General features: G+C 71.1%; 49 protein-coding genes and 1 riboswitch (1 of these 50 cut by a window edge). Of the genes, 27 read left to right on the top strand and 22 right to left on the bottom strand.

Annotated elements, in window-relative coordinates; all coding sequences use genetic code 11:
• Positions 1–207: 207 nt before the first annotated feature.
• Complete coding sequence (locus BLU79_RS12460) at positions 208–1,344, bottom strand: CdaR family transcriptional regulator (RefSeq protein ID WP_093905757.1); 1,137 nt, start codon at positions 1,342–1,344, stop codon at positions 208–210.
• A gap of 164 nt (positions 1,345–1,508) precedes the next feature.
• Here BLU79_RS12460 and BLU79_RS12465 point away from each other — a divergent pair, with 164 nt between their 5' ends.
• Entirely contained in the window at positions 1,509–2,876 is a 1,368-nt protein-coding gene (locus BLU79_RS12465) for an MFS transporter (RefSeq protein WP_093905758.1), read from the top strand.
• Entirely contained in the window at positions 2,873–4,132 is a 1,260-nt protein-coding gene (locus BLU79_RS12470) for an NAD(P)/FAD-dependent oxidoreductase (protein ID WP_093905759.1), read from the top strand. The genes BLU79_RS12465 and BLU79_RS12470 overlap by 4 nt, the downstream gene beginning before the upstream one ends.
• A gap of 128 nt (positions 4,133–4,260) precedes the next feature.
• On the opposite strand, the gene BLU79_RS12475 is transcribed toward BLU79_RS12470, so the two are convergent.
• The 3 genes from BLU79_RS12475 to BLU79_RS12485 form a co-directional block, all read right to left on the bottom strand.
• Positions 4,261–4,479, bottom strand: coding sequence for a hypothetical protein (locus BLU79_RS12475; RefSeq protein WP_093905760.1), 219 nt, complete (start codon positions 4,477–4,479; stop codon positions 4,261–4,263).
• Positions 4,480–4,602: 123 nt separating this feature from the next.
• Positions 4,603–5,415: a TetR family transcriptional regulator gene (locus tag BLU79_RS12480; RefSeq protein ID WP_218137767.1), complete on the bottom strand. Its 813-nt coding sequence runs from the start codon at positions 5,413–5,415 to the stop codon at positions 4,603–4,605.
• 136 nt (positions 5,416–5,551) lie between these two features.
• Positions 5,552–7,357 carry a 3-hydroxyacyl-CoA dehydrogenase family protein gene (locus tag BLU79_RS12485; RefSeq protein ID WP_093905762.1) on the bottom strand — a complete coding sequence of 602 codons (1,806 nt, stop codon included), beginning with the start codon at positions 7,355–7,357 and terminating at the stop codon, positions 5,552–5,554.
• A 399-nt stretch (positions 7,358–7,756) separates the two neighbouring features.
• Between BLU79_RS12485 and BLU79_RS12490 the strand changes: the two genes are divergently transcribed.
• Positions 7,757–8,332, top strand: coding sequence for an adenylosuccinate lyase (locus BLU79_RS12490; protein WP_093905763.1), 576 nt, complete (start codon positions 7,757–7,759; stop codon positions 8,330–8,332).
• 4 nt (positions 8,333–8,336) lie between these two features.
• Here the strand turns inward: BLU79_RS12490 and BLU79_RS12495 are convergent, their stop codons facing one another.
• The 4 genes from BLU79_RS12495 to BLU79_RS12510 form a co-directional block, all read right to left on the bottom strand.
• The gene (locus tag BLU79_RS12495; RefSeq protein ID WP_093905764.1) at positions 8,337–8,870 is read right to left on the bottom strand and encodes a GNAT family N-acetyltransferase; all 534 of its coding nucleotides are present in this window, start codon (positions 8,868–8,870) and stop codon (positions 8,337–8,339) included.
• Between the two features lie 40 nt (positions 8,871–8,910).
• The gene (locus BLU79_RS12500) at positions 8,911–9,363 is read right to left on the bottom strand and encodes a RidA family protein (RefSeq protein WP_093905765.1); all 453 of its coding nucleotides are present in this window, start codon (positions 9,361–9,363) and stop codon (positions 8,911–8,913) included.
• 68 nt (positions 9,364–9,431) lie between these two features.
• On the bottom strand, positions 9,432–11,009 hold the full coding sequence (locus BLU79_RS12505; protein ID WP_093905766.1) for an alpha/beta hydrolase: 1,578 nt from the start codon (positions 11,007–11,009) through the stop codon (positions 9,432–9,434).
• A gap of 135 nt (positions 11,010–11,144) precedes the next feature.
• Positions 11,145–12,182 (bottom strand): Rv2578c family radical SAM protein, encoded by a 1,038-nt coding sequence (locus BLU79_RS12510; RefSeq protein WP_093905767.1) that lies wholly within the window; start codon positions 12,180–12,182, stop codon positions 11,145–11,147.
• 124 nt (positions 12,183–12,306) lie between these two features.
• Between BLU79_RS12510 and BLU79_RS12515 the strand changes: the two genes are divergently transcribed.
• The 5 genes from BLU79_RS12515 (at position 12,307) to BLU79_RS12535 (ending at position 19,304) form a co-directional block, all read left to right on the top strand.
• A complete protein-coding gene (locus BLU79_RS12515) occupies positions 12,307–12,702 on the top strand; it encodes a VOC family protein (protein ID WP_093905768.1) in 396 nt (131 codons plus the stop codon).
• Positions 12,703–12,828: 126 nt separating this feature from the next.
• Positions 12,829–13,272, top strand: coding sequence for an SRPBCC family protein (locus BLU79_RS12520; protein WP_093905769.1), 444 nt, complete (start codon positions 12,829–12,831; stop codon positions 13,270–13,272).
• Between the two features lie 157 nt (positions 13,273–13,429).
• Entirely contained in the window at positions 13,430–15,814 is a 2,385-nt protein-coding gene (locus tag BLU79_RS12525; protein WP_093905770.1) for an MFS transporter, read from the top strand.
• 176 nt (positions 15,815–15,990) lie between these two features.
• On the top strand, positions 15,991–18,426 hold the full coding sequence (locus BLU79_RS12530) for a SpoIIE family protein phosphatase (RefSeq protein WP_093905771.1): 2,436 nt from the start codon (positions 15,991–15,993) through the stop codon (positions 18,424–18,426).
• 152 nt (positions 18,427–18,578) lie between these two features.
• Entirely contained in the window at positions 18,579–19,304 is a 726-nt protein-coding gene (locus BLU79_RS12535; protein WP_093905772.1) for a class I SAM-dependent methyltransferase, read from the top strand.
• Between the two features lie 60 nt (positions 19,305–19,364).
• Here BLU79_RS12535 and BLU79_RS12540 read toward each other — a convergent pair whose 3' ends face one another.
• From BLU79_RS12540 to BLU79_RS12555, 4 genes are all read right to left on the bottom strand, one after another.
• Positions 19,365–21,947: an immunoglobulin I-set domain protein gene (locus tag BLU79_RS12540; protein ID WP_093905773.1), complete on the bottom strand. Its 2,583-nt coding sequence runs from the start codon at positions 21,945–21,947 to the stop codon at positions 19,365–19,367.
• A gap of 85 nt (positions 21,948–22,032) precedes the next feature.
• Entirely contained in the window at positions 22,033–22,572 is a 540-nt protein-coding gene (locus BLU79_RS12545) for a hypothetical protein (protein WP_093905774.1), read from the bottom strand.
• A 196-nt stretch (positions 22,573–22,768) separates the two neighbouring features.
• On the bottom strand, positions 22,769–23,704 hold the full coding sequence (locus BLU79_RS12550) for an HtaA domain-containing protein (RefSeq protein WP_093905775.1): 936 nt from the start codon (positions 23,702–23,704) through the stop codon (positions 22,769–22,771).
• Positions 23,705–23,734: 30 nt separating this feature from the next.
• Positions 23,735–24,469 (bottom strand): hypothetical protein, encoded by a 735-nt coding sequence (locus BLU79_RS12555; protein ID WP_256333277.1) that lies wholly within the window; start codon positions 24,467–24,469, stop codon positions 23,735–23,737.
• Positions 24,470–24,604: 135 nt separating this feature from the next.
• Between BLU79_RS12555 and BLU79_RS12560 the strand changes: the two genes are divergently transcribed.
• Together BLU79_RS12560 and BLU79_RS12565 are read left to right on the top strand one after the other, a co-directional pair.
• Positions 24,605–25,633 carry a heme/hemin ABC transporter substrate-binding protein gene (locus BLU79_RS12560; protein ID WP_093905777.1) on the top strand — a complete coding sequence of 343 codons (1,029 nt, stop codon included), beginning with the start codon at positions 24,605–24,607 and terminating at the stop codon, positions 25,631–25,633.
• 126 nt (positions 25,634–25,759) lie between these two features.
• Positions 25,760–27,553 carry an FAD-binding dehydrogenase gene (locus BLU79_RS12565; RefSeq protein WP_093905778.1) on the top strand — a complete coding sequence of 598 codons (1,794 nt, stop codon included), beginning with the start codon at positions 25,760–25,762 and terminating at the stop codon, positions 27,551–27,553.
• A gap of 45 nt (positions 27,554–27,598) precedes the next feature.
• Here the strand turns inward: BLU79_RS12565 and BLU79_RS12570 are convergent, their stop codons facing one another.
• The 7 genes from BLU79_RS12570 to BLU79_RS12600 all read right to left on the bottom strand — a co-directional run bounded on the left by BLU79_RS12570 (position 27,599) and on the right by BLU79_RS12600 (position 33,865).
• Entirely contained in the window at positions 27,599–28,015 is a 417-nt protein-coding gene (locus BLU79_RS12570; protein ID WP_093905779.1) for a universal stress protein, read from the bottom strand.
• Positions 28,016–28,017: 2 nt separating this feature from the next.
• Positions 28,018–29,514: an APC family permease gene (locus BLU79_RS12575; RefSeq protein WP_093905780.1), complete on the bottom strand. Its 1,497-nt coding sequence runs from the start codon at positions 29,512–29,514 to the stop codon at positions 28,018–28,020.
• Positions 29,515–29,668: 154 nt separating this feature from the next.
• Positions 29,669–31,096 carry a rifampin monooxygenase gene (gene rox, locus BLU79_RS12580; protein ID WP_093905781.1) on the bottom strand — a complete coding sequence of 476 codons (1,428 nt, stop codon included), beginning with the start codon at positions 31,094–31,096 and terminating at the stop codon, positions 29,669–29,671.
• Positions 31,097–31,203: 107 nt separating this feature from the next.
• Positions 31,204–32,043, bottom strand: coding sequence for an ATP-binding cassette domain-containing protein (locus BLU79_RS12585; RefSeq protein ID WP_093905782.1), 840 nt, complete (start codon positions 32,041–32,043; stop codon positions 31,204–31,206).
• Positions 32,040–32,789 carry a cobalt ECF transporter T component CbiQ gene (gene cbiQ / locus BLU79_RS12590; protein ID WP_093905783.1) on the bottom strand — a complete coding sequence of 250 codons (750 nt, stop codon included), beginning with the start codon at positions 32,787–32,789 and terminating at the stop codon, positions 32,040–32,042. The genes BLU79_RS12585 and cbiQ overlap by 4 nt, the downstream gene beginning before the upstream one ends.
• Before the next feature lie 6 nt (positions 32,790–32,795).
• Positions 32,796–33,167: an energy-coupling factor ABC transporter substrate-binding protein gene (locus BLU79_RS12595; protein WP_093905784.1), complete on the bottom strand. Its 372-nt coding sequence runs from the start codon at positions 33,165–33,167 to the stop codon at positions 32,796–32,798.
• Entirely contained in the window at positions 33,164–33,865 is a 702-nt protein-coding gene (locus tag BLU79_RS12600) for an energy-coupling factor ABC transporter permease (protein WP_093905785.1), read from the bottom strand. Before BLU79_RS12600 ends, BLU79_RS12595 begins: the two co-directional genes overlap by 4 nt.
• 29 nt (positions 33,866–33,894) lie before the next feature.
• Positions 33,895–34,081: riboswitch (cobalamin riboswitch) on the bottom strand.
• A 187-nt stretch (positions 34,082–34,268) separates the two neighbouring features.
• Between BLU79_RS12600 and BLU79_RS12605 the strand changes: the two genes are divergently transcribed.
• Genes BLU79_RS12605 through BLU79_RS12640 form a run of 8 tightly spaced genes read left to right on the top strand, consistent with a single transcriptional unit; the run spans position 34,269 to position 44,395 of the window.
• The gene (locus BLU79_RS12605) at positions 34,269–36,896 is read left to right on the top strand and encodes a Pls/PosA family non-ribosomal peptide synthetase (RefSeq protein WP_093905786.1); all 2,628 of its coding nucleotides are present in this window, start codon (positions 34,269–34,271) and stop codon (positions 36,894–36,896) included.
• Positions 36,883–39,444, top strand: coding sequence for a non-ribosomal peptide synthetase (locus BLU79_RS12610; protein WP_093905787.1), 2,562 nt, complete (start codon positions 36,883–36,885; stop codon positions 39,442–39,444). The genes BLU79_RS12605 and BLU79_RS12610 overlap by 14 nt, the downstream gene beginning before the upstream one ends.
• Before the next feature lie 26 nt (positions 39,445–39,470).
• Entirely contained in the window at positions 39,471–40,490 is a 1,020-nt protein-coding gene (locus BLU79_RS12615; RefSeq protein ID WP_177000993.1) for a TauD/TfdA family dioxygenase, read from the top strand.
• Positions 40,487–41,557 (top strand): 2,3-diaminopropionate biosynthesis protein SbnB, encoded by a 1,071-nt coding sequence (sbnB, locus tag BLU79_RS12620; RefSeq protein WP_093905789.1) that lies wholly within the window; start codon positions 40,487–40,489, stop codon positions 41,555–41,557. The genes BLU79_RS12615 and sbnB overlap by 4 nt, the downstream gene beginning before the upstream one ends.
• Before the next feature lie 43 nt (positions 41,558–41,600).
• Positions 41,601–42,662 carry a 2,3-diaminopropionate biosynthesis protein SbnA gene (sbnA, locus tag BLU79_RS12625; protein WP_093905790.1) on the top strand — a complete coding sequence of 354 codons (1,062 nt, stop codon included), beginning with the start codon at positions 41,601–41,603 and terminating at the stop codon, positions 42,660–42,662.
• 30 nt (positions 42,663–42,692) lie between these two features.
• Entirely contained in the window at positions 42,693–43,277 is a 585-nt protein-coding gene (locus BLU79_RS12630; RefSeq protein ID WP_093905791.1) for a sigma-70 family RNA polymerase sigma factor, read from the top strand.
• Complete coding sequence (locus tag BLU79_RS12635; RefSeq protein WP_177000994.1) at positions 43,274–44,017, top strand: anti-sigma factor; 744 nt, start codon at positions 43,274–43,276, stop codon at positions 44,015–44,017. Before BLU79_RS12630 ends, BLU79_RS12635 begins: the two co-directional genes overlap by 4 nt.
• A gap of 18 nt (positions 44,018–44,035) precedes the next feature.
• Positions 44,036–44,395 (top strand): ArsR/SmtB family transcription factor, encoded by a 360-nt coding sequence (locus BLU79_RS12640; RefSeq protein WP_093905793.1) that lies wholly within the window; start codon positions 44,036–44,038, stop codon positions 44,393–44,395.
• Between the two features lie 23 nt (positions 44,396–44,418).
• Here BLU79_RS12640 and BLU79_RS12645 read toward each other — a convergent pair whose 3' ends face one another.
• Both BLU79_RS12645 and BLU79_RS12650 read right to left on the bottom strand, forming a co-directional pair.
• Positions 44,419–45,534: a sensor histidine kinase gene (locus BLU79_RS12645; RefSeq protein WP_093905794.1), complete on the bottom strand. Its 1,116-nt coding sequence runs from the start codon at positions 45,532–45,534 to the stop codon at positions 44,419–44,421.
• Entirely contained in the window at positions 45,531–46,196 is a 666-nt protein-coding gene (locus BLU79_RS12650; protein WP_093905795.1) for a response regulator, read from the bottom strand. The genes BLU79_RS12645 and BLU79_RS12650 overlap by 4 nt, the downstream gene beginning before the upstream one ends.
• 175 nt (positions 46,197–46,371) lie before the next feature.
• On the opposite strand from BLU79_RS12650, the gene BLU79_RS12655 reads away from it, so the two are divergent.
• A complete protein-coding gene (locus BLU79_RS12655) occupies positions 46,372–47,613 on the top strand; it encodes a DUF418 domain-containing protein (RefSeq protein WP_093905796.1) in 1,242 nt (413 codons plus the stop codon).
• Between the two features lie 12 nt (positions 47,614–47,625).
• On the opposite strand, the gene BLU79_RS12660 is transcribed toward BLU79_RS12655, so the two are convergent.
• Positions 47,626–49,053: a glutamate decarboxylase gene (locus tag BLU79_RS12660; protein ID WP_371131848.1), complete on the bottom strand. Its 1,428-nt coding sequence runs from the start codon at positions 49,051–49,053 to the stop codon at positions 47,626–47,628.
• A 194-nt stretch (positions 49,054–49,247) separates the two neighbouring features.
• Between BLU79_RS12660 and BLU79_RS12665 the strand changes: the two genes are divergently transcribed.
• The 8 genes from BLU79_RS12665 to BLU79_RS12700 form a co-directional block, all read left to right on the top strand.
• A complete protein-coding gene (locus BLU79_RS12665) occupies positions 49,248–50,081 on the top strand; it encodes a M55 family metallopeptidase (RefSeq protein ID WP_093905797.1) in 834 nt (277 codons plus the stop codon).
• Positions 50,074–51,378, top strand: a complete 1,305-nt coding sequence (locus BLU79_RS12670; protein WP_093905798.1) for a M20/M25/M40 family metallo-hydrolase — start codon at positions 50,074–50,076, stop codon at positions 51,376–51,378. The genes BLU79_RS12665 and BLU79_RS12670 overlap by 8 nt, the downstream gene beginning before the upstream one ends.
• Before the next feature lie 17 nt (positions 51,379–51,395).
• Positions 51,396–53,426, top strand: coding sequence for a dipeptidyl-peptidase 5 (locus BLU79_RS12675; protein WP_256333278.1), 2,031 nt, complete (start codon positions 51,396–51,398; stop codon positions 53,424–53,426).
• Positions 53,423–54,358: a S66 peptidase family protein gene (locus BLU79_RS12680; protein WP_093905800.1), complete on the top strand. Its 936-nt coding sequence runs from the start codon at positions 53,423–53,425 to the stop codon at positions 54,356–54,358. Before BLU79_RS12675 ends, BLU79_RS12680 begins: the two co-directional genes overlap by 4 nt.
• 154 nt (positions 54,359–54,512) lie before the next feature.
• On the top strand, positions 54,513–56,288 hold the full coding sequence (locus tag BLU79_RS12685) for a CocE/NonD family hydrolase (protein ID WP_177000995.1): 1,776 nt from the start codon (positions 54,513–54,515) through the stop codon (positions 56,286–56,288).
• Between the two features lie 56 nt (positions 56,289–56,344).
• Positions 56,345–56,599 carry a LapA family protein gene (locus BLU79_RS12690; RefSeq protein WP_093905802.1) on the top strand — a complete coding sequence of 85 codons (255 nt, stop codon included), beginning with the start codon at positions 56,345–56,347 and terminating at the stop codon, positions 56,597–56,599.
• Between the two features lie 19 nt (positions 56,600–56,618).
• On the top strand, positions 56,619–57,185 hold the full coding sequence (locus tag BLU79_RS12695; protein WP_093905803.1) for a GNAT family N-acetyltransferase: 567 nt from the start codon (positions 56,619–56,621) through the stop codon (positions 57,183–57,185).
• 151 nt (positions 57,186–57,336) lie between these two features.
• Positions 57,337–57,671 carry the 5' portion of an arginase family protein gene (locus tag BLU79_RS12700; protein ID WP_093905804.1) on the top strand. Its footprint extends 577 nt past the window's final position, so only the first 335 of its 912 coding nucleotides appear in the window; its start codon is at positions 57,337–57,339; its stop codon lies off the right edge, out of view.

The raw sequence follows: 57,671 nt of genomic DNA on the forward strand, positions 1-57,671 counted from the left end.
GCCGGCCGCCCGGACTCTTTCAACGTATGACACCGCGTGTCACCTGGCAAGGCACTGAGTGCCAGAACCTGCTCTCAGATGAAATCTTTACGTAACAAATGAGCGATGATCGATCAAAGTTACCTGTGAGTAGGTGCTAATCGGGCTCTATCGGTCACCAGCCGGCCATCGAGAAGTCATGCGGTCGCCATGGAGCCATTCGATCGCCTAGAGGGCATCGGCCAGACATGCCAGGTACATGGCCATCGCGGTACGCGGCTCCCGCACCTCGCGCCCGCTCAGCTCCTCGATCTTCGTCAGCCGATAGAGCAGGGTGTTGCGATGGACGGCGAGGCGCTCCGCGGTCCGGACGAGCTGGAATCCGCCCTCCGCCCAGGCGATCAGCGTCTCCCGCAGCACGGGCCAGTCCTCCCGCTCACGCAGTCCCGACAGGACGGCGGCCGCGTACCGGGCGCGTTCCTGCCGCACGGCCGAGGCCACCAGCTGGGGCACGCGCAGGTCGGCCACGGCGAAGACGCGACCGTCCGGCTCCAGCCGGGGCCCGGCACGCAGTGCCAGCGCCGCGTCCCGGTACGAGTCGTGCAGCCCCGCGACACCCCGGCCCGGTTCGCCGATCCCCGCCCGCGCCTCGGCTCCGTGCCGCTCCCCGAGGCGCTCGACCAGCGCGGAGCACCGCTCGACGAGCCGCGCCGGGCCGCCGGTCGAGGCGTGCAGGACGGCGTACCGCCCGGCGGCGAGCTCCCCGGTCACGTCCTGAGCGGAGCCGAACACCTCCCGTACCGTCCGCAGCAGCGACATCCGCGACACCCCGCCCGCCCGCACGTCCAGCACCACCGCGGTGCGCGGCAACCTCGGATCGGCCCCCAGCTCGGCCATCCGTGCCTCGACCGTCTCGGCGTCGACGACCTCGGGGTCGTACAGCGCGATGTCCCGTACGCAGTCGTCGACCGCCCGCTCGTGCAGCAGCCGGGAGCGCAGCAGGGCCGCCTCCTCCAGGAGGATCTCGGTCTGCCGCTGGACGACCAGCCCGAAGCGCCGTACCTCGTCCGGGTCGCCGGTGAGGCAGACGGTGCCCACGGCTTCCGCGCCGACCGTGATCGGCAGGCTCATCCCCGACAGCACCCCGCGCATCCGCCGCGCCTGCTCGGCGGTGTGCGTGGCGGGGCGCCGGTCGCGCAGCACCTCGTACGACGCCTCGTGGACCGTGCCCAGGCGGTCGGTGTCCCCGCAGCCGATGACGACCGCCTCGCGATCCGTGATCAGCACGTTGAAGCCGGTGATGCGCCCGATGTCGCAGGCGATCTCCTGGGCGAGCTCGGGGGTGAGGACGTAGCCGGCTGCCATGTACGGAAGGTACAGGCGCCGACCGTGAACTCGGGAGGCTGATCGTGCACTTCGTACGATGACGCCGGCCGCCGGGATCCATACCTTCTTCCGTCAACGGGCGGCCCGCACCCTCCCCACCCCAGCTTCACTGTCCCCCTCCCCAGGATCCCCAGGAGACGGTCATGCCCGCATCACTGGAGAAGTCCCGGCCCACCAGAACCCATTGGCTGATCACCCTGTACGCGGGTGGCGGCGAGTTCTGCGACGGCTACATCCTCAGCATCATCGGCGTCGCGCTGCCGCTCATCACCAGCGACTTCGACCTCGGCTCCACCATGTCGGGCCTCGTCGGCTCGGCCACGCTGATCGGCATGTTCGTCGGCGGGCTCGTCTTCGGGTACGTCACCGACCGGGTCGGCCGCCAGAAGGTCTACCTCTTCGACATCGCCGCCTTCATCGCGCTGTCCGTGGCGCAGTACTTCGCGCCCGACGCCTGGACACTGACCCTGCTGCGGTTCGCGATGGGCATCGCCATCGGCGCCGACTTCGCCATCGCCGGCACCATCGCCTCCGAGTTCGCGCCGCGCACGTCGCGGGGTCCGCTGCTGGTCGTCATGGTCACCATGTGGTCGGTGGGCGCGGCGACCGCGTACGTCGTCGGCTATCTGATGCTGCGCTCCGGCCTGGACGACTGGCGCTGGATGCTGGCGAGCAGCGCGATACCGGCCGCGCTGATCCTGCTGCTGCGCTTCGGCACGCCCGAGTCGCCGCGCTGGCTGATGAGCAAGGGGCGGACGGCGGAGGCCCGCCAGGTGGTGCGCCAAATGCTCGGCCCCGACGCAGACTTGGCCGACCTGGAGGCCGAGACCACGACCCGCAGCCGCTACACCGACATCTTCCAGGGTGTCTACCTGCGCCGCACGATCTTCGTCGGCACCTTCTGGGCCTGCCAGTTGCTGCCCATCTACGCCATCACGACGTACGAGCCGACGATCCTGACCTCGCTCGGACTCGACCACGGCGACAGCGCCTACCTCGGCTCGGTGGCGCTGCAGATCTTCTACATCCTCGGCTCCCTCTCCGGGATCCTGTTCATCAACAAGGGCCGCAGACCACTGCTGTTGTGGAGCTTCGCCCTGTCCGCCGTGCCCCTGCTGGTGCTGTCCGCACTCGCCGATCCGGGGCCGGCGGCCGTCATCACCCTGTTCGCGGTGTTCGGCCTCGCGTCCTTCTCCAGCCAGTGCCTCCAGGCGGTCTACCCGTCCGAACTGTTCCCGACAGGTGTGCGCGCCACCGCCAACGGCTTCGCCACCGGCGCCAGCCGCATCGGCGCCGCCATCGGCACCTGGGGCGCCCCGGTGGTCCTCGGCCACAGCACCCGGCTCGCCATGTTCCTCGGCGCGCTGATCTGCGGGCTCGGCTGGCTGGTGTCGTACCGGCTCGCCCCCGAGACCAGCGGCAAGAGCCTCGCGGAGTCGAGCGGTGACGGGAGCGCCGCGTCTGCCGACCTGCCCACTGTTGAGGAGCCTTCTGTTAAGGAGCCTTCGTGAGCCCGTCGCCCTCCTCGGTCCTCGTCGCCGGCGGTGGCGTCGTCGGCCTGGCCTGCGCGCACCACCTCGGCCGGGCCGGCCTCACGGTCACCGTCCTGGAACGGGACCGGCTCGGCAGCGGTGCCTCACGCGGCAACGCCGGCGAGATCTGCCCCGACCTCGTCGAACCGCTCGGCGCCCCCGGCGTCGCGGCCAAGGCGCTGACCGGCGTTTTCCGGCCGGACAGCCCGCTGTGGATCAACCCGGTGCCGAGCATCCCGCTGCTGCGCTTCCTCGCCGGTCTGGGGCTGCGCAGTACGGCCCGGCACCACACCGCCGGGGCAGCCGCGCTCGCCGCCCTCGCCGAGGGCACCTTCGAGATGTTCGAGGAACTGGAGGCGCTCGGTGTGGACGGCGGGGCCGGGAAGGACGGCTTCCTGTTCGCCTACCCGTCGTACGAGGACGCGGCGCACGGGCTGGCGGGCTTTCGCCGGCTCGGCGCGCCGGTCGCTCCCGAGGGGGTGCTGCGGGGCGCGGCGCTGGCCGAGGCGGAGCCCGCGCTCGGGCCCGCCGCCCGGGCCGGGTTCCTGGTGGAGCGTCAATGGGCCGTGGATCCCGGGCAGTTCGTGGACACGCTGGCCGAGCGGCTGCGGCGGGACGGGGCCGAGCTGGTGGAGGGCGCCCGGGTCACGGCGGTGCGGGACGGTGCCGAGCGCGTGGAGGTCCGTACGACCGCGGGGACCTACCACGCGGACGCCGTGGTCATCGCCGCGGGCGTCTGGTCCCGGGAGGTGTGCGCCTCGGCGGGGGTACGGATCGAGATGGCCGCCGGGAAGGGCTACAGCTTCACGGTGCCGGCCGAGTCGCTGCCGAAGCGGCTGGTGCACCTGGGGTCCGCGAAGGCGGTGCTGGCGCCGCTGGGCAAAGGGCTGCGGGTCGCCGGGACGATGGAGTTCGACCGGGATCCGGACCGCTTCCGGCAGGGCCGGGTGGAGGCGCTGGTGGCAGCCGCCCGGCCGTATCTGCCGGGGGCCGACTGGGAGCGGCGGGAGCAGGAGTGGATGGGGCCGCGCCCGATGACCCCGGACGGGCTGCCCCTGATCGGCCCGGTGCCGGGCCGCCCCCGGCTCCTGCTGGCGACCGGCCACAACATGCTGGGCCTGATGCTGGCCCCGGCGACGGGACGGCTGGTGGCCGGGCTGGTGAGGGAGGAGGCGGAGCCGGGGCTTGCGGCGCGGTTCGCGCCGGGGCGTAGGCGGCAGTCCCTGGACGCCTGAGCGGCCCTGGTGATGTCGGCCGCGGTTCAGCCGCGCCCCAAAGGGGCGCGGGGAACTGCGCGACCAGCCACAACGGGCCCGCAGCCGCCAGACGCCCGATTCCACTCACCCCGGGGGGCGACGCCCGCTCAGACTCCCAGACTGAGCAGAGCCACCTGCAACGGCAGCGCCGGCTCCTCGGGCAGAGCCGGAGGCTCCTCGCCCCGGCCGGTGTGCGTCGGCGGGACGGCGCGCAACCCCTTGATGCCGTCGGCCGCCCACTTGGCGTCCGTCGCGGGAAGGGACAGCGTCATGCGCCGCCCGTCGGCCAGCGTGGCTTCGAGCCTGGTCGGGTCGTTCGTCTCCATGACAACTCGCTTCCGTCGCGCCCGATGAAGATGATCCGGCTTCGACATGGAGGACGGATGAGCAGGCACGATGGTTCCCGCTGACACACCCACAGCTACGACACACCCACGGCAAACGACGCCCTACGCCCGCTCCTTCAGCGCCTGTTCGATGGTCCGCATCACCTCGTCCAGCGGCGCGTCGGTCCTGGCCACCGCGACCAGCACCTCCCCCTCCGAGGCCACGGAGGCCGGTGTCGTGCGCGGCGCGGTGTCCCGGCCGGCCCCGATCCCCGTCCCGAACGTCCGCCGCACGATCGCGAAGGCGTGGTCGAGCTGTGTCTCCACGTCGCCCTGGCCGCCGGCGCGCAGCCAGCGCCGCAGGACGTGGTTGTGCGCGGTGACCACGGCGGACGCGGCGACCTCGGCCAGCAGCGGGTCGTCGTTGGCGTCGTCGTCGTGGGCGTGCTCGTCGAAGTGGCCGAGGAGATAGCGGGTGAAGAGGCGCTCGTAGCGGGCCACCGACGCGATCTCCGCCTCACGCAGGGTGGGCACCTCGCGTGTGAGCTTGTAGCGGGCGACCGAGATCTCCGGCCGGGCCGCGTACATCTTCATGACTTCCTTGATGCCACGGCACACGGTGTCGAGCGGGTGCTCGTGCGCGGGGGCCGCGTTGAGCACCGCCTCCGCGCGGATCAGCGTGTCGTCGTGGTCGGGGAAGATCGCCTCTTCCTTGGAACGGAAGTGGCGGAAGAACGTGCGGCGGGCGACCCCGGCCGCGGCCGCGATCTCGTCGACGGTGGTCGCCTCGTACCCCTTGGTCGCGAACAGCTCCATCGCCGCGGCCGCCAGTTCGCGGCGCATCTTGAGCCGCTGAGCGGCCGCGCGACTGCCTGCGGCACTTTCCGGCGCGTCGGGCGTGGCTGGTGTACGTGAGGACCTGGCGGGCTGGGACATGACCCGAACGTACTGCATGTCCGCAGCTTGATGCGCATGTACGGGGTTTCCCCCGCCCTGGGCGGGCGGGGGCCCTCCGGCCGGGTCGAGCAGTCCGCCCCAGTCCCGGTCGCCTCTGAACCAGTCGCCGATGCCGTCAGCGCCGGGCATATTCGCGGAAGCCGCGACCGGTCTTGCGGCCGAGGCAGCCCGCGGCCACCAGGTGCTCCAGGAGCGGCGCCGGAGCCAGCCCCGGGTCGCGGAACTCGCGGTGCAGGACCTTCTCGATCGCGAGGGAGACATCGAGCCCGACGACGTCCAGCAGCTCGAACGGACCCATCGGGTAGCCGCCGCCCAGCTTCATCGCCGCGTCGATGTCGTCGAGGGACGCGTAGTGCTCCTGCACCATCTTGATCGCGTTGTTCAGGTACGGGAACAGCAGCGCGTTGACGATGAATCCGGCCCGGTCACCGCAGTCCACGGCGTGCTTGCGGATCGTGCCGCAGACCTCGCGGACCGTCGCGTGGACGTCGTCGGCGGTCAGCACCGTACGGACGACCTCGACCAGCTTCATCGCCGGCGCCGGGTTGAAGAAGTGCATGCCGATCACGTCCTGCGGACGCGAGGTGGCGCGGGCGCAGGCGACGACGGGCAGTGAGGAGGTGGTGGTCGCCAGCACCGCGCCCGGCTTGCAGACCTTGTCCAGCGTCGCGAACAGCTGCCGCTTGATCTCCAGGTCCTCGGCGACGGCCTCGACAGCCAGATCGACGTCGGCGAACGCGTCGTACGAACCCGCCGCGGTGATCCGGTCCAGGGTCTGCGCGGCGGCCTCGGCGGTCATCCGGCCCTTGTCGACGGAGCGGGCGAGCGACTTGCCGATCCGAGCCTTCGCGGCCTGCGCCTTCTCCTCGCTGCGGGCCGCGAGAACGACCTCGTACCCGCCCTTGGCGAAGACCTCCGCGATCCCGGACGCCATGGTGCCCGAGCCCGCGACACCGACCGAGCGGACCTCGCGGCCCGGAGTGAGGGCGTCCCCCTCCAGCGGCGTCAGCGCGTCCCGCACGACGGTGGCGCTGCCGGGAGCCTCGTAGGTGTAGAAGCCGCGGCCCGACTTACGGCCCGTCAGGCCCGCCTCGCTGAGCTGCTTGAGGATCGGGGCGGGGGCGTGCAGCCGGTCGTGCGACTCGGCGTACATGGCCTCCAGGACCCTGCGCGCGGTGTCGATGCCGATCAGGTCGAGCAGGGCCAGCGGGCCCATCGGCAGTCCGCAGCCCAGCCGCATCGCGGCGTCGATGTCCTCGCGGGAGGCGTACTTCGCCTCGTACATCGAGGCCGCCTGGTTGAGGTAGCCGAACAGCAGCCCGTCGGCGACGAACCCGGGCCGGTCGCCGACCGCGACGGGCTCCTTGCCGAGGTCCAGGGCGAGGTTGGTGACCGCGGAGACGGCCGTCGGCGCGGTCAGCACCGAGGAGACGACCTCGACCAGCCGCATCGCCGGCGCCGGGTTGAAGAAGTGCAGGCCGAGCACCCGCTCGGGGCGGGCCGAATCGGCGGCCAGGCGCGTGACCGAGAGGGCGTTGGTGCCGGTCGCCAGGATCGTCTCGGGGCGCACGATCCCGTCCAGCTCGCGGAAGATCTGCTGCTTGATCTCGTATGACTCCGGCGCCACCTCGATGACCAGGTCTGCGTCGGCCGCGGCGCCCAGGTCGGCGGAGGTGCGGACGCGGGCGAGGAGCTCCGCACGCTCCTCCTCGGTGAGCCGGCCGCGCTCCACGGCGCGGGCGGTCGAGGCCTCCAGCGCGGCGACGGACCGGGCGGCCACGGCCTCGCTGATGTCGATGCCGATGACCTCGCGGCCGGCCTTGGCGAGGACTTCGGTGATACCGGTGCCCATGGTGCCGAGGCCGACGACGGCAACGGTCTTGAGCGGGGACAGAGGGGTGTCGGACAGGGGAGTGGCCATCGCGGGACTCCAGGGATGAGGGTGACGACTGGAAGCGCGCCCGGGTGCGCCGAGGGGGCCCGACCGGAGTCGAAGCCGAACCATGAGCGCACCGGATGCGGTGGAAGTGCGGGTGTTGCCGGGCTGCGAGCGCACACGCCCGGTGCCGTCGCTGCGGACGTGCACACGTCCGAGGAGCGGTGATGACCGACCGGCCCTGTCCCGTGGCCGAGTCGTACTGCGGTACTTGATGTACCGAACCGACTGCTTCTCGCGGCAACTGCGTCACCAGGCCGCCGCAAGGAGTTCGCGAGTGGGTAACTCGCTCGTATGAGCTTAACCAGTGGGTAACGAGCGCGCTAGTCCCCGAGTTTGTGATGTAGGTCCCGATCGCCGACCGACCCCTCTACGCTCGGCTTCATGGACGAAGAGTTGCGATCACTCACGGAGCGCTTACGGCAGGAGTCCGGGGCGCCGGCCGCGTACGACCGCCTCCTCGAGACCGAGGACGCCGACGAACTGGCGGACCTGCTCACCGCGCCGGGGCAGCCCCTGTGGGCCAGGGAGTTGGCCGCGTTCCGGTTGGGCCTCGCCGGGGACCGCCGGGCCTTCGAGTCCCTCGTCCTGCTCCTGAACCACCGTGACCCGCAGCGCTGCGCCTCCGCCGCCCACGCCCTCGCCCGCCTCGGCGACCCGCGCACGGCCCGCGCGGCAGCCGCCCTCGCCACCAACGAACTCCGCGTCGCCTACGCCCTGCATCCGGTCCGGCTCCTCGTCGACCTGCGCGCCCCCGAGGCCGTGCCGGCCCTGATCACCACCCTGGAGCGCAGGTTGCGCCCGCACGATCCCCACCGCCGCGTCGCCCTCGCCTGCGTGGAGGGCCTCGGCGTCCTCGGCGACACCCGGGCCAGGCGCGTCCTGAACGAGGCGCTGGCCCACCCGACCCTCGCGGAGGCGGCCGTACAGGCGCTGGCGCGGATCCCGGGTCAGCGGTGAGCCGTCAGGCGACGGGCAGCTCTCGCGCGTACCGCACCTCGGGCACCTCGACGCCCTCCACCTCGAAGGGCTCCTCGGCGCCGTCGGCGAGGAAGCCCGCCCGTTCGTAGAAGCGGCGGGCGCGGGCGTTGTCCCTGAGGACCCAGAGGAGCATCCGGGCGTGACCGGCGGCCGTGCAGCGGCGCAGCGACTCCTGGAGCAGGGCGTGGCCCACGCCGGCGCCGTACCGTCCGGAGTCCACGTAGATCGCGTACAACTCGGCGTCCTCGGTGTGTACTTCGCCGTCGCGATACGGGCCGTGGCAGGCCCAGCCGACGACCTCACCGGCCAGCTCGGCGACCAGGTCGACCACACTGCCGTCGGTCTGGGCGAGGTAGGCGCGGCGGCGCTCGGCGTCTTGTGCCACGTTCATGGCGTCCAGGTACGACTGCGGGACCAGGCTCTGGTAGGCGCTCTGCCAGCCGCCGACGCGGATCTCGGCGACGCGGTCGCAGTCGGCCGGGGTCATGGGGCGGATGCGTATGCGGTCGTCGTCCATGGCGGCACCCTAGGCAACGGTCACCCGAGTCGGCCTGCCATTAACTCGGCGAACTCGGCGAACTCGGCGAACTCGGCGAACTCGGCGAACTCGGCGAGCCCGGCACCACGGCGAACGCCTCGATCTCCATCAGGAACTCCGGCCGCACCAGCCCGGCGACTTGCACGGCCGACGCGGCCGGCAGCCGGTCGTCGGGTATGTGCTCGGCGCGGGCCGCGCGGACGGCGGGCATGTGCGCCATGTCCGTGACGAAGTAGGTGAGCTTGACGACGTCGTCGAAGGTCGCCCCGGCCGCGACCAGGCAGCGCCTCAGGTTCTCGAAGACCTGGCGGGCCTGGGCCGCCGGGTCGCCCTCGCCGACGAGCCTGCCCTCCGCGTCCAGGGCGAGCTGGCCGGAGACGGCGACGAAACGGCCCGTGCCCAGCACGACGTGCGTGTACTGGGCGGCAGGGGCGACTCCGTCGGGGGCGGGAATCCTCGTCAGCTCACTCATGCGTCCATGGTGGACCATGGGTCTGACAACGCCCCCGACGGGCCTTCAGCGGTCGGGTGGTCGGCGGCTCAGTGCCGGAAGCCGACCAGCGCGTGCAGTTCCGCGCCCCGCGACGACATCGACGTGACCTTCGAGTTCAGCGGCTTGGGATCGGGCAGCGCCTCGCACACCGCGTCCGCCTCATCCCCACCACGCGGCACCGTGCCGTCGGCCAGATAGGCCGCGAGGTGCTTGTCCAGGCAGGTGTTCCCGGCCAGCGTGACGGCGTGGTTGCCACCGCCTCGCTCGACCACCAGGCTGGACCGGGCCAGCTTCCGGTGCACCGTGACGCCCCCCTCGTACGGGGTGGCCGCGTCGTCGGTCGCCTGGAACAGCAGTATCGGCGGCAGCCTGCCGTTGTCGATGTTCACCGTCGGGAGCGAGGCCGTCGGCCAGAACGCACACGGCGCGTTGTACCAGGCGTTGCTCCAGGTCATGAACGGCGCCTTCTCGTACACGGCCCAGTTGTCCGCCCGCCACTCCTCCCAGTCGCGCGACCAGGTGGCGTCACGGCACTGCACCGAGGTGTAGATGCTGTAGCCGTTGTCGTCGGACGGGTCGGAGGTGCCGAACCTCTCGTACGCCTCGATCAGCGGGTCGGCGTCCTTGTTGTTCACGTACGCCGCGAACGCCTCGGCGAGGTAGGGCCAGTAGCCGTTGTAGTAGCCGCCGGGGATGAAGGTGTCCTCCAGTTCGGAGGCGCCCACCTTGCCATCGGCCGGCTTCCTGGCCAGGGCCGCCCGCATCGCGTACCACTTGGCCTCGATCTTCGAGGGATCGCTGCCGAGCTTGTATGTGGCGTCGTACTTGGCGACCCATGCCATGAAGGCGCGGTGGCGGTCGTTGAAGGCGTAGTCCTGCGCGATGTTGGCCTCGTACCAGACGTCGGTCGGGTCGACGACCGAGTCCAGGGCCGCGCGCCGCACCCGCTCCGGGAAGAGCTTGGCGTAGACCGCGCCGAGGTAGGTGCCGTACGAGTAGCCGAAGTAGTTGATCTGTTTCGCGTCGAGTGCCGCACGGATCAGGTCCATGTCGTGCACGGCCGCGATCGTGTTCATGTACGGCAGCACGTCCGCGTACTTGTCGCCGCAGGCCCGTGCGAAGGACTCGGCGCGCTTGAGGTTGGCCCGCTCGATTCGCGCGGTCTTCGGCACCGAGTCCGGGCGCACCGCCTCGAAGTGGCCGGGCCTGCAGTCGAGGGCGGGCTTGCTCTTGCCGACGCCGCGCGGGTCGAAGCCGATGACGTCGTACTGCGCCGACACGGCCTTGGGCAGTGCGGCGGCGACGAATCCGGCAAGCGTCAGACCGCTGCCGCCGGGGCCGCCGGGATTGACCAGAAGGGGGCCCTGGTACTGCTTCGCGGTGTGCGGGACGCGGGACAGTGCGAGCGTGATCTGCCGTCCCTGCGGACGGGTGTGGTCGAGCGGGACCTTGAGGGACGCGCACTGGAGCGTCGGGTAGTTCTTGGTGCCGCACTTCTTCCAGGTGAGGGGTGCGGCGTGAGCGGTTCCCGCGGTGTGCGGGGCGCGCGCCTCGGCGGGGACGGCCGTCACGGTCCCGGCCATGAGGGCGCCGGTGGCGCACAGCACGGCTGCGCGTTTTCGCATGGGGTCCTCCCAGGACGGAGGGTCGCGGACCGCGAGTGTCGCGGTCCTCGCCGCATCGTCCCGGCGTGGACGCCCGGAAGAACTCGTTCCGGCGAGACTTGACCCGATTGGGTCGAGGGAAGCGCTCGAATGCTCTCAGATGAGCGTAAGTTGGGTCGGTTCGGTCATCGCGGGCTCGGCGGGCTCGGGCTCGTGGATCCGTCGGGGCATCCCCGCGCGCGTGGGGCCGATGCCGTACTCCTGCGCCAGGTCGTGCACCTGACGGGTGATCCGGCGCTGGTACCACTTCGGCGCATAGGCGCCGTCCGCGTACAGCCGCTCGTAACGGCGCACCAGATGCGGGTGCCGACTGCCGAGCCAGGCCATGAACCACTCGCGGGCCCCGGGCCGCAGATGCAGCACCAGCGGGGTGACGGAGGTGGCCCCGGAGGCGGCGATCGCCCGCACGGTGGCCCGCAGTTGGGCCGGGTGGTCGCTCAGGAACGGAATCACCGGCGCCATCAGCACACCGCACCCGAGTCCGTGCTCGGTGAGCGTGCGTACGACGTCCAGGCGCCGCTCGGGGGCGGGCGTGCCGGGCTCCACGGTGCGCCACAGCTCGGGGTCGACGAAGCCGACCGAGACGGAGACGCCGACGTCCGTCACCTCGGCGGACTGCTTCAGCAGGTCCAGGTCGCGCAGGATCAGCGTGCCCTTGGTCAGGATCGAGTAGGGGTTGGCGTGGTCGCGCAGGGCGGCGAGGATGCCCGGCATCAGGCGGTAGCGGCCCTCCGCGCGCTGGTAGCAGTCGACGTTCGTGCCCATCGCTATGTGCTCGCCCAGCCAACGGCGCGAGGTCAGCTGGCGGCGCAGCAGCTCCGGCGCGTTCACCTTGACCACGATCTGGGAGTCGAAGCCGAGACCGGTGTCCAGGTCCAGATAGCTGTGGGTCTTGCGCGCGAAGCAGTACACGCACGCGTGCGAGCACCCGCGATAGGGGTTGACCGTCCACTCGAAGGGCATGCGCGAGGCGCCCGGCACCCGGTTGATGATCGAGCGGGCCCGGATCTCGTGGAACGTGATCCCGGCGAACTCGGGTGTGTCGAAGGTGCGGGTCACTACGGCGTCCGCGCCGAACAGCGCGGCGTCGGCCCTGCTGTGGTCGGACTCCAGGGTGAGGTTGTCCCAGCGCATGACGCCTCCTCGGTAGCACTGCGCCAAGAATAGAACACATGTTCCCTTGATCGTGCGTGGAGAGGGTGAAACTTTCCGGCAGGGGTCTGTTGGCGGACCCGCCATTCGACTGGGAGGTCCCGACGTGGCCAGTAAGTTCACCGAGCTCGCGATCGACTGTGCCGATCCCCGCGGTCTCGCCCGGTTCTGGTGCTCGGTCCTCGACTACGAGGTGCGGGACGAAGACGAAGGCGAAGGAATCGTCACCATTGGCTCCCCGGCGGTGCCCGAAGGCAGGAACCGCCCCGGCCCGGTGCCGCCGACGTTGACCTTCGCGCGCGTGCCCGAGGGCAAGACGGTCAAGAACAGGCTCCACCTCGACGTCAACCCGACCGACAGGGACCAGGGCGAAGAGGTCCGTCGCCTCCTCGGCCTGGGTGCCCGACACGCCGACGTCGGCCAAACGGGCGAGGAGAGCTGGGTCACGCTCGCCGACCCGGAAGGCAACGAGTTCTGCGTCCTCGCGAGCCGCCACCCCTGAGCCGGCTTCGATTCCGATCACTGTGCGATCGCTTCGGGCACTGATCGGGACCCCGATTTGGGCGGTGCGGGAGCGGGGTGGTTGGCTTGCTCCAACCCCCGAGAAATCAGGTCCTGGAGGAAGTCAATGGCGCAGGTCGAGGCCACTACGGAGCGGGTCGTCGCGGCGGACGCGGAGAAGGTGTTCGACGCCCTCGCCGACTACAGCGGCACCCGGCAGAAGCTCCTGCCCGAGCACTTCAGCGAATACGAGGTGCGCGAGGGCGGCGACGGCGAGGGCACCCTCGTCCACTGGAGGCTCCAGGCGACCAGCAAGCGGGTCCGCGACTGCCTCCTGGAGGTCAGCGAGCCCACCGACGGTGAGCTCGTCGAGAAGGACCGCAACTCCTCCATGGTCACCACCTGGCGGGTCACCCCGGCCGGCGAGGGCAAGTCCCGCGTCGTCGTCACCACCACCTGGCAGGGCGCCGGCGGCATCGGCGGCTTCTTCGAGAAGACGTTCGCGCCCAAGGGTCTCGGCCGGATCTACGACGCCGTGCTCACCAACCTCGCCACCGAGGTCGAGAAGTAGTCGGGAGTCAAGTCCCCGGAGTCCGGAGGCCCTTGTCCTCCTCACCGGATCGAGTGGATCTCCGCCGTGTCCGGGACGGTGCCGTAACTCGCCGTGCTTGCTCGTAGTTGTCGCCTAATGCGGGAAATGTGAGCAGGTACGGCGAGGGGAGCGATACGTGGGTGGCACGACTCTGGTGCAGGACGAGACGGTCACCGCACCTCCTCCACCTGCTCCGCCCCAGGGCACCGAGAGCCAACTGAGCCCACGCCGGGTGCGATTGGTCTTCTTCGGACTGATGCTCGCGCTGCTGCTGGCCGCGCTGGAGCAGATGATCGTCGCCACCGCGCTGCCGAAGATCGTCGGCGAGCTGCACGGTCTGGACAGGATGTCCTGGGCGATCACCGCCTATCTCCTCACCGCCACCATCGGCCTGCCGATCTACGGCAAGCTCGGCGATCTCCTCGGCCGCAAGGGCGTCTTCCAGTTCGCGATCGTCGTCTTCGTCGTCGGCTCCGCGCTCGCCGGGCGGGCCGAGACCATGGACCAGCTGATCGCCTACCGCGCCATCCAGGGCGTCGGCGCGGGCGGGCTCATGATCGGGGTCCAGGCGATCATCGCGGACATCGTGCCGTCCCGGGAGCGCGGTCGCTTCATGGGCCTGATCGGCGCCGCGTTCGGCCTCGCCTCGGTCGCCGGGCCCCTGCTGGGCGGCTACTTCACGGACCACCTCTCCTGGCGGTGGTGCTTCTACATCAACGTCCCCTTCGGTCTCGTCACCCTGGCCGTCGTCACCGTCGTACTGAAGCTGCCGAAGCCGAAGGCGCGGGCCCGGCTCGACATCCTCGGCTCCCTGCTGCTGGCCGCCGCCTCCACCTGCCTGGTCCTGCTGACCAGTTGGGGCGGCACCGAGTACCCGTGGGACTCCCACGTCATCCTCGGCCTCGGCGCGGGAGCGGGCGTCGCCACCGTCCTGTTCCTCGTCGTCGAGCACTTCGCCGTCGAACCCCTCATCCCCCTGCGACTGTTCAGGGACTCCGTCTTCAACGTCACCGGCCTGGTCGGCCTCGTGATCGGCGTCGCCCTGTTCGGCGCGGCCAGCTATCTGCCGACCTTCCTGCAGATGGTCGACGGGGCCACGGCCACCGAGTCGGGCCTGCTCATGCTGCCGATGATGGGCGGTATCGTCGGCGCCTCGATCATCTCCGGCCAGCTCATCAGCCGCACCGGCCGCTACAAGCTCCACCCCGTGCTCGGCAGCGCCCTCGCGGTCGCCGGCATGTGGCTGCTGTCCCGCCTCGAAGCCGACACGCCCCGGCTGCACTACAGCATCTGGATGGCCGTCCTCGGCGCGGGCATCGGCATGGTGATGCCGGTCCTGATCCTCGCCGTGCAGAACTCCGTGCGCCCCGCCGACCTCGGCACCGCCACCAGCGCCAACAACTACTTCCGGCAGATCGGCGGCAGCGTCGGCGCCGCGATCTTCGGCACCCTCTTCGCCGGCCGGCTCGCCGACGCCCTGGCCGTACACCTGCCCACGCGTGCGGGGGCCGAGCTGCCCGACCCCGAAGCCATCACCCCGCAGCTCGTCCACGCCATGCCGCCGGACCTGCGCGACGGCTACATCCGGGCCTACGCCGAGGCCATGCCGCGCATCTTCCTCTACCTGGTGCCGGTGCTCGTCCTCGGCCTGTTGATCGCTCTTTTCCTCAAGGAGAAGCCCTTGATCTCCCATGACGTCCCGGGCCTGGAGACGCAGCCGGCGCCGGTGAACGCCCCGATCCCCGCGACCCGTTCGCCGCACACCGCAAGCGTTCCCGTGCGCGGTTCGGTGCAGCACCCCGACGGCACGTTCGTGCCACGCGCGGCGCTCACGCTCATCGATGTCGCCGGGCAGCAGATCGGGCGCGGCGCGAGCGGCGACGACGGGCGGTACGCGCTGGCGACGCCGGGCCCGGGGACGTATGTGCTGATCGCCGCGGCGGGCGGCCACCAACCTCAGGCCGTCTCCGTGACCGTCGGTGAGCGCCCCGTGGACCTGGACATCGTTCTCGGCGGTGCCGGACGTCTCGCCGGGCGGGTGCTCACCCCGGACGGCTCGCCCGTGGACGCCACGGTGACGCTCACGAACGTGCACGGTGAGGTCGTCGCCACCACCCGCAGCGGCCGTGAAGGCGGCTACGTCATCACCGAGCTGGTCGCCGGCGAGTACACGCTGGCCGCCAGCGCGCCCGCGTTCCGTCCGGCCGCCGTCCCCGCCACCGTGAAGGCGTCCCGCGAGACCCGCCAGGACATCGAACTCGCCGGCGGCGCCCTCCTGCGCGGCACCGTGCGAGCGGGCGGCGGGCGGCCCGTCGAGGACGCGCGCGTGACGCTGCTCGACGCGGTCGGCAACGTCATGGACACGCTCACCACCGGTCCTGACGGCACCTTCAGGTTCGTCGACCTCGCCACCGGCGAGTACACCGTCATCGCCACGGGTTACCCGCCGGTCGCCACCGTGCTGCAGGTCGCCGGAGGAGGACGAACGGAACGCGACCTTCAGCTCGGGCACGAGGACTGAGACGAGGACCGGTGCACGCGGCTGTCCTGCGACGACGTGTCCCGCTCGGCACCCTCACGCGCCCTCGCGCTCCCGGCTCACCAATTCCCGTATTGCCGCACATCACTTCCGCCCGGAGCCGTACGGTGGAGTAGGCGGCAGATCTTGCGGAGCCGTGGGGAGAGAGGGCCTGGGTCATGGACCGTGGCACCGAGAGGGACGGCGCGGTGGCGGAACACGCCGCGGCCGGCCGCATCCCGCTGGCCGTGGTGGTGGTGGACCGCGGGGGCCTCGTCTCCCACTGGAGCTCCGGCGCACGCCGTCTGTTCGGCGCCGCCAAGGAGGAGGCGATCGGACGCCCGGCCGTCGATCTGCTGCCCGTCTCCGGGGCGCTGCCCGAGGACGAGGACCTCTCGCCGTACGGGGCGTACTCGGCGTACGACGGACTTGGCCACGACCTCGAATCGTCCCTCGACGGTCGGCTGTTCTACCCGGCCGCGGGCCGCGCCCGCCTCACCGTGCCCGAGAGGGACCGGGTCGACGTTCTGTGGTGGGCCTACCCGCTGGTGGGCCCCGGTCCTGAGCGGCTCCTCGTGCTCGGTGCCGACGTGGGCCGGCTCCAGCAGGACGACGACGGTGAGGACCCCGGCTTCGACCGCGTCGCCCCCGGATTCGCCCTGCACACCGACTTCCCCGGCGCCGAGGAACTCGCCCGCGGGCTCCCCGAGATCCTGCCCAGCATGAGCGTCCAGGAGAGCGCCCGCATCGTGGGCCAGATCCTCGAACTGGGCTATCCCGTCCTGGAGTTCAGCCAGAACGACCGGGTGCCCGTCACCCCCGACTGGGGTGTGCCCCGGCGCGCCGAGCGCAGGGCCCGCCGTGAGCGCGCCGCACGGGCCGCCGCTGAAGGCCTGCCGTTACCGAAGGAGTACGCCGACGAGGGCGAGGACCTCGAACACGTCGCCGTACGCGAACACCTGGAGTTCCTCAACGAGGTCAGCGGCCGCATCGGCACCTCCCTCGATCTGTCGCGGACCATCATCGAGGTCAGCAAGGCCGTCGTCCCGCGCTTCACCGATGTCGCCGGGACCTATCTGCGCGAACAGGTCGTCGCCGGTGAGGGGTTCCCCGACGGTGTGCCGGACACGACCACCATGTGGCACCGCGTCGCCGTCGAGCACACCGACGAACCCGGCCGCTGGGACGACGTCGTGCCGGTCGGCGAGGCCATGCCCTTCCCGGCGCACACGCCGTTCTTCCAGTGCATGACCAGCGGCGAGCCCGTCCTCGTGCCGCGCATCAGCGAGGAGATGGGCCACGCCATCGCCTCCCAGTTCGAGAAGCGCGACATCCGGCCGCTCATCACGGGCCGCTCCATGCTGGTCGTCCCGCTCAAGGCCCGCAATGTGGTCCTCGGCTTCATGATCCTGCTGCGCCACCCCGAGCGGCCCGTCTTCAACGACATGGACCGCGTCACCGGCGCCGAACTCGCCGCCCGAGCGGGCCTCGTGCTCGACAACGCGCGCATGTACACCTACCAGGAGTCGGTCGCCGAGACCCTCCAGGACAGCATGCTGCCGCACATCCCGCCGCGCATGGCGGGCTGCGACATCGCCACCCGCTATCTGCCGGGTACGTTGCTGGGGCGGGTCGGCGGTGACTGGTTCGACTCCGTGAAACTGCCCGGCGCCCGCACCGCCCTCGTCGTCGGCGACGTCATGGGGCACGGCCTCAACTCGGCCGCCATGATGGGCCAGTTGCGTACGGCCGTGCAGACCATGGCCGCCCTCGACCTGCCGCCCGCCCAACTCCTGCGCAACCTCGACGACCTCGCCCAGCGCCTCGGCGACACCTACCTCGCGACCTGCCTGTACGCCGTCTACGACCCCATCGCGAGCGAGCTCCACCTCGCCAACGCCGGTCACATCCCGCCCGTCCTGGTCCGCGCCGACGACGGACGCAGCGAGCTGCTCGACCTGCCCACGGGGGCGCCGATCGGGGTCGGCGGGGTGCCCTTCGAGGCGGTACGCGTGCGCGTGGAGCCCGGCGACCGGATCGTGATGTGCACCGACGGCCTGGTCGAGGTGCGCGGCGAGGACATCGGTGTCGGCCTCGCGACCCTCTGCGAGTCCGCCGCCCACCCGGCCGCGTCCATGGACGACGCCTGCGACACCATCATCCGATCCCTCAACACACGCGGCGGCCGTAAGGACGACGTGGCCCTGCTGATGGCCCGTCTCAACGGCATCGAGCCGGAGGACGTCGTCGAATGGCGGCTCTCCCTCGACCCGGTGGAGGTGTCCCGGGCTCGCGCCGTCGTCCGTGAACAGCTCCACGACTGGGGCCTTTCCCGCCTCGCCCCCACCGCGGAGCTGCTGGTCAGCGAGCTTGTCACCAACGCCGTACGGCACTCCCACAGCCGCCCCGTCGAACTGCGCCTCATCCGCGGTGACACGCTGCTGTGCGAGGTGGACGACGACGATCACGAGCTGCCGACCCTGCTCAACGCCGGGCCGGACGACGAGTCCGGGCGTGGGCTGCGGGTGGTGAGCACGCTCGCGCGCGAGTGGGGCACCAGCCGTACGACCGCGGGGAAGACCGTCTGGTTCGAACTCACGCTCCCACGACGCTGATCGCTTGTGCCCATGGAGGACACGAGGGCGCACGAGTGTCGAATGGGGAGTGAAGGAATGCGCCACGCGCTTGTAGCCGTCACCGGCCCGCGATAAACCGTACTCGCCCGTCACTTCACGGCGGGTCGGCGTCGCACCCTGGGGAGTCGGTCATGAGCGTGACGAGTCGGTACCGCGAGGCCTGGGAGGGCTTCTGGCGTGAAGCCTCCGACGAACAGGGGGCGGTGTTCTGGGACGCGGAGCCGGGCCTGACCGCCGGCCGCCATCTCGCCCTCTTCGAGGCGCACCTGACCGATCCGGGCCTGCCGATGGTGGACCTGGGCTGCGGCAACGGCACACAGACCCGCTTCCTCGCCGACCGCTTCACCCGCGTCGTCGGCGCCGACCTGTCCGCCGCCGCCCTCGACCACGCCCGGCGCGCCGATCCCGCCGGGCAGGCGGCGTACCGGCTGATCGACGCCGTGGAGAAGACCGAGGCCCAGACGCTGCACGCCGAACTCGGCGACACCAACGTCTATATGCGGGGCGTGCTGCACCAGGCCGAGCCCGACGACCGGCAGCTGATGGTGGACGGGATCGCCACGCTGGTCGGCGAGCGCGGCCGGGCCTTCCTCGTCGAACTCTCCGAGTCCGCCAAGCCCGTCCTCATCGGCCTCGCACAGAGCCCGGCGGGCCCGCCGCCCAAGCTCGCGCCCATCTTCCGGCACGGCATCGCCCCCGGCGAGGTGGCGGACGCCGCGGTGCCCGAGTATCTGCGCGCGGCCGGGCTCACCGTCCTCGCGAGCGGTGAACTGCCGCTGATCACCACGGAGTACGGGCCGGACGGTGCGCGGATCGAGCTGCCGTCGAAGTGGGTGGTGGCGGGCCGGACGGCCTGACGGTGGCGACCCTCCGGCGCGTCCGTGCGCGCCGGAGGGCCAACTCACCGTGCCCGTCGGTCAGTTGACGGTACGACCTCTGCGATACGCCACCCAGCCCGTGGCCAGGAGCGCCGCCGCGAGCGCGGCCACGGAGAGCACGGTGGCGCCGGTGGAGGCGAGGCCGCCGCCCGTCGTCGAGGTGCCGGTGCCGCCGGATCCGCCCGTGGTGGACCCGGTCCCCGTGCCGCCGGTGCTCCCGCCCGTCGTGCCCGTACCGGCGGTGCCGCCGTTCCCGCCCGTGCCGCCGGTGCCGTCGTCCGTGTCCACCGGGTCCTGGCCGACGAAGCTGACCGGGACCTTGACGTCCTGGGAGCGGTCGCCGGAGAGGGTGTGGTCGTTGCGGGTGGCCAGGACGCACTTGGCCTTGAAGCAGTCGGTGTACGCGTCCTTGGCGTCGACGGTCAGCTCGATGTCGAAGGTGCCGCCGGTGCCGTACGGGATCGCCAGGTTCTCGCCGTAGTCCGGCGGGTTGGAGGAGATCCACGCCGAGGAGTGCGAGCCGCCGGTCATATCGACGCCGCCGATGCACGGCGTGGGCAGTTCGCCGTCGCCGTTGTCGACGCAGAGGGCGACGTAGATGCCCTTCTTCGTGTCGTAACCGGTGCCGGTGATCTTCAGGGTCTGGTCCTCGGTGGCGAGGTTGTTGACCGGGGTGACGGTGAGTTTCTGGCCGTTCGGGCCGGTGACGGTCTTGGAGCCGGAGGGTTCGTCGGGAGTCTCCTCGCCGTCTCCGTCGCCGCCCCCGTCATCGGTCTCATCCGTGACCGTGAGCGTGATCGGCGAAGTGCGGGTCGATCCCACGGAGTTCGTGAATTCGGCTCGGTACCGGTACCCGTCCTGCGCCGCCTTCGTGGTGAAGGAGAACGCGTTCCCGGTCGCGCCCTCGACCGTCGACCAGGTCTGGCCGCCGTCGGGGCTGACCTGCCACCGCACGGTGGGCTCCGGGGTGCCCTGGGCGGCGGCGACGAAGGTCACCTCGTCGCCCGGGTTCACCGTCTGGTCGGTGGGGGACTGGACGACCTTCGGGGAGACACGGCGGTCGAGTTTGACGACCTTGCTCCCGGCCTGGTCGGTGACGTAGACCGACGTGGCGCCGGGCGTCACGGCGACGCCCGCGTAGGCGCCCGCGCGGTTGCCGGGCAGGGCGACGGGTTCGGCCGCCTGCTCGGCAGTGGCGGCGGCGTAGCTCTCCAGGGCGCCGACGTTGTCCGCGCCGTCGTCGGCGGTGCCCCAGTCCTCGCGCAGGACGAAGGCCTCGCCGGTCGCCTTGTCGAAGGCCATCGCCGTGGCCCGGTCCTTGCCGGTCAGCTTGGCCAGCTGCTTGCCGTCCTTGTCGAAGACGAGCACGTCGTAGGAGCTGCCGACCCACACGTTGCCCGTCGCCGGGTCCGTCTCGACGAAGTAGACGGACGCCGCGGGGAGTTCGGCGGTGGCGGTGACCGTGAGGGAGCCGGTGTCGACGCGGTACAGCTTGCCGCCCGCGGAGTCGGCCGACCAGGTGGTGCCGCGTGCGGTGTCCACGCCGAGGATGCCGCCGCCTGCCAGGGTGGCGGTCTTCTTGACGGTGCCGGTGGCGGTCTCGACCTCGGAGAGGACGGCGCCCTGGGCGACCAGCGTGCTGGACGCGTCGCTGCCGGGACCGACGCCGGTGACCGAGCCGCCGGTCAGCCACCCGCCCTTCGCGGCCGTGTCGCCGTCCTTCGCGGTGCCTATACCGCGCAGCGGGTAGTGGAAGACGACGCCGTCGCCGGACAGCGGGGCGGCGATCCAGCGGACCACGCGGGCCGCGAGCGCGCCGGTGGCGCCGGGGGCCTGCTGGACGTGGCTGAGGAGCTTGCCGTCCTTCGGGTCGATGGCGTAGAGGCCTTGCTCGGCGACGTCCGCGGTGTCGGGGATGTTGTCCGAACCGACGTACAGCTTCCCGGAGTCGGGGTGCAGGAGCAGGTCCAGCGGGCGGCCCGCGGTGGTGAACTCGGCGGCCCGGAGGTAGCTGACGGTGCCCGGCGGCACGTCCACGCCGTCGCCGCCGTCGTCCCCGTCGCCGGGGTCCTGGCCCTCGAAGGTGACGGGGATGCGGACGTCCTGGGAGCGGTCGCCGGGGTTGCGGTGGTCGACGCGGGTGACGACCGAGCAGGTGACCTTGGTGCAGTCGAGGCTGTTGTCCTTGGCCTTGACGTCGATCCCGACGTCGAAGGTGCCGCCCTCGCCCCAGGTGACGGCCAGGTCGCCCGCGTACTCGTCGTCCTCGGGGACGATCCACTGCGAGGAGCTGCCGGTGCCGTTCTGGTCGGCGCCGCCCAGGCAGGGGGTGGGGACGCGGTTGTCGCCATTGTCCTTGCACAGGGCGACGTAGACGGCCTTGGTCGCGTCGTAGCCGGAGCCGGTGACGCGCAGCGTCTCGCCGTCGGGGGCGAGGTTCGCGGAGGCGGAGACGGTGAGCTTCTGGCCGTCCTTGCCGAGGGCCGTCTTCGGTGTGTCGGAGGCCTGTGCGGTGGAGCCGAGCGTGACGGCCGCGGCCACGAGCGCGGCGGCGCCGAGGAGAGCCGCGGGGCGTCTGAGCCGGCGTCCGGCCCGGGCCGGCGGTCTGGGTTCGTCGGTCATGGGGGTCCTCACTGGTCGGGTGCGCCCGGCGCCCCGGGGATGCCGAGGGCCGGGCCCGACGGTGTGGGCCCGGCCTGACGGGCGCTTACTGGAAGGCGATCGGGACGTGGACGTCGTACTTGCGGTCCTCGCTGTCGAAGTGGTCCGCCCGGGTCACCACGGCGCACTCGACGTCCTGGCCGCAGACGCTGCCGTCGTCGAGGGTGGCCTTGACGTAGATCTGCACGCTGAAGGTGCCGCCCGTGCCGAACTTGGAGCTGTTGGCGAACATGCCGCCGAAGGTGTTGTTGACCCAGTGCGAGGCGCCGGTGGAGCCGTCCTCGTCCTGACCGCCCAGACACGGGGTCGGCTTGTTCGCGCCCTGCGCCCCGTCGACCACGCACAGGCTGACGTAGACGCCCTGGCCGGTGTTGTAGCCGGAGCCGGAGACGGTGATGACCTGGCCCGTGGCGGCTGCCGTGTCGGGGGAGGTCAGCGAGAGGTTGTACGTCGTGCCGCCGTCGGTGACCGTGCGGGTCGAGGTGGCGGCGGAGGCCGAGGTGGCCAGGCCCAGGGTGAGGGCGGCGGAGGCGGTCACGGCGAGAGCGGCGCGGGCGGCGGTGCGGGCGGAGGGAACGGGTCTCATGGTGAGCTGTTCACCTTTCTCGGTGTGGGCGCCTCGAGGTGGGCGAGGCACCCAGCGGGGGGTTAGGTAAGGCAAACCTAAGTATGAACACCGGCTGTTTGTCAACGGACGGCAAAGGGCCCAACTGCCCGGCATCACAAGGAATTTGGGCATGCCGAAGAGCGGGCCGTGTCGCCCGCTCCTCGTTCCTCATGTGCTACGCCCGCGCCCGCACGCCGAAGCCCACGACGGCCCGGCGTTCCCCGGTCACCGTGGAGAGTTCGACGGAGTGCGCGCCCTCGGCTGCGGTGCCGTACACCGGGAAGGTGCGGGAGATCCGCCCTGCCTCGTCGGCCACCGCCTGGTACCGGGTGTCGTCGTCGATCGCGACGAGGACGACCTCGCCGGGCTCGAACCCCGCGCCGGTGACCTGCTGTTCGGCGCCGGGGGAGAGGGTGACGGTGGCTGATGGGGCCGTCGTCGCCGGTTGCGGGGTCGCCGCCGGTTTCTCCTCCGGGGTGCCCGGGGTCGGCAGTGGCGTCTCCTGGGGTGCGGCTTCGGTCGTATCGCCGCCGGTCCCCACCGTCAGGTCCAGTACCCCGTAGGCGTCCCCCGCCGTGAACTCCGCTCCGCTCCACTCGGACAGCAGCGCCGCCCCGTCCTGGGTGAGCGACGCCCGCAGCCCGGTCCAGGTGTCACCGCTCGTCTGTACGACGGGTGCGGCGCCGGATTTCACGTCGGCCAGGGCGAGTTGGCGGGCCCGGCCGTCGACGACCGTCCGCGCGTAGAGGGCGCCCGCGTCGCCGTCGAGCCGCAACCGGAGCCCGCTGAGGGGCAGGGGTTGCGTGCCGGTGGGGGAGGTCAGCAGGGCCGAGCCGCCCAACTCGAAGTCCGCGGCGCCGGTTTCCGGGTCGGTGCTGCCGCTGGTCGTCGGGAACCAGGCGCGGTCCGCGGATGCCTGTACGGCGGGTTCGGCGACGTCGAGCGAGATGCCCTGGTCGTCGAGCTCGGCGGGTGCGATGTTCCAGCTCGCGTAGCCGCCCGACATGTCGCGCGGGATCTCGTCCCCGTCCTGTGCGGCCGCGCCGCCCGGACACAGCAGTACGAGCAGCGCGCCGCCCGTCACGGCGGCGGCGCCGGGTCTCTTCGCCATTTCAAGTCTCCCTGTGGAATTCGGGTCGGTTCAACCGGCGTTCGTGCCTCGCCGCCTGCGTGCCCACAGCCAGGCCCCGGTGCCGGCCGCGACCAGTCCGGCCGCCGTTGCTCCGGCCGTCAGGGCGATGGAGCCGGTGCTGGCGAGCGGTCCGTCGGACGCCTTCTCGGTGCCGTCGCCCGAACCGCCCGTGCCGCCCCCGCCGGTCGTGCTCGCGCCCGCCGTCGCGGTCGGCGTCGCCGTGGCGTTGTCGCCGCTCGACGCACCCCCGCCGCTGCCGCCGAAGGTCACCGGGATCCGGACCGTCTGGCTCTGGTCGCCGCCCCGGGTGTGGTCGTTGCGGGTGATGACGGCGCATTTCACACCGGACTTGGTGCAGTTGGTGTTCGCGTCCTTGGCGCGCACGGTGAGCTGCACACTGAACGAGCCCTTGTGGCCGCTGCCCTTGTACGGTTTCGCCAACCCCTCGCCGTACGACGGCGGGTTGGAGGAGATCCACGAGGACGCCCCGGACTCGCCGGACATGTCCACTCCGCCCACGCAGGGCGTGGGGGTCTTTCCGGCGCCGTTGTCCACGCAGAAGGCGACGTAGATGCCCTTCTCGGTGTTGTAGCCGGAGCCGGTCACGGTCACCGTCTCGCCGCCCGCGTCGAGTCCCGAGGACTTGGAGACGGTGAGTTTCTGCCCCTCGGGGCCCGTCGCCGAGCCGCCCGCCGCCGAGGCCGGTCCGACGGCCGAGAGCAGCAGGACGGCTGCCCCCGTCAATCCGAGAGTCGGTCCAACTCCCTTACGGTGCAGGCCACTTGCCCACGCCATGGAACACCCCCACCAAGAGTAACTAAGGGAAGCCTAACCTAAAGTATTGCCCAACTGAGTGCCAGAAGAGACGAAAGGAAACCCATGCGCGCATCCCGGAGACGCCTCGCCGTCCTTGGTCTGACGCTCGCGTTGCTCGCGGGCGCCTGTGGTGGGGGTGGGGGCGCGTCGGACGGTTCGGCCCCGGCCGCGAAGTCCGCGAGTGAACGCGCCGCCGCGGCCGAGAAGCAGCTCGCGAAGAACACCCTCGTACCGCTCGAAGGCGGGCCGCCCACCCCGAAGTTGCCCGTCACCGTCGACTCCTCGGACGGGCGCGAGGTGACCGTCGAGGACGCCTCGCGCATCCTGCCGCTCAACGGCGGTGTCGCGGAGATCGTGTTCACGCTGGGCCTCGGCGACCGGGTCGTCGGCCGGGACATCACCGCCACCTTCGCCGAGGCGAAGAAGCTCCCGCAGGTCACCAAGGCGCATGACGTGAGCGCGGAGAGCGTGCTCTCGCTGCGCCCGACGGTCGTCCTGGCCGACACCGACACCGGCCCCCAGGAGGCCATCGACCAGATCCGCGACGCCGGCGTTCCCGTCGTCGTCCTCGATCCGGCCACCGAACTCGCCGACGTCACCACCCGCACCACCCGCGTCGCCGAGGCGCTCGGCGTCCCCGCGGCGGGCAAGGCGCTCAACCGGCGCATGAACGATGAACTCGCCGCCGCTCGCGCCGCCGTGCCCAAGGGCAGCAAGCCCAAGGTCGCCTTCCTGTACATGCGCGGCAGTGCGGCCGTCTATCTGATCGGCGGCAAGGGCTCGGGCGCCGACTCGCTCGTCGAGGCCGCCGGGGCGGTGGACGCGGGCAAGGAGGCCGGGCTGGACAAGCCGTTCACGCCGATCACCAGTGAGGCGCTGGTGCGGGCGCAGCCGGACGTGATCCTGATGATGACCAAGGGGCTGGAGTCGGTCGGCGGTGTCGACGGACTGGTCGACATCCCCGGGGTCGGTCAGACGCCGGCGGGGATGAACCGCCGGGTCGTCGACATGGAGGACGGGGTGCTGCTCGGGTACGGGCCGCGCACGCCGTTGGTGATCGACATCCTGGTGGATCGCATCCACCAAACGTGAGAAAAGTTCACGGTTGCAGCATCTGGCGACCCTGACACCCCCTGGGCTACCGTCGGTAACACCCGCTCTCGCAGCGGAAACTCGTGCGTCTCCCGCCCCTTGCGCACCTCCGACGGAAGGCAGCCCATGGAGAACTCGTCAGCCCCTGCCGCGATCACCCGCCGCCGTGCCCTGACCGTCGCCGGCGGTGCGCTCGCCGGTGCCGCGCTCGCACAGGCGACGTTCCCGGCCTTCGCGGCCTCGGCCGGCTCGTCGGACGCGGACGCCATCGTCGTCGGACACGGCCTCGCCGGGCTGGTCGCCACGGCCGAACTGGCGGCGGCGGGACGCAAGGTGCTGCTGCTGGACCAGGAGCCGGAGGCCAGTCTCGGCGGGCAGGCGTTCTGGTCCTTCGGCGGCCTGTTCTTCGTCAACTCCGACGAACAGCGGCTGATGGGGGTCAAGGACACCCACGACCTGGCCTGGCAGGACTGGTTGGGCACGGCGGGCTTCGACCGCGGGATCTCCGACCCGTCCGGCCAGGACTACTGGGCCTACAAGTGGGCCCAGGCGTACGTCGACTTCGCCGCCGAGGAGAAGCGGGCCTGGCTGGCCGGGCTCGGGATGCAGTGGTTCCCGATCGTCGGCTGGGCCGAGCGCGGTGGCGGGCTCGCGGACGGGCACGGCAACTCGGTGCCGCGCTTCCACGTCACCTGGGGCACCGGACCGGCCGTGGTCGAGCCGTTCGAGAAGAAGGTGCGGGCGGGCGTGGAGGACGGGCTCGTGACCTTCAAGTTCCGGCACAGAGTGGACGAGTTGATCGTCACGAACGGCGCCGTCACCGGCGTGCGCGGCGCCGTCCTGGAGCCCAGCAGCGCGGCACGGGGCAAGCCCAGCTCCCGCAAGGTGGTCGGCGAGTTCGAACTCAGCGCCCCCGTGGTGGTCGTCACCTCGGGCGGCATCGGCGCCAACCACGACCTCGTACGCGCCAACTGGCCCGCCCGGCTGGGCACCCCGCCCAAGTCCATGATCACCGGCGTGCCCGCGCACGTGGACGGCCGCATGCTGGCCATCACCGAGAAGGCGGGCGGTCGTATCGTCAATCCCGACCGCATGTGGCACTACACCGAGGGCCTGAAGAACTACGACCCGATCTGGCCCGGCCACGGCATCCGCATCCTGCCCGGCCCGTCCTCCATGTGGTTCGACGCCACCGGCAAGCGCTTCTCCAGCCCCGACATCCCGGGCTACGACACCCTGCACACCCTCAAGTCGATCAGCGACACCGGCTACGACTACTCCTGGTTCGTCACCACCCAGAAGATCATCGCGAAGGAGTTCGCGCTCTCCGGCTCCGAGCAGAACCCGGACCTCACCGAGAAGAACATCTGGATGCTGCTGTCCCGCATCTGGCAGACCCCGGAGCCGATCGAGCGGTTCAAGGAGAAGGGCGAGGACTTCGTCGTCGCCAAGACCCTGCCCGAACTCGTCACCGGCATGAACAAGCTGACCGGCGACAACCTGATCGAACTCGCCGCACTCCAGCGGCAGATCGAGGCCCGCGACCGCGAGATCGACAACCCCTACACCAAGGACGCCCAGGTCATGGGCATCCGCAACGCGCTCGCGTACCCCGGCGACACGCTCAGCCGGACCGCCGCCATCCACAAGATCCTGGACACGAGCGCCGGCCCCCTGATCGCCGTCCGCCTCAACATCCTCACCCGCAAGACCCTCGGCGGCCTCCAGACCGACCTCTCCGGCCGCGTCCTGAACGCCTCCGGCACCCCGATCCCCGGACTGTACGCGGCAGGCGAGGTCGCCGGCTTCGGAGGCGGCGGCGTCCACGGCTACCGATCCCTGGAGGGCACCTTCCTCGGCGGCTGCCTCTTCTCCGGCCGTACGGCGGGGAAGGCGGCGGCAGCGGCGACGGCGACCTGAGCGGGCCGGGCCGGCTCATGCCTCCCCGGGTGATCGGACGCGGGCTCACGGTTCCGTGGGCACGCACAGCACCGGGGTGCGCGACAGGTGCAGCAGTTTGTGGGGTGTGGAGCCCAACAGGGCCCCGCGCAGCGGGCTCTCACCCCAGCTGCCCACCACGATGACCCTCGCCGCATGGCGCGTCGCGGCCTCGACCAGCGCCTCAGCCGGCTTCTGGTCGATGACCTCGACGGTGGTCCGCACACCGGCCTCGTCGGCCACCGCGACGGCGTGCCCGAGCGCGGTGCGTCCGGCCTCCTGGACGGCATCGCGGTGCGCGGCGTACTCCTCACCGAGGGCGCCGGGCGCCGCCGCGCCGTAGACCAGCACAAGCTGCTCGCCGAACGCGGCCGACACCTCGATGGCGACGTGCAGTGCGCGGACCGCGCCCGGGGACTCGTCGTATCCGAGAACGACCGACATCTTCAGTGCTCCTTGTCGCCGTGCACGAGATCGGGGTCGGCGACCTCCGGGCGCTCCGCCCAGAAGACGGGTGCCATCAGGCGCCACACGACCATGAGGACCACCCCGGTGAGGGTGATGCCGATGCCGATGACCAGCGGGGGGCCGAGCCCGAACCACGAGACGTCGCTGTAGGAGTTGGCGGGGTCGGACATGTCGCCGATCGACTCGACCAGCAGCCAGACCAGCAGGCCGGCGCCGACCAGCGGGCCGAGGCCGATGAAGACGAAGTGGTGCAGGCTCTCGGTGAGATGGCGGCGGTAGTAGATCGCACAGGCGATGCCCGTGAGGGCGTAGTAGAACGCGATCAGCAGGGACAGCGCGGTCAGCGAGTCGAAAAGGGCGTTCTCGCTGATCTGACGGACGACCAGGTACCAGGCGATGGCGATGCCGGCGACCCACCACGTACTCACGTCGGGCGTGCGGAACCGGGGGTGGATATGGGCGAAGTGCGTCGGCAGTGCCTGTCGGCGTGCCATGGACAGGGCCGTGCGGGAGGCGGGGATGATCGTCGTCTGCGTCGAGGCCACGCCGGAGGTCGAGACCGCCAGCAGGACGACCCAGTCCCAGCTGCCCATCGCCTCCTCGGCGAGCAGGGCGAAGATGAACTCCTCCTCCTCGGCGTTCTCGGCCAGGAACGCCGGTCCGGCGTAGGCCACCACCGCGTAGGCGACCGCGACATAGGTGACCAGCAGGATGACCGTCGACCATACGGCCGCCTTGCCGGGGGCGGTGGCGGAGTCCTCGACCTCCTCCGTGAGGTTCACCGCCGACTCCCAGCCCCAGTAGATGAACACGCCCAGCAGCAGGCCCGCGGTCAGCCCGGCGCCGCCGGCCCCGAAGGGGTCCAGCCAGCTGAGCGACGGGTCGACCGAGTCGAGCGTGCCGGTGTCGGCGTACACCCGGTAGAGCGCCACCACGGCGAAGGCGAGCAGACACGCCACCTGCGCCAGGATGAGGACGTTCTGCACCCTGGCCGACACCTCCGTGCCGATGACGCACACGGCCGTCATCACCAGGATGAGCAGCACCGTGAGCAGTTGGCGCACGAACTCGTTCGCGGCCCAGCTGTCGAGACCGAAGGCCAGCAGGGCGAACGTCACGGCGACGTCCGCCAGCGAGCCGATCACCAGGACGCCGGTCATCGTGATGGCCCAGCCGCCGAGCCATCCGAACCAGGGGCCCATCGCCCGGGTGACCCACGAGAAGGTCGTCCCGCAGTCCTGGTCGACCTTGTTGAGGTAGTAGAACGCCGACGCGATCAGCAGCATCGGCACGAACGACGCGACCATGACGCCGGGGGCGTAGACACCCACGAGCGCCACGACCGGGCCGATCGCCGCGGCCAGCGAGTACGCGGGGGAGGTGGCGTTCAGCCCGATGACGAGCGCGTCGACGAACCCGATCGCATTGGCCTTCAGCCCTTCGGGCGGCTGCGTGTCCGTGGTGCGGTCGGCCATACTCCCTCGATTCGGTCGTGGGTGACCTCATCAAACAGGGAGCAGTGGGTGCCGCCGGGGCATTGGCGGCCGGCCGCGGGATGTATCACCCATGTGCCCAGCGGGACGCGTCCACCCATGTGCCCGCCACCGCGGCCGTGCCACCACCGCGCGCTCAGCCGGCCGCGGCGCCGAACCACTCGGGCAGCCGGCGAAGCAGGTCCTGCTGGTCCTCACCGACCCACGCCACATGGCCGTCCGGCCGCAGCAGCACCGCGGGCACGTCCAGCTCCTCGCTGACGTCGACGACGTGGTCGACCCGATCCGCCCAGCCCGCCACCGAGAGCCTGCCGGTCTGGTCGAGCAGAAGTCCGCGGCCGCCGTGCATCAGGCCGTAGAGGCGCCCGCGCTTGAGCTCCACGTCCCGCAGCCGCCGGCCGAGCAGTTCATGCCCTTCACCGAAGTCGTAGCGGACCCCGATCGCGGTGATCTTCTCGATCAGATAGCGGTTCACCTCGTCGATGTCCATCAGCTCCGACACCAGCCGGCGCACGGCCTGGGGGCCCGGCTCGGTGGACATCAGCTGAATCTGCGCGCGGGTGTTGTCGAGTACGTCGGCAGCCACCGGGTGCCGTTCGGTGTGGAAGCTGTCGAGGAGCCCCTCCGATGCCCAGCCGTTCACCTCTGCGGCCAGTTTCCACCCCAGGTTGAACGCGTCCTGGAGGCCGAGGTTGAGGCCCTGCCCGCCGGTCGGCGGATGGATGTGCGCCGCGTCGCCGGCCAGCAGCACGCGGCCGGTCCGGTAGCGCTCGGCCTGCCGGGTGGCGTCGCCGAAGCGGGACAGCCAGCGCGGTGAGTGCACGCCGAAGTCGGTGCCGGCGATCCGCCGCAGCTGTTGCTTCAGCTCCTCCAGGGTCGGCGGGACCGTGCGGTCCTCGGCCACTCCCTCGGCGGGCACGACGACGCGGAACACCCCCTCCCCGAAGGGCACGACACCGAACCGCTTCTGGGTCTGCCGGACTTCGGCCACCACGGCGGCCACCGTCTCCGGCGCCGCGGCCACCTCCACCTCGCCCAACAGCGTCTCGACCCTGCTGGGCTCACCGGGGAAGCCGACGCCGAGCAGTTTCCGCACCCTGCTGCGGCCGCCGTCGCAGCCGACGAGGTAGCGCGAGCGCAGATGCGTGCCGTCGGCCAGCTCGGCGGTCACCCCGTCGTCGTCCTGGCTGAGCCCGACCAGCTCGCAGCCGCGCCGGACCTCGGCACCGAGTTCGGCGGCGCGCTCCGCCAGGAGACGATCGACGGTGGGTTGAGGGATGCCGAGGACGTATGAATGCGCGGTGTCCAGCTGGTCGGGCCACCCCTTGTCGATGCCGGCGAAGAAGCCGCCGACCGAGAACTGCTGCCCGTGCGCGAGAAACCGATCCAGCAGACCGCGCTGCTCCATCACCTCGATGCTGCGCACATGCAGGCCGAGCGCGCGGACCACCTTGGTCGGCTCCGCGTCCTTCTCCAGTACGACCACCCGCACGCCGTGCAGCCGCAGCTCGCACGCCAGCATCAGTCCGGTCGGTCCGCCACCGGCGACGATCACGTCGATCATCAGAACCCCCTGTCTTCGGCTGGAGATTCTGCGGGACGAGGGGGGTCTTGCCGCAAGGCCCCCGGTGCGCTATACGTTGAGAGTGGCGAGGAGTTGACCTCCTCGCCCTATTCTTTTGCGGCCAGCGCCGCCAGTTCCTCCGCGTCGCGTGGACCGGGTGCCGTATCGTCCAACAGCCCCTGTGCGCGCAGCAGTTGGGCCGCCGCGATGCCCCACGGCAAGCGCAGCCCCGCCTGCCGCAGGAGTTCCGTGCGGGACAGCATCTCGACCGCGGGGCCGGTGCGTACGCCGGACGGGGTGAGGAGCGCCGCCTCGTCGGCCCAGCGCAGGGCCAGGTCCACGTCATGGGTGGCCATCACCACCGTGGTGCCGGACGCGCGCAGCCCGTCGAGGGTGGCGAGCAGGCGTTCCTGCCCGTCGGGGTCGAGCCCGGCGGTCGGCTCGTCCAGGATCAGCACGCGGGGCCGCATGGCGACGGCACCGGCGATGGCCGTGCGCTTGCGCTGGCCGTACGACAGCAGGTGCGTGGGCCGGTCGGCCAGCGGCGTGATGTCCAGTGCGGCCAGGGCCTCGTCGACCCGCGCCCGAACCTCGGTGTCGGACAGGCCGAGGTTCAACGGGCCGAAGGAGACGTCCTGGCCGACGGACGCGGCGAAGAGCTGGTCGTCGGGGTCCTGCACCACCAGCTGCACGGTCGTCCGCAACCGGGTCAGCCCCTTGCGGTCGTACGTGACCGGCGCACCCTCCACCGTCAGCCGGCCGTCGTGCGGCCTGAGCCCGCCGCTGAGCAGCCGCATCAGCGTGGTCTTGCCGGTGCCGTTGCGGCCGAGCAGCGCCAGCGCCCGCCCTTCGTGCACGTCGAAGTCGAGGTCGCTGAGGACGAGGGGTCCGTCCTCGTAGGCGTAGGACGCGCCCCGCAGGGCGACCAGTGCGGTGGGCTCGCTCATGGCAGGGCCCTTTCCAGTACGAGGGTGAGTGCGGCCAGCGTCGCGAGGAGGGCGCAGCTCGCGGCCGTGAAGCGGACGGAGACACGGGCCTCGGGCACCAGGACACGCAGGGTGCCGTCGTAGCCGCGCCCGGCGAGCCCGGCCTGCAGCCGGGTGGCCCGGTCGAAGGCCCGCACGAAGGCGGTGGCGCCGAGCCCGGACAGCGAACGCCACTCCGCGGCCCGGTTGGTGTGCCCGAGCCGGGCGGCCTGGGCCTCCCGGATGCGGCGCACGGAGTCCAGCAGCAGAAAGCTCATGCGGTACGTCACCAGGGCGACGTCCACGACGGGCGCCGGCACCCCGGCCTTCACCAGGCGGGGCAGCAGGTCGGACATCGGGGTGGTGAAGGCGAACAGCAGCACCCCGAGAGACGCGGCCGAGGTGCGCAGCAGCAGCTCCCCGGCGCGCAGCCCACCGTCGTCGGCGAGGGACACGAAGCCCTCGGGCCCGCCGACCTGGACGACCAGCGTGAGCGCGCCGGTCACACAGAAGCCCAACGGCACGCGGTACGCACGCCACAGCCGCCGCGCGGGCACGCCCGCCGGTCCCAGCAGGACCGCGAGGGCGGTGACCAGGACCAGGGCGGCCCCCGGCCACGGCGGCAGCGAGATGGCGAGCACGGTCAGGCCGAGCCCGAGCACGGCCTTGTCCACGGGGTGTCGGCGGCGCCAGCGACTGCTGTGCGCCGCCGCGTCGATCGGCAGCACGAAAGATCAGGCCCTTTCGGCCGTGGACTCCTCGGCAGTGCTACCTGCCGTGCCGTCGGTGTGCTGCTGGGCCAGTGCCCGCTGCTCGCCCTGCCGCCGTCCCCGGTGCAGGCCGAAGTAGTAGGCGAGGACACCGGCTCCGAGCGCCGCCTGGAGGGAGAACAGGGCCGACTCGATCTCACCGGACGGCGGCTCGTACAGCGGCGAGAACCAGGGCTCGTAGTCCGGCTTGATCTCGGTGATGGCCGTCTCCGCCTCACCGTCGGAGCCGGTGAACGGCTCCTCCTTGTGGTCGCCGAGGCCGAGCGCCAGCGGCAGCACGGCGAGCGCGGCCACGACGAGCAGCAGCAGGACGTTGATCTTCGTGTTCTTGCTCATCGGGCCACCGCCTCCGTCTCGGTCTGCGACTGCTTCTTGGCGAGGAGCACGCCCAGCCGGGTCAGTTCGCCCTTGCTGGACTGCACCAGCAGTCGCATCACGAGCACGGTGAGCAGGCCTTCGCTGACCGCGAGCGGGATCTGGGTGACGGCGAAGATGGAGCCGAACTTGCCGAGCGCGCCCAGGAATCCGCTGCTCGGGTCGGGGAACGCGAGGGCCAGCTGGACGCTGGTGACGCAGTAGGTGGACAGGTCGGCGACGAACGCGCCGAAGAAGACGGCGACCATCAGCGGCACGTCGTAGCGCCGTAGCAGTTTGTAGATCGCGTATCCGGCCCAGGGGCCCACGATCGCCATGGAGAAGACGTTGGCGCCGAGTGTGGTCAGGCCGCCATGGGCGAGCAGTAGTGCCTGGAAGAGCAGGGTGATGGTGCCCAGGACCGCCATGATCGGTGGCCGGAACAGGATGGCGCCCAGGCCGGTGCCGGTGGGGTGCGAGCAGCTGCCGGTCACGGAGGGCAGCTTCAGCGCGGACAGGACGAACGTGAAGGCCCCGGAGGCGCCGAGGAGCAGGGTGCTCTCGGGGTGCTCCCTGACCTCACGGGTGAGTGACCGAACTCCGTGGACTACGAACGGAGCGGACGCGACGCCCCAGGCGACCGCGTGCGCCGGTGGGAGGAAACCCTCGGCTATGTGCATGGCTCAGCAGACCCTCTCCAGCACCTCGTGGATGGTTGACGTGCCTTGGCCGGTCTCCTGGCTTACGGGTGACACCGCCCGTGCTCCGCCTTCCCGGGTCCCGAAGGACCCAGTGGCTGCCCGTGAGGGCCGGAGCCGGACTTCCCGATTCACAGTGGCGAGGGCCGCACCGGCATCACACCGGATTTCCCGTTCACCAAGGCGTGGTGACAGTAGTGCCCGCACAGGGTGGCTGACAAGCGCGCCTCGGGGGCGTGAAAGTGGCGTTCGCGCGCCCCACGGCCGCTCAGGCCAAGCCCCCCGGGCCGCAACTGTATGTACGCACCGGGTCACCGAGCGCGGAAGGCGTGCAAGAAGTTCCGAATATGGAGATCTGTCCGCCTCTCGGTGCCGAATCAAGAGCATGAGTGGTTCTGGCCACAACGTGGTGCACAAGTCCGTGGAAACATTGCCTTTCGCCCCGGAGGAAGCCTCGGCTCTCCCGGACGGGCACAGAGAACCGGCCGCGATCGAGAGAGCCCTCGCCGCCGTGCTGGCCGCGGTCGTGCGGACCGAGCGAGTGCCGGTCGACGGAAACTTCTTCACCGAACTGGGCGCCGACTCGCTGGTGATGGCGCACTTCTGCGCACGCGTCAGGAAACGTGCGGATCTGCCGTCGGTGTCGATGAAGGACGTCTATCGGCACCCGACCATCAGGAGCCTGGCGACAGCGCTCGCGGAGGCCCCGCCCGTGCCCTGGGCGGAGCCGGCGGATGTGGCCTCGGCACCGGAGCCGTCGGCCCCGGCTCCGGTGCCGGCTCGGCCCCCGGCGGGCAGGCGGCAGTACGTCCTGTGCGGTGCGCTGCAGTTCCTGGCCTTCCTGGGATACACCTACGTCCTCGCCTTCGGCACCGCCCGAGGCTACGAGTGGATCTCCGCCGGATCGGGTGTGCTCGATGTGTACCTGCGGTCGGTCCTGTTCGGCGGTGTGGCCTTCCTGGTCCTGTGTGTCCTTCCCATCCTCGTGAAGTGGACCCTCGTCGGCCGGTGGAAGTCGCAGCACATCCCGGTCTGGAGCCTTGCGTACGTCCGCTTCTGGATCGTCAAGACCATGGTTCGGGCGGATCCACTGGCGCTGTTCAGCGGCTCGCCGCTCTATCTGCTCTACCTCAGGGCACTGGGCGCGAAGGTCGGGCGCGGCGCCCTGGTCCTCTCCCGGAGCGTGCCCGTGTGCACGGACCTGCTCACGATCGGCGCCGGCACGGTCATCCGCAAGGACTCCCTCATCTCCTGCTACCGGGCACACGCCGGACTGATCCAGACGGGCCCGGTCACCCTCGGCAGGAACGTGCTGGTCAGCGAGGCCACGGTGCTCGACATCGACACGTCGATGGGCGACGGCGCCCAGCTCGGCCATGCCTCCTCGCTGCACCGTGGGCAGACAGTGCCCGCCGGCGAGCACTGGCACGGGTCCCCGGCACAGCCGTCCGACGTGGACTACCAGGTGGCGGGGGAGGCCCGGTGCGGTGGAGTGCGCAGGGCGGTCCACAGCGTTCTGCAGCTGCTGGTCGCGCTGGTCGTGTACGTGCCGATGACGGTGGGCGGCGTGGCCGTGCTGCTCGCCGCGGTCCCGCAGTTCAGCACGGCCCTGGAGCCGGGGCCCGCCGTCTTCACCGACGGGATGTACTACCTCGAAGTCCTGGTCATGTCCTTCGTGTTCGTCTTCGGCGTCATTCCCGCCGGTCTCCTCGTCCTGACCACCGTTCCCCGACTGCTCGCCCGGACCATCACCCCGGGCAGGACCTACTGTCTGTACGGCTTCCACTTCGGGGTGCACCGGACGATCGCGCTGCTGACCAACTGGAAGTTCCTCAAGCGCCTGTTCGGCGACAGCTCCGCCATCGTCCACTACCTGCGGGGCCTCGGGTACGACCTCTCCCGCGTCCAGCAGACCGGGTCGAACTTCGGCACGGTGATGAAGCACGAGACGCCGTACCTGAGCACCGTCGGACGCGGGACGATGGTCGCGGACGGCCTGTCGATGATGAATGCCGACTTCTCCAGCACCGCGTTCCGGGTGTCCCGGGTGTCGATCGGCTCGCGCAACTTCCTCGGAAACAGGATCGCGTATCCCACACTGGGCAGGACCGGTGACAATTGCCTCCTCGCGACGAAGGTCATGGTGCCGGTCGACGGGGAGGTCCGCGAGGGCGTCGGGCTGCTGGGGTCGCCCAGCTTCGAGATTCCCCGCTCGGTCCTGCGGGACAGCCGGTTCGACCGGCTCAAGAGCGGTGAGGAACTGCGGCGCGCCCTCCCCGCCAAGAACAGGCACAACGCCGGCACCATGGGGTGGTACCTGCTGACGCGCTGGATCTACGCCTTCGCTCTCGCCCTGCTCGTCTCAGGAGCCGCGGAGCTGTACGGGCCGCTCGGTGTGTCGGGGATCGTGCTGGCCGACCTCCTGGGCGTGGTGTTCACCCTCGCGTTCTTCGTGCTGATCGAACGCTTCGTCACAGCGGTCCGTCCCCTGAGGCCGATGCTCTGCTCGATCTACACCCTGGGCTTCTGGCGGCGTGAGCGCTACTGGAAGGTGCCGTCGGAGACGTACCTGAAGATCTTCAACGGCACCCCGTTCAAGAACGTGATCTGGCGGCTGCTGGGGGTGCGGATCGGCCGCATGGTCTTCGACGACGGCTGCTTTCTGACGGAACGGGCCATGGCCGCCATCGGAGACCGCTGCACGCTCAACGCGGGGAGCGTGATCCAGTGCCACTCGCAGGAGGACGGCGCCTTCAAGTCCGACCGGAGCGCGATCGGCTCCGACTGCACCCTCGGGGTCGGTGCCTTCGTCCACTACGGCGTGACGCTGGGCGACGGTGCGGTGCTCGGCCCCGACTCCTTCCTGATGAAGGGAGAGGTGGTCCCGCAGGAGGCGTGGTGGGGCGGGAATCCGGCGAGGCCGATGCCCCCGCACGGCGAGGATCTCCGCTCGCACGGCGAGGCGGCGAGGACGAGGGGAGGCAGCTCCCATGGCGGCCATGACCACGCCTGACGCGGCCGGCCGGGAGTTCTGGCGGGGTGTGCTCACCGCCGGTGGCCTCACCACGGTTCCGCGCTGGACCCTCGACCCGGGGACCCGCGTCGCCGAGCACGAGGCGAAGCTTCCCGAGGAGCTGGTGGACGCGCTGCACCGCCTGGCGGACGATCTCGCGGTACCCCTCCGCTCGGTGCTGCTGGCCGCGCACGCCAAGGTGCTGGCCGCTCTGTCCGGCGAGAACGACGTCACGACCGGTTACGTCGCCGCGCCGACCGCGAGGCCGCTGCCCTGCCGGCTGACCGCCGAACCCGACTCGTGGCGGGCGCTGGTGCTCCACACCCACCGGGCCGAGTCGGAACTGCTGCGGCACAAGGACTTCCCCGTCGACGGTCTCCGACGTGAGCTGGGCCTGCCCGGACCGTCGTCCGAGGCCGTGTTCGACCCGATCGGCGCCGGTGGCGAACTCGCGCCCGACGCCGTGCTGCGGGTGGAGGTCCCGCGCCCCGGCGATCCGCGCACGGTGCGGCTGCGGTACCGGACCGACGCGCTCGACGCGGACAGCGCCGCGCGGATCGTGGGCTACCACCTCACCGCGCTCACGCTGATCGCCGCCGATCCGGACGCCGCGCACGGCCGACAGAGCCTGCTCTCCGCCGAGGAGCGCCGCTTCCAGCTCGACGGACTCGCCGGACCCCGCCGGGAGCTGCCCGACCGCCGCTTCCACGAGCTGTTCGAAGAACGCGTCAGGGCGCACCCGGACGCGTTGGCGGCCGTACGCGGCGACCAGCGGTGGACCTACCGGGAACTCAACGCGCGGGCCAACCGGCTGGGGCGGGCCCTGCTGGCGCGCGGGCTCGGCCGCGAAGGCGTCGTCGCGGTGGTGACCGAGCGGAACCTGGACTGGGCCGCCGCCGTCCTCGCGATCTTCAAGGCCGGTGGGGTGTACCTGCCCGTCGAGCCGCACTTCCCGGCCGACCGCATCGCGACCATGCTCTCCCGTGCCGAATGCGGGCTCGTGCTGACCGAGCCGGGCAGCACGGCGATGCTCGACCGGGCCCTCGACGCGCTGCCCGCGGTCCGGGCGCTCTCCGTCGACGCGGCCTACTCCGAGGGTCACCCGGACTCCGACCTCGGTGTCGGCGTCGCGCCGGACCAGCTCGCCTACGTCTACTTCACATCCGGCTCCACCGGCGAGCCCAAGGGAGCCATGTGCGAGCACGCGGGCCTGCTCAACCACCTCTACGCCAAGATCGACGACCTGGGGATCGGCGAGGGGCAGGTGGTCGCCCAGACCGCCCCCCAGTGCTTCGACATCTCGCTGTGGCAACTGGCTTCCGCGCTGCTGACCGACGGGCGGACCCTGCTCGTGGAACAGGACGCGATCCTGGACGTCCCGCGGTTCGTCGACACGATCGCCCTCGGCCGCGTCAACGTGCTCCAAGTCGTGCCGTCGTACCTCGACGCCGTCGTGTCCTACCTGGAGCGGCACCCGCGCGCCCTGCCGGACCTGCGCTGCGTGTCGGTCACCGGTGAGGCGCTGAAGAAGGAGCTGGTGCAGCGCTGGTTCGCGGCCCAGCCCGGTATCAGGCTGGTCAACGCGTACGGGCTGACCGAGACCTCGGACGACACCAACCACGAGGTGATGGACCGGGCACCGGACAGCGCACGGATCCCGCTCGGCGCCCCCATCAGTAACGTGCACATCTACGTCGTCGACGAACACCTCTCACCCGTGCCGCTCGGCGCCCCCGGTGCGATCGTCTTCTCCGGGGTCTGCGTGGGCCGCGGCTACGTCAACGACCCCGAGCGCACCCGGCAGGCCTTCATGGCGGATCCGCACCACGCGGGCCGACGGCTCTACCGGGGCGGCGACTACGGCCGCTGGATGCCCGGGGGCAAGCTGGAGTTCCTCGGGCGCCAGGACACCCAGGTCAAGATCCGCGGCTTCCGGATCGAGATCGGCGAGGTCGAGAGCGCCTTGCTGCGGGCACCCGGGGTCCGCGACGGGGCGGTGGTGGCCGTCGACGGGGCTGGCCAGGGCGGGCGCCTGGTGGCCTTCTGCTCCGGTCGGGACACGCTGGAGGACGGCGCCCTCAGGGACCGGCTGGGCCGGTCGCTGCCCGCGTACATGGTCCCGTCCGAGTTCCACTGGCAGGAGAGCCTGCCGGTGACCGCCAACGGCAAGGTCGACAGGAAGGCGCTGACCGCGCTCGCCGCACGGCTCGGCGCCCCGGCCCCCGACGCCGTAACCGACGGCACCGAGCCCGACACCGTCGGGGCGGACCGCGACGCGCCGCGCACGCCGACCGAGCGGCGGCTGGCCGCCGTATGGGCCCAGGTGCTCGGCATCCCGGAGCACCAGGTCCGCCGCAATGACCACTTCTTCGACCGGGGCGGCACCTCCCTCGCGGCGGTGCGGCTCGCGATCGCCCTGGACCGCGCGGTGGACATCGCGGACCTCACCCGCCACCCGGTCCTGGCCGACCTGGCCCGCGTGGTCGACCGCGGGGCCGAGCCACGGCACGCCGTGCTGCACACCACCGGACCACCGGCTTCCTCCTGAACCGCAATCGAAAGGAGATGGCCGCTATGCCGTCGTCCCCGTCCTCGTATCCCCTGACGCTGCCCGCTGTCGACCTGCAGCCCGGCAAGCCCCCGATCCTGCACACCGGCTCCATCGGCGACGCGGCGAGTTGGGCGGCCGAGCACCGGGAAGCTCTCCGCGCCGTCGTCGCCGAGCACGGCTCGGTCCTGGTCCGCGGCCTCGGGGCGCGCGACCGGGCCGAGACCGCTGCCGTCTTCCGGCAACTGGCCGGGGCCGGCGGTCCGATGACCGAGAAGGAGGCTTTCGCATCCCGGCAGACCTACTCCGACGGCGTGTACTCCTCGTCGAAGTGGCCGCCGAACCAGCCGATGTGCATGCACCACGAACTGAGCTACCGCCTGGAGTTCCCCGGCCTGATGCTGTTCGCCTGCCTGGGTGCCCCCGCCGCCGGCGGGGCGACCGCGCTGGCCGACGCGCCCACCGTGCTGAGCGCGCTGCCCACCGATCTCGTGGCGCGGTTCCTGAGGGAGGGCTGGCTGCTCACCCGCACCTACAACGAGGAGATCGGGGCGTCCTTCGCCGACGCCTTCGGCACCGAGGACCGCGGCGCGATCGAGAGCTACTGCCACGCGAACGCGATCGCCTTCGAGTGGCAGCCCGACGGGGGACTGCGGACCCGGCAGCGCCGCAGCGCCGTGGTGCGGCACCCCGGCACCGGCCGGCGCTGCTGGTTCAACCAGATCGCGTTCCTCAACGAGTGGACGCTGGACCCCGAGATACGCGAGTACCTGGTGGACCTCTACGGCCCGGACGGCCTGCCGTTCAACACCCGCTACGGGGACGGCGCACCGATCGGCGAGGACACCGTGCAGCTGCTGAACGAGGTCTACCAGTCCCACACCGTGCGCGAGCCGTGGCAGGCCGGCGACCTGATGCTCGTCGACAACGTCCGCACCGCGCACAGCAGGGAGCCGTACGAGGGGCCGCGCGAGGTGCTCGTCGCGATGACGGACACGGTGCGCCTGGCCGACTGCTCGCCGACCGTGGAGGTGATCAACGAATGACCGTCACCCCTTCCACCCCTTGGGAGTCCGCACCGTCCGGTCCGGTCACCGTGCCGCCGTTCGCGGTCGTGTCCGGCGACCAGGTTCAGCAAGCGCTGCAGGGGCGCGAGAAGCAGATCGTGGACCTGGTCGAGGAGACCTACCGGCTGCACAGTGCCGGCTACTCGGTGAACCCGCCGTCCTACTTCCTGCGCTTCCCCGACCGCCCGTCGTCCCGGATCATCGCCCTGCCCGCCTCGATCGGCGGGGAGGCAGGGGTGGACGGCCTGAAGTGGATCTCCAGCTTCCCGCAGAACGTGGCGGCCGGTGTCCCGAGGGCCTCGGCGGTGCTCATCCTCAACGACCGCCGCTCCGGCTACCCGTTCGCCTGCATGGAAGCCTCGATCATCAGCGCCACCAGGACGGCGGCGTCGGCGGCACTGGCGGCGGACCGGCTCAGCCGAGGCCGGCAGCGCCCGACGCGTGTCGGCTTCATCGGGACGGGCCTGATCGCCCGCTACATCCACACCTTCCTGGCCGGCACCGGCTGGTCGTTCGACGCCATCGACGTGCACGACGTGTCCGCCGACAGCGCGGCCGGTTTCCGCTGCTACCTGGAGCAGTCCGGCGCCACCGGCTGGATCGTCGTGCACGACAGCCCCGAGGAGCTGATCCGCCGGTGCGACCTGATCGTCTTCGCGACGGTCGCCGGCCGGCCGCATGTCTACGATCCGTCGTGGTTCGCACACCGTCCGCTCGTGCTGCATGTGTCGCTGCGCGACCTGGCTCCGGAGATCGTGCTCGCCTCGGACAACATCGTCGACGACGCCGAGCACTGTCTGCGGGCGGACACCTCGGTTCACCTGGCCGAACGGCTCACGGGCAACCGCGACTTCCTGACCGGGACGCTGGCGGACGTGATGGCCGGGAGCGTGACGCCCTCGGCGGACCGGACGGTCGTCTTCTCGCCCTTCGGCCTAGGGGTGCTCGATCTGGCCGTCGGCAAATACGTCTACGACGAGGTGGCCGACTCCGGTGAGCTGCACGTCGTCGACGGCTTCTTCCATGAACTGCGCAGGTACGGATGAACACCATCCGGCCCGGCCGCTTCTTCTATCCGCGGAGGCCATCGTGTCAGTCATATCCGCTCCCTACACCTTCAACGAGGAGGATCTCTACGTCGACCTCCAATCGATCCTGGGCCGCAAGCTCTTCCTGAAGTGCGAGGGCTTCAACTTCGCCGGTTCGATCAAGCTGAAGCCCGCGACCGAGATGGTGGAGGCCGCCGAGATGGTGGGCGTCCTGACCCCGCAGTCGGTCCTGCTCGAGTCCTCGTCGGGAAACATGGGCGTGGCACTCAGCATGATCGCGGCGAGCAAGGGCTACCGGTTCCTGTGCGTGACGGACTCCCGCTGCAACCTGTCGACCAGGTTGGTGATGGAGGCCCTGGGCGCCCAGGTGCACGTGGTCACCGAGCCGAGCGCCCACGGCGGCTTCCTCCGTGCGCGGCTCGACTACATCCGCGCGCTGGCCGCCCTCGACGACCGGTACGTGTGGCTCAGCCAGTACACCAACCCGGGCAACTGGAGAGCGCACTACCGCAGGACGGCACCGGCGATCGCCCGCTCGTTCCCGGCACTGGACGTGTTGTTCGTCGGGGCCGGTACCACCGGGACCCTGATGGGCTGCGCCCGCTACTTCCGGCAGTGGCACCGGCCGGTCCGCATCGTCGCGGTGGACAGCGTCGGCTCGGTGACCTTCGGCGGTACCTCAGGACGCCGCATGCTGCCCGGCCTGGGCATGAGCGTCAGCCCTCCCCTGCTCGACGAGTCCTACGTCGACGAGGCGGTGCACGTCGAGGAGGCGGACACCATCCGCGCCTGCCACCGCCTTGCCCGACGCGGCTTCCTCTTCGGCGGCTCCACCGGCACCGTCGTCAGCGGCGCGGCGCACTGGCTGGCCGCGCACGACTCGGACGGCCTGACCGCGGTGGCCATCGCCCCTGACCTGGGCGAGCGCTACCTGGAGACCGTCTACCAGGCCAATTGGGTACAGGGCCTCTACGGCGAGAACGTGCTCCGCTCCGGCGGCATGGCCGCCGTCGGCTCGCGGGCGGCCCGCTCCACATCCCTGCGGGATGCGGACGACGGCTGGGCCCCGGACACTGGAGATGGGTGGGTGAACCCAGCATGACGACTCGGGGCAGACACACAGGGAGAGGGTGTGGCGAAGCCGCAGGGCCCTGGGGCCCGGCACATCGGTACATCCGAGACCGATCGACTGTTGGTGTCCGTCGCTGCCGGCAGCCAGGACGCCTTCGACCTTTTGTACGACGCGGTCGCCGGTCCGATCTACGGAATCGCTTGCCGGGTGCTGCGGGACCCCGCGCGCGCCGAGGAGGTCACCCAGGAGGTGATGCTCGAGGTCTGGCAGTGTGCCCCCCGCTACCGGCCCGAGAGCGGGCACGCCATCACCTGGATGATGACCATCGCTCACCATCGAGCCGTGGACATCGTGCGCACTCTGCACAGGTCCGCCGAACGTGAGCGTGCCGTCTCCGAGCACGAGTCGACTCTCGCCTTCGACGAGGTCGTGGAGACGGTGGAGGCGCTCGGGGAACGCGAAGAGGTCCGCTCGTGCCTGAAGGACCTCAATGCCGAGCTACGGCAACCGGTCGTGCTCGCCTACTACCAGGGCCTGACCCATACGGAGATCGCAGCGGCGCTGTCCCTGCCGCTCGGCACCGTCAAGAGCCGTCTGCGCAGGGCACTCACCCACCTGCGGCATTGCCTGGGAGCTCCGCCGTGAACACAGCCGACCCACACGACCTCGCGGGGGCCTACGCTGCGGACGCCCTCACCCGCGAGGAGCGGGAGGCGTTCCGGCGACACATCGACGACTGCCCCGACTGCGCCCACGAGACCACCCGCCAGCAGGAGGCCGTGGCCTGGCTCGCCCTCGCGGCAGCCCGCACCCCGCCGCCCCGTCTGAAGGAACGTGTCCTCGCCGAGGTGGCCCGGACCCCCCAGTTCCCGGCGACGCTCCCCGGTCAGGCGGATCGGCGCCGCGGCCGACGCAGGCCACCCCTGCTGCACCTCGCGCTGGCCGCCAGTGTGGCCGCGGCAGCCGTGCTCGGCGGTCTGGCGGCCTGGCAGCACCAGGAGGCGCGGGAGGCCCGCCAGGAGGCGGAGAGCCACTCCGCGGACCTCGCCCAGCTCCTCACGGCCCCCGACACCACGTTCGTCAAGAAGCAGGTGGACTACGGCGGCTCCGGCACCCTCGCGGTCTCACGGCAGCTGAACCAGGCCGTCTACTTCTGCGAGGACCTGGCCAGCCTGCCCTCGGGCAAGACCTACCAGTTGTGGTGGGCCGACCCCGGGGACGAAGTCCGCTCCGCCGGGCTCCTCCCCGCCAAAGCCGGCCGTCAGGCCGTGGCCCTTCCCCCGCCGGACACCGCCGACGCGCTTGCCATCACCGTCGAACCGAGCGCGGGCTCCGTCCGACCCACCACCGATCCTCTCGCCACCTGGCCCCTCCCCACTTCCTGATGGCTCTAGGCTGACCTCATGCCAGAGCGCCATGCCGTATCACCTGCAGCCGGTGCGCATCTGCGTGCCCCGGACGGCGCACGGCTCGCCGAGGCGACCGGGGTGTTCGCGATGCTCTCGGACGTCACCCGGCTGCACCTGCTGTGGCTGCTCGCGCAGGACGAGGCGGACGTCGGTTCGCTCGCCGAGCAGTGCGACGCGTCGCGCACAGCGGTCAGCCAGCATCTGGCGAAGCTGCGGCTCGCCGGGCTCGTGGACACCCGTCGCGAGGGACGGCACATCTACTACCGCCTCGGCGACGGGCATCTGCGGCGCCTGGTCGTGGAAGCGCTCAGCCACGCGGACCACCGGGTGAGCGGGCAGGCTCCGCACGACTGAGGCGCTGTAGGGGGTGCCACCGGTCAGGATGCGCCGTCGACCGGGAGTTCGAGGTGGACTTCGTAGCCGCCGTCGGCCGTGGGTCCGGAGGTGATGGTGCCACCGAGGAGCTCGGCGCGCTGGCGCAGTCCGACGAGGCCGTGGCGGGAGCCGGGCAGCGGCAGCGGGGGCCGGGTGGGAGCGGTGTTGGTGACGGTGGCGTGCACGGTGCCGTCCTCGTGCCGGACGCGGATCGTCGTCCTGGCCCCTGGCGCGTGTTTGCGCACGTTGGTCAGCGCCTCCTGCACCGTGCGGTAGACGGCACGCTGCAGGGGCGGCGCCAGTCCGTCGGGCAGGTCGGTGTTCAACTCGGCGTCGAGGCCGCTGCCGACCACCAGCCGTCGCAGATCGGCAAGGGACGGCTGCGGGGTCAGCTCCGTCGGACGGCTCCCTGAGGCGCGCAGTACGCTCACCATGTGCCGCAGCTCGTCGAGGGTGTGCACACTGAGCCGCCGGATCGCGGACGCCGTCTCCCGGACCTCCGCGTCACCGCTGCGCATCTGCAGCGCCCCGGCCTGTACGGCGATCAGGCTGACCTGGTGGGAGACCACGTCGTGCATCTCCCGGGCGAGCTGCGCGCGTTCCTTGGCCAGGACCGTCTGCGTGATCAGCAGCTCCTCACGCTCGCGCCCCTTGGAGATCTCGGCCAGCCGCAGCGACAGCTCACGTCGGGCCTGGGCGAGCTGGCCCAGGAAGACGGGTGCGACCGCTTCCGCCAGGCTGTAGCTGACGGCGATGAGGGTGGAAGAGGTGTCCGGGAGATCGGCGAACTCCGGTGACGGCCAGGACCAGACGGTGATGTGGCAGAGGGCGAAGGTGGCGGCGCAGACACCCAGCAGGACGCGGTGGCGGGTGAGGGAGGCCAGTGTGTACAGCGCGGCCAGGGTGGAGAACACCGCGTCGGTGACCAGGACGCTGGGCAGGGTGAGGACAAAGGTCGTCAGCGGCAGCCGGCGGCGCAGCATGAGCACGAAGGCGCCGAGCAGGGCACAGGCCAGGGCCGGCCGTTCGTCGCCTTGCACATTGACCCAGACGTCCAGCAGCGACACTCCGACCAGAGCGAGGTCGAACAGCACAGGGGGCAGGCGGCGTGGTCTCATCCGCCCTCCTGGTGTCCCGGCTGCCTGAGCAGACCCGCGCGTTCGGCGAGCAGGGCGGCTTGGACCCGGCTGCCCACCTCCAGCTTGCCGAGGACGGTGCTCACATGATCCTTGACAGTGCCTGTGCTCAGGTGCATCCGCCGGCCGATGTCGGTATTGGTCAGTCCCTCGGCGATGAGGACGAGGACGGCGCGCTCACGCTCGGTCAGCCGGGCGACAGCGCGGACGGCGGGTTCCTCGTGGCTGTGGTCCAGATAGCCGTCCACGACGGTGCGGGTGACCGTGGACGACAGCACGACACCGCCGTCGGCCAGTGTGCGCACCAGATACGGCAACTGCTGGGGATCGGTGTCCTTGAGCAGGAAACCGGCGGCCCCCGAACGCAACGCCGCCGCCACGTACTCGTCCATGTCGAACGTCGTGAGCATGGCCACCACCGGTGGATCCGGCAGCCGAAGCAGATCGGCCAGGACGGTGAGACCGTCCACGTCAGGCATGCGGATGTCGAGCAGCACCACATCCGGACGGGACTGCCGCGCCGCGCGCACGGCCTGTCCGCCGGGGACAGCAGCCACGACCTCGATGTCGTCCGCGCTGTTCAGAATGTGCTGGAAGCCCGTACGGATCAGGGCCTCGTCGTCGACCACCAGTACCCGGATCACCTGTGCTCCACCCGTCGTCGGACCAACGCCGGATTCCCACGCCCCTCCCGCGCGGCTTTCAGGTTACTTTGTGCCGATTACCGCTACCTGGCGGGAAAAGTACCGCCGGTCGGCGGGGTGGCTCCGGACGGCCGACGGGTGGTAAGCGGCACGTTCGCTGCGGATCGTGAATTCCATGAGCGGCAACACATGCTCGGCCGTACCGTCGACGGTGACACCCACCCTGGGGATCGGTTCTCCCGCCCTCCCCGCCCCGACACCGTCGACGGTACGACTGATCGGCATCGACCTCGCTCGTGGAGTCGCCGTCCTCGGTATGTACGCCGCCCATGTCGGCCCCGATCCGTCGGTGGGCGGGCCGGTGGGCTTCCTGCTGGAGCTGGCACGTGGCCGCTCCGCCGCCCTGTTCGCCGTGCTCGCCGGGTTCACCCTCGTCATCATCACCGGCCGCCCGTCCCCGCGGACCGGGCGCGACGGGCGGCAGGCGGCCGGCCGGGTCGTCATCCGCGCCATCGTCCTGATGGCGCTGGGCTTCGCCCTGACCGCCCTGGACACCTCGGTCGAGGTCATCCTCGCCTTCTACGGGCTGGTCTTTCTCGCCGTGCTCCCGCTGTACCGGCTGCGGGCCACGACGCTCGCGGTGATCGCCGCCGTAGGAGCCCTGATCCTGCCCCAGGTCCTGTACGTCATACAGCAGTCGATCTACGAAGGAAGCTGGTCGGACACGGTCATCGCCTGGGACCCGCTCGCCCGGTTCACCGACTCGGACGGATTCATGGAACTCCTGTTCACCGGCGAGTACCCGGTCCTCACCTGGGCATCATTCATGATCGCCGGTATGGCGCTGGCCCGGCTCGACCTCACCGACGCCAAGGTCCGCACCCGCCTCGCGCTGACCGGCGGCGCGCTCGCCGTGGTCGGCTACGGCGGCTCCTGGCTGGCCCTGCACCTCGTCCCGCAGGCCGGCACCGTCATCGCCGACGCCACGGACGGCGGTTCGGCGTCCTCCGCCTGGTGGTCCGACACCGTCGGCCAAATAGAGGACAGCACCCCGCCGGAGTGGCTGCTGGTGGCCGCGCCACACAGCCAGACGACCTTCTCCATCCTCGGCAACACGGGTGTCGCCCTCGTCGTCGTGGCAGCGTGTGTCACCGTCGCCTACCGAGCGCCACGCGTCACGCGCCTGCTGCGACCCGTAGCCGCGGTGGGCATGGTGGCGCTCAGCACCTACGTACTGCACATCGTCGCCATCCGCGTCTTCGGCGAGAGCGACGGCTCACCGCCCGCTCTGCTGGTGCTGTCCGCCTACATCGCGGGAGCCATGGTGTTCGCCATGGTCTGGACCCGCCTGTTCCGCCGGGGCCCGCTGGAGTACCTCCTGCACACCGCGACCCGGCCGGCCCGCCACATCAGGTGACGCGTGGGCGGTTCAGTGCGTGGTGTGGAGCTGCTTGGTGACTTCGGTCAGGTCGGCGAGGAACATCGCCGCGAGCTCGGCGGTGAATCCGGTGCGTACCACCAGGCGCAGGACGGAGATGTCCTGGCAGGGAGCGGGGAAGGCGTAGGCGGGCAGGTGCCAGCCGCGGGCCCGCATCGCCTGGGAGATGTCGAAGACCGTGAAGCCCCGTGTGCCGGGTGCCAGGCGGAAGGCGAACGCCGGGAGTTCGGAGCCGTCCGTGACCAGCTCGTAGGGGGCGATGGCCTGGATACGGGTGGCGAGTACGCGGGCCGTGGTGCGGTTCTGGGCCGCCAGGTTGCGCAGCCCCTCGAAGCCGTACCTGAGGAAGCTGTAGTACTGGGCGACGACGTGCGCGCCCGGGCGGGAGAAGTTGAGGGTGAAGCTGGGGGAGCGGCCGCCGAGGTAGTCGACCTCGAAGACCAGGTCGTCGGGGAGGGCCTCGGCATTGCGCCACAGGGCCCAGCCGAGGCCGGGGAAGACATGCCCGAACTTGTGCCCCGAGGTGTTGATGGAGGCGACGCGTTCGAGCTGGAAGTCCCACATGAGACCCGGGTCGAGGAACGGGGCCACCATGGCGCCGGACGCGCCGTCGACATGGACGGGGATGTCGGTGCCGGTGGCGGCCTGGTACCCGTCCAGCGCCATGCAGATGTCGGCGACGGGCTCGTAGGAGCCGTCGAACGTGGACCCGAGGACGGTCACCACACCGATCGTGTTGTCGTCGCAGTGGGCGGTGAGGGTGTCGGGCGTGAGGTGGTAACGGCCCGGTTCCATCGGGACGAAACGGGGCTCCACCTCGAAATAGTTCGCGAACTTCTTCCAGCAGACCTGGACGTTCGCGCCCATGACGATGTTCGGGCGGGCGGTGTCCTTGCCCCGGGAGCGCCGGCGGTCCTGCCAGCGGCGCTTGAGCGCGAGCCCGCCGAGCATGGCCGCCTCGCTGGATCCCGTGGTGGAGCAGCCGCGGACCTGGTCCGGGTGCGGCGCGTGCCAGAGGCGGGCCAGCATCCGCACGCAGCGCTCCTCCATCGCCGTGATCTGCGGATACTCGGCGCGGTCCGCGAGGTTCTTGTCCGCGGTCTCCGCCATCAGCTGCTGAGCCTGCGGCTCCATCCACGTCGTCACGAACGTGGCGAGGTTGAGCCGCGCATTGCCGTCGAGCATCAGCTCGTCACGCACCCGGCGGCTGACCAGTTCCGGCGGCGACGCCGACTCGGGCAGTTCGTCGACCGGCAGTACAAGGGCGTCGGTGGGTCGGTGGGTCGGTGGCCGAGGTGGGGCGAAGGGGGGAGGGGCTCGAACTCGGTCTCGGGCAGGGCGTCGGTTTGCGGGATGGACATGAGTACGTGGATGCCTTCCTGGTCTGTGTGACCCCGTGCACTTCGACGCTAGATCCACGGACGGCTCGCCATCTGTGCCGATTACACCGATCCGGTGATCGGTTTGCGGACTGATGAGCTGGATTTTCCCTTGTGCATACTGGCTGTTGTCGCACCATTGGGGTCACCGGGCTCCTGGTCCGGCCGCCAGGCGCTCGGACACCGACAGCCCTGCATGGGAAGTTCCCTCGCCGACGCGTAACGTGAAGCAGCATGAAGATCCTCATCAGCGCCGACATGGAGGGCGCCACCGGCGTGACCTGGCCGGGCGACGTGCTGCCGGGGACGCCTCAGTGGGAGCGGTGCCGGGGGATGTTCACCTCGGACGTCAACGCCGCCGTGCTCGGCTTCTTCGACGGGGGCGCCGACGCCGTCGTCATCAATGAGGCCCACTGGAGCATGCGCAATCTGCTGCTCGAGCGGCTCGACGAGCGGGCCGAGATGCTCACCGGACGGCACAAGGCGCTCTCCATGGTCGAGGGCGTGCAGCACGGGGACGTGGACGGCATCGCCTTCGTGGGGTATCACGCGGGCGCCGGCATGGAGGGTGTCCTCGCCCACACCTACCTCGCGAACCAGATCACGGGGGTGTGGCTGAACGACGTACGGGCGAGCGAGGGCCTGCTCAACGCGCACGTCGTCGCCGAGTACGGCGTGCCCGTCGTGCTCGTCACCGGGGACGACCTGGCCTGCGAGGACGCGCTCGGGTACGCGCCCGAGGCGCTGAAGGTCGCCGTCAAGGACCATGTCTCGCGGTACGCCGCCGTGTGCCGTACGCCGGCCAGGACCGCCGCCGACATCCGCGCTGCGGCCAAGGAGGCGGCCGGGCTGGCGGTCCGTCAGGAGCCGGTCGGCGAGGGGCCGTTCACCGTTGCCGTCGAGTTCGACGCCGAGCATCTCGCGATGGCCGCCACCGTCGTACCCGGCGTCGAACGGATCGGTGAGCGAAAGGTGGCGTACACCAGCGAGCGCATGTACGAGGGAATCCGTACCTTCAAGGCGGTCACCACGATCGTCTCGGCCGCGGTGGAGGAGCAGTATGGCTGACGGGCAGGCACTGGAGGAGGTCGTGACGTTCACGTCCGACCTGATCCGCATCGACACGACCAACCGGGGTGGCGGCGACTGCCAGGAACGCCCCGCCGCCGAGTACGCCGCCGCGCGGCTGGCCGAGGCCGGCCTTGAGCCCACCCTGCTGGAGCGCACCAAGGGCCGTACGAACGTCGTCGCCCGCATCGAGGGCACCGACCCGTCGGCGGACGCGCTGCTGGTCCACGGTCATCTGGACGTGGTGCCCGCGCAGGCCGACGAGTGGAGCGTGCACCCCTTCTCCGGGGAGATCCGCGACGGGGTCGTGTGGGGGCGGGGCGCGGTCGACATGAAGAACATGGACGCGATGATCCTCGCCGTCGTCCGGGCCTGGGCCCGCGAGGGTCTACGGCCGCGACGCGACATCGTGATCGCGTTCACCGCCGACGAGGAGGCCAGCGCCGAGGACGGCTCCGGGTTCCTCGCGGACCGGCACGCCGGGCTGCTCGAGGGCTGCACCGAGGGCATCGGCGAGTCCGGCGCGTTCACCGTCCACGACGGCAGCGGGCGGCAGCTCTACCCCCTCGCGGCAGGGGAGCGCGGCACCGGCTGGCTCAAGCTCACGGCACGCGGGCGGGCCGCGCACGGCTCCCGGCCCAACCGGCAGAACGCGGTGACCCGCCTCGCCGCGGCCATCACCCGGATCGGCGCCCACGAGTGGCCGCTGCGGCTCACCCCGACGGTCCGCGCCGCCCTCACCGAACTCGCCGCGCTGTACGGCCTCGACGCCGACCTGGACGACGTGGACGGACTGCTCCAGAAGCTCGGCCCGGCGGCCGGGCTTGTCGAGGCGACCGTCCGCAACGGCGCCAACCCGACCATGCTGGACGCCGGTTACAAGGTCAACGTGATCCCCGGGGAGGCCGTGGCGTACGTCGACGGCCGGTATCTCCCCGGCTTCGAGGACGAGTTCCGTGCGACGATCGACGAGCTGACCGGGCCGGACGTGGAGTGGGAGTTCCACCATCACGAGGTGGCCCTCCAGTCGCCCCTGGACTCGCCGACATACGCCCGTATGCGCGCCGCCGTCGAGGAGTTCGCGCCCGAGGGGCACGTCGTGCCGTACTGCATGCCCGGCGGCACGGACGCCAAGCAGTTCTCGCGGCTCGGCATCACCGGGTACGGCTTCTCGCCGCTGCGGCTGCCGGAGGGCTACGACTACGGGGCCATGTTCCACGGCGTCGACGAGCGCGTGCCGGTCGAGGCGCTGCAGTTCGGCGTCCGCGTTCTCGACCGTTTTCTGCGCGCGGCCTAGGGGAGTTGGGGGAGACAGTGCGGACGCTGGCGTACGGTTCCTGGCCCTCGCCCATCGACGCGGCCCTCGCCGCCGCGCACGAGGGACGCCCCGAGTACGTGGGCTTCGTCGGCGACGAGGCCTGGTGGACCGAGCCGCGGCCCACGGAGGGCGGGCGGCGCACGCTGGTGCGGCGGCGGGCCGACGGGAGCGAGGAGTCGGTGCTGGCCGCACCGTGGAACGTGCGCAGCCGGGTCGTCGAGTACGGCGGCCAGCCCTGGGCGGGCACGGTGGTCGACGGCCGGCCGCTCGTCGTCTTCGTCAACTTCGCCGACCAGCGGCTCTACCGGTACGAGGAGGGCGGTGAGCCGCGTCCCCTCACTCCGCTCTCCGTCGTGGGCGGTGGACTGCGGTGGGTGGAGCCGCAGTTGCGGCTCGGACTCGGTGAAGTGTGGTGCGTGCTGGAGGAGTTCACGGGGGAGGGGCCCACCGATGTGCGGCGCGTCCTGGCCGCCGTCCCGCTGGACGGCTCCGCTGCCGAGGACCGGGACGCCGTACGCGAACTCACCGACGACCGGCACCGGTTCGTCACCGGAGCGCGGCTCTCCCCCGACGGGCGGCGCGCGGCGTGGCTCGCCTGGGATCATCCGCGCATGCCGTGGGACGGCACGGAGCTGCTGGTCGCCGACGTCGGCGCCGATGGCGCGCTCGGCGGACCGCGGACCGTCGTCGGCGGCCCTGAGGAGTCGATCGCCCAGGTCGACTGGGCGGCCGACGGCCGGCTGCTGTACGTCAGCGACCGCGGCGGCTGGTGGAACCTCTACCGCGACGACGAACCCCTCTGCCCGCGCGAGGAGGAGTTCGGCGGACCGCTCTGGAAGCTCGGCCTGCGCTGGTTCGCCCCGTTGGAGAGCGGGCTCGTCGCCGTCGTGCACGGACGTGGCTCGACCGCCCTCGGGGTACTGGACCCCGAGACCGGCGAGATCGTCGACGCGGCCGGCCCCTGGACCGAGTTCGCGCCCACGCTCGCGGTGAGCGGCGAGCGAAGCGAGATGGGGGTCCCCCCGCCCGAAGGGTGGGGGAGGGTCGTGTCCGTCGGCGCCAGTCCGCGCAGCGCGTACGAGGTGGTCGAGCTGGACACCCGGACCGGCCGGTCCCGGGTGATCGGGGCCGCGCACGACGACGCCGTGGACCCCGCCTACTACCCCGAGCCGCAGATCCGCACCTTCACCGGACCCGCCGGAGACGACGTCCACGCGCACATCTACCCGCCCCACAACCCCGGCTGCATGGCCCCCGCCGACACACCGCCGCCGTACGTCGTCTGGGCGCACGGCGGCCCCACCGACCGGGCGCCCCTGGTGCTCGACCTGGCCATCGCCTACTTCACCTCGCGCGGCATCGGTGTCGCCGAGGTCAACTACGGCGGCTCCAGCGGGTACGGGCGGGAGTACCGCAACCGGCTGCGGGAGCAGTGGGGCGTGGTCGACGTCGAGGACTGCGCGGCCGTCGCGCTCGCCCTCGCCGACGAGGGCACCGCCGACCGCGCCCGGCTCGCCATCCGGGGCGGCAGCGCGGGCGGCTGGACCGCGGCCGCCTCGCTCACCACGACCGACGTCTACGCCTGCGGCACGATCGTCTACCCCATCCTCGACCTGGAGGGCTGGGGCACGGGCGAGACCCACGACTTCGAGTCCCGATACCTGGAGACCCTCGTCGGCCCTCCCCCACCCTCCGGGCGGGGGGACCCCCATCTCGCTTCGCTCGCCGAGGTTCCCGGACGGTACGCGGAGCGCTCGCCCACCGCGCACGCCGACCGCCTCACCGTGCCCTTCCTGCTGCTCCAGGGCCTGGACGACGTGATCTGCCCGCCCGCGCAGTGCGAGCGGTTCCTGGCGCGCTTGGAGGGGCACCGGGTGCCGCACGCCTACATCGCCTTCGAGGGGGAGGGCCACGGGTTCAAGCGGGCGGAGACCCTGATTCGCGTCCTGGAGTCCGAACTCTCCCTGTACGCCCAGGTGTTCGGCCTCAACCCGCCCGGAATCCCGAAGCTGGAGCTCGCCAAGTGACCCAGCCAGTAAGGCCGTTGGTCCGGCCGTCCCGACTCGCCCCCGGCGCCCGCGTGGCGGTCGTCGCGCCCAGTGGGCCGGTGCCCGAGGAGCGGCTGGAGGCCGGGCTCGATGTGCTGCGCGGCTGGGACCTCGACCCGGTCGTGGCGCCCCATGTGCTCGACCGGAACGGCGAGTTGGACTATCTCGCGGGCACGGACGCAGACCGCGCCGCCGATCTCCAGCGCGCCTGGTGCGATCCGTCCGTGCACGCGGTGCTGTGCGCCCGGGGCGGCTACGGGGCCCAGCGCATGGTGGACCTCCTCGACTGGGAGGCGATGCGGGCGGCCGGGCCGAAGGTGTTCGTCGGCTTCAGCGACATCACGGTGCTGCACCAGGCGTTCGCCACCCGGCTGGGCCTGGTCACCCTGCACGGGCCGGCGGCGGCCGGGATCGACTTCGTCAAGAACGCCCGGGCGCAGGAGCACCTGAGGGCCACGCTCTTCGCTCCGGAGACGGTCCGGGCGATCCCCGCCGACGGCAGGGCCATGGTTCCCGGTCGGGCTCGTGGAGTCACCCTCGGCGGCTGCTTGAGCATGCTCGCCTCCGATCTCGGCACGCCGCACGCCCGAGCCGGTGCCCGGGGCGGACTGCTCCTGATCGAGGACGTCGGCGAGCAGCCGTACCGCATCGACCGGATGCTGACCCAACTCCTGCGCACGGGATGGCTCGACGGTGTCGCCGGGATCGCCCTCGGGTCCTGGACGGCCTGCGGTCCGTACGACGCCGTGCGCGCGGTGCTCGTCGACCGGCTCGGGGGCCTCGGTGTTCCGGTCGTGGAGGAGGTCGGCTTCGGGCACGGTGACGGGGCGCTGACGGTTCCCTTCGGGGTGAGCGCCGAACTCGACGCCGATGCCGGTCAGTTGGTCCTCGACGAGCCCGCGCTGCGCTGACCTGTGGTGGCGGACCCATTCACTGAATTCCCGTCAACAAACCCTCCTTCCCGGCGATTGACCTCTTCTGACACGTGTCACACCATGACAACCGGCCAGTACTTACTGGTCGGTAAGCAGGGTTTTCCCGCCGTGCCTCAGTGTGGAGGTCTCCGTGTCCCGTCGTGTGCCCAGATCCCGAGCCCCACTCGCTCTCATCCTCGGCGCCACGCTCACCGCACCCCTCGCCCTCACCGCCCCGGCCGTCGCGGCCGGCCAGTACACCGTCACCGCACTGAAGTTCACCGTCCAGGCAGGTGGCCGTACCTGCACCGTGGACGCCGATCTGTACCGGCCGGCGGGCGTCGACCGCGCCCGTCCCGCACCCGCCGTCCTCGCCACCAACGGCTTCGGCGGCAGCAAGTCCGACGGCTCGACCGACGCCATCGGCAAGGCCTTCGCCCAGCGCGGTTACGTCTCCCTCATCTACTCGGGGCTCGGCTTCGGCAGGTCCGGCTGTCTGATCTCGCTCGACGACCCCACCATCGACGGCGTCGTCGCCTCACGGCTGATCGACTTCCTCGGCGGCGGACGCGCCGCCGATGACGGCACGAAGGCCGACTTCGTCACCCTCGACGGCCCCGGTGACCCACGGGTCGGCATGGCGGGCGGCTCCTACGGCGGGGCCGTCCAACTGGCCACGGCAGCCGTCGACCAGCGCGTCGACGCGCTCGTCCCGATGATCACCTGGAACGACCTCGCCTACGCCCTCGACCCGAACAACGCCGTCGGCGGCGCCGGCGTGCCCGGCGCCTTCAAGTGGCAGTGGGCCAACGGCTTCTACCTCATAGGCGAGGGCCAGCCCCTGCTGGAACCGAACCTCGACCCCTCCCGCATCAACTCCCTCGCCTGCCTGCACTTCGTCACCAAGGCCTGCGACACGATCCGCACCCTCAACTCCGGCCGCTACCCGGCGAAGCAGACGGCCGAGCTGCTCTCGTACGCCCGCAGCGTCTCGCCGGTGTCGTACCTGAGCCGCGTCAAGGCACCCACCCTCCTCGTCCAGGGCCAGGCCGACAGCCTCTTCAACCTCAACGAGGCGACGGCGACGTACAAGACGCTCAAGGCCCAGGGAACGCCGACAAAGATGATCTGGCAGTCCTGGGGCCACAGCGGCGGCCTCACCGATCCGGCCTCCGGTGAACTCAACCTCGCCCAGGGCAACTTGGAGACCAGCTACGTCGGCCGCCGCATCCTCGCCTGGTTCGACCGCTATCTGCGCAAGCAGCACGTCGACACCGGACCCGCCTTCGCCTACTACCGCGACTGGATCACCGACCCGGGCGGCACCTACGCCACCGCCGACCGCGTCCCCGAGCCGACCCGGACGCTCTACCTCTCCGGCGACGGCAAACTCGTCGACAACCGCAAGAAGGTGGCGCGCGGCAGCCGTACGTACACCAACTGGCTGATCCCCACGAGCCATTCGGAGAGCTCGCTGTACGGGATCATCGGACTCCCGGACCCGGCGCCGTACGACACCAAGGGCACCTACCTCGGCTGGACCAGCGAGCCGCTCTCGCGTACGACCGACGTGGTGGGGGCGCCCCGGGCCACCCTGAAGGTCGTCTCCCCGCAGGCCGAGCGGATCCAGCACTCCGCGGACGCCGCCGACAAGCTCGTGCTGTTCGCCAAGCTGTACGACGTCGCGCCCGACGGCACGCAGACGCTGGTGCACCGGCTGGTCGCGCCGGTGCGTGTCCCGGACGTCACGCGGAGTTTCACCGTGACGCTGCCGGGGATCGTGCACCGGTACGAGAAGGGGCACCGGCTGCGGTTCGTGGTCGCGGCGAGTGACGACGCGTACTTCGGGAACCGGGGGATCAAGCCGGTGACGGTGGCCAGTGCGCCCGAGGACACGGGGGTGCTGCGGCTGCCGGTGATCGGCTGAGGGGCGTGCGCGTTCCTCACCGTGCGTGATCGCTTCTCCGGGAGCATCCTGGTCGTATGACCGCGAAGACGTCGGAGAGCGGCAAGAAGGCCGGCGGGCAGCGGGGTGGCCCGGGCGGGGCGCTGACCCCTGCCCGGACCACCGTGCTGGTGCTTGTCGTCCTCGCCCTGATCTTCATCTTCGAGAACACCCGCGCGACCGAGATCCGGCTGCTGATCCCCGAGGTCACCATGCCGCTGTGGATGGCGCTGCTCGGCATGGGCATCATCGGTGCGCTGTGCGGGGCGTACTTCATGGGGCGGCGCCGATAGGGGGCCGTAGGCTGACGCAATGCCGCACCCTGCGTCCCGCTACCTCGCCGAAGGCCCCCGCGTGGGCATACGTCACTTCAGCTACGCGGACGGTGCCGAGTTCACCGCGCGTGCCCGGGAGAGCAAGAAACTGCACCATCCATGGCTCTTTCCGCCGGACAGCGCATCGGGCTACACCGCCTATGCCGGGCGGCTGATCGAGGATCCGACCAAGGCGGGGTTCCTGGTCTGCGCGAAGGACGACGACGGGGGTATCGCCGGGTTCGTCAATATCAACAACATCGTCGAGGGCGCCTTTCAGTGCGGCGCCCTCGGTTACGGCGCCTTCGCCCACGCGGCCGGGCGCGGGTTGATGCGGGAGGGGCTCGACCTGGTGGTCGGCCATGCCTTCGGCCCGATGCGGTTGCATCGGCTGGAGATCAACGTTCAGCCCGCCAACACCGCGTCGATCGCCCTCGCGCGGGCCTGCGGGTTCCGGCTGGAGGGGTTCTCGCCGGGGATGCTGTTCATCGACGGGGCCTGGCGGGATCATGAGCGGTGGGCTGTTACCGCGGAGATGCGGGGCGCTCCGCGGGTTGCGCGGTGACAGCGCCGTTGGGCGTCTGTTGTTTTGCGTCTGCGGGTCCGTTGTGGCTGGTCGCACCCGCGCGGCGGAGCCGCAAATTCAATGCAGCCCCGCGCCCCTGGCGGCGTTGCCCGCCGTCGTTGACTTTGCCCCGTTGGTGAGGATGGCTTGTATGCGGAATTTCGTTGTGCTCGATGCCCCGTCCAATTTGGGTCTGCGGCCGCCCGCCCCCGGTACCGTCCCCGGCTGCTACAAGCTCGCCGGTGCGCTGCGGGAACAGCGGATCGTGCAGCGGTTGCGGGCGTTGGAGGGTGGGGTGGTGGTGCCGCCGCGGTACGACCGGGGGGAGTGGCGGGAGGGGGACGGGGTGTTCAACGCGGGGGCCATCGCCGCGTACACCCGCAGGCTCGCCGACCGTATCGAGCACCATGTGCGTGCCGGGGACTTCCCGGTCGTGCTGGGCGGTGACTGCTCCATCAACCTCGGGGCCGCCCTCGCGCTGCGCCG

The organism is Streptomyces sp. cf386 (assembly GCF_900103585.1).
GTDB lineage: Bacteria > Actinomycetota > Actinomycetes > Streptomycetales > Streptomycetaceae > Streptomyces.

What these genes read in the sequence shown, in the direction of transcription:
- BLU79_RS12495 (WP_093905764.1), bottom strand. Translation starts at nt 8,870, where the DNA reads ATGGACGACGACCGCATACGCATCCGCCCCATGACCCCGGCCGACTGC.
- BLU79_RS12615 (WP_177000993.1), top strand. Translation starts at nt 39,471, where the DNA reads ATGCCGTCGTCCCCGTCCTCGTATCCCCTGACGCTGCCCGCTGTCGAC.
- BLU79_RS12475 (WP_093905760.1), bottom strand. Translation starts at nt 4,479, where the DNA reads ATGGAGACGAACGACCCGACCAGGCTCGAAGCCACGCTGGCCGACGGG.
- BLU79_RS12520 (WP_093905769.1), top strand. Translation starts at nt 12,829, where the DNA reads ATGGCGCAGGTCGAGGCCACTACGGAGCGGGTCGTCGCGGCGGACGCG.
- BLU79_RS12585 (WP_093905782.1), bottom strand. Translation starts at nt 32,043, where the DNA reads ATGAGCGAGCCCACCGCACTGGTCGCCCTGCGGGGCGCGTCCTACGCC.
- BLU79_RS12465 (WP_093905758.1), top strand. Translation starts at nt 1,509, where the DNA reads ATGCCCGCATCACTGGAGAAGTCCCGGCCCACCAGAACCCATTGGCTG.
- BLU79_RS12645 (WP_093905794.1), bottom strand. Translation starts at nt 45,534, where the DNA reads ATGAGACCACGCCGCCTGCCCCCTGTGCTGTTCGACCTCGCTCTGGTC.
- BLU79_RS12575 (WP_093905780.1), bottom strand. Translation starts at nt 29,514, where the DNA reads ATGGCCGACCGCACCACGGACACGCAGCCGCCCGAAGGGCTGAAGGCC.
- BLU79_RS12505 (WP_093905766.1), bottom strand. Translation starts at nt 11,009, where the DNA reads ATGCGAAAACGCGCAGCCGTGCTGTGCGCCACCGGCGCCCTCATGGCC.
- BLU79_RS12640 (WP_093905793.1), top strand. Translation starts at nt 44,036, where the DNA reads ATGCCAGAGCGCCATGCCGTATCACCTGCAGCCGGTGCGCATCTGCGT.
- BLU79_RS12610 (WP_093905787.1), top strand. Translation starts at nt 36,883, where the DNA reads ATGACCACGCCTGACGCGGCCGGCCGGGAGTTCTGGCGGGGTGTGCTC.
- BLU79_RS12480 (WP_218137767.1), bottom strand. Translation starts at nt 5,415, where the DNA reads ATGTCCCAGCCCGCCAGGTCCTCACGTACACCAGCCACGCCCGACGCG.
- BLU79_RS12655 (WP_093905796.1), top strand. Translation starts at nt 46,372, where the DNA reads ATGAGCGGCAACACATGCTCGGCCGTACCGTCGACGGTGACACCCACC.
- BLU79_RS12570 (WP_093905779.1), bottom strand. Translation starts at nt 28,015, where the DNA reads ATGTCGGTCGTTCTCGGATACGACGAGTCCCCGGGCGCGGTCCGCGCA.
- BLU79_RS12670 (WP_093905798.1), top strand. Translation starts at nt 50,074, where the DNA reads ATGGCTGACGGGCAGGCACTGGAGGAGGTCGTGACGTTCACGTCCGAC.
- BLU79_RS12605 (WP_093905786.1), top strand. Translation starts at nt 34,269, where the DNA reads ATGAGTGGTTCTGGCCACAACGTGGTGCACAAGTCCGTGGAAACATTG.
- BLU79_RS12545 (WP_093905774.1), bottom strand. Translation starts at nt 22,572, where the DNA reads ATGAGACCCGTTCCCTCCGCCCGCACCGCCGCCCGCGCCGCTCTCGCC.
- BLU79_RS12690 (WP_093905802.1), top strand. Translation starts at nt 56,345, where the DNA reads ATGACCGCGAAGACGTCGGAGAGCGGCAAGAAGGCCGGCGGGCAGCGG.
- BLU79_RS12490 (WP_093905763.1), top strand. Translation starts at nt 7,757, where the DNA reads ATGGACGAAGAGTTGCGATCACTCACGGAGCGCTTACGGCAGGAGTCC.
- BLU79_RS12665 (WP_093905797.1), top strand. Translation starts at nt 49,248, where the DNA reads ATGAAGATCCTCATCAGCGCCGACATGGAGGGCGCCACCGGCGTGACC.
- BLU79_RS12460 (WP_093905757.1), bottom strand. Translation starts at nt 1,344, where the DNA reads ATGGCAGCCGGCTACGTCCTCACCCCCGAGCTCGCCCAGGAGATCGCC.
- BLU79_RS12600 (WP_093905785.1), bottom strand. Translation starts at nt 33,865, where the DNA reads ATGCACATAGCCGAGGGTTTCCTCCCACCGGCGCACGCGGTCGCCTGG.
- rox (WP_093905781.1), bottom strand. Translation starts at nt 31,096, where the DNA reads ATGATCGACGTGATCGTCGCCGGTGGCGGACCGACCGGACTGATGCTG.
- BLU79_RS12560 (WP_093905777.1), top strand. Translation starts at nt 24,605, where the DNA reads ATGCGCGCATCCCGGAGACGCCTCGCCGTCCTTGGTCTGACGCTCGCG.
- BLU79_RS12550 (WP_093905775.1), bottom strand. Translation starts at nt 23,704, where the DNA reads ATGGCGAAGAGACCCGGCGCCGCCGCCGTGACGGGCGGCGCGCTGCTC.
- BLU79_RS12595 (WP_093905784.1), bottom strand. Translation starts at nt 33,167, where the DNA reads ATGAGCAAGAACACGAAGATCAACGTCCTGCTGCTGCTCGTCGTGGCC.
- BLU79_RS12510 (WP_093905767.1), bottom strand. Translation starts at nt 12,182, where the DNA reads ATGCGCTGGGACAACCTCACCCTGGAGTCCGACCACAGCAGGGCCGAC.
- BLU79_RS12565 (WP_093905778.1), top strand. Translation starts at nt 25,760, where the DNA reads ATGGAGAACTCGTCAGCCCCTGCCGCGATCACCCGCCGCCGTGCCCTG.
- BLU79_RS12540 (WP_093905773.1), bottom strand. Translation starts at nt 21,947, where the DNA reads ATGACCGACGAACCCAGACCGCCGGCCCGGGCCGGACGCCGGCTCAGA.
- sbnB (WP_093905789.1), top strand. Translation starts at nt 40,487, where the DNA reads ATGACCGTCACCCCTTCCACCCCTTGGGAGTCCGCACCGTCCGGTCCG.
- BLU79_RS12695 (WP_093905803.1), top strand. Translation starts at nt 56,619, where the DNA reads ATGCCGCACCCTGCGTCCCGCTACCTCGCCGAAGGCCCCCGCGTGGGC.
- BLU79_RS12535 (WP_093905772.1), top strand. Translation starts at nt 18,579, where the DNA reads ATGAGCGTGACGAGTCGGTACCGCGAGGCCTGGGAGGGCTTCTGGCGT.
- BLU79_RS12530 (WP_093905771.1), top strand. Translation starts at nt 15,991, where the DNA reads ATGGACCGTGGCACCGAGAGGGACGGCGCGGTGGCGGAACACGCCGCG.
- BLU79_RS12500 (WP_093905765.1), bottom strand. Translation starts at nt 9,363, where the DNA reads ATGAGTGAGCTGACGAGGATTCCCGCCCCCGACGGAGTCGCCCCTGCC.
- BLU79_RS12485 (WP_093905762.1), bottom strand. Translation starts at nt 7,357, where the DNA reads ATGGCCACTCCCCTGTCCGACACCCCTCTGTCCCCGCTCAAGACCGTT.